General features: G+C 34.6%; 59 protein-coding genes and 6 pseudogenes (2 of these 65 running past the window's edge). 25 read left to right on the top strand and 40 right to left on the bottom strand.

The window, feature by feature from the left end:
* Positions 1–108: the final stretch of a hypothetical protein gene (locus SB717_RS18955; RefSeq protein WP_016766325.1), read on the top strand. 372 nt of this gene lie to the left of the window's left edge; the window shows 108 of its 480 coding nt (coding positions 373–480); its start codon lies beyond the left edge, outside the window; the stop codon is at positions 106–108.
* 264 nt (positions 109–372) lie between these two features.
* Here SB717_RS18955 and SB717_RS18950 read toward each other — a convergent pair whose 3' ends face one another.
* Positions 373–606: a cyclase gene (locus SB717_RS18950; RefSeq protein WP_074676632.1), complete on the bottom strand. Its 234-nt coding sequence runs from the start codon at positions 604–606 to the stop codon at positions 373–375.
* A 289-nt stretch (positions 607–895) separates the two neighbouring features.
* Here SB717_RS18950 and SB717_RS18945 point away from each other — a divergent pair, with 289 nt between their 5' ends.
* From SB717_RS18945 to bioC, 4 genes are all read left to right on the top strand, one after another.
* Entirely contained in the window at positions 896–1033 is a 138-nt protein-coding gene (locus SB717_RS18945; RefSeq protein WP_410904454.1) for a hypothetical protein, read from the top strand.
* A 310-nt stretch (positions 1034–1343) separates the two neighbouring features.
* On the top strand, positions 1344–2522 hold the full coding sequence (gene bioF / locus SB717_RS18940; protein WP_410904453.1) for an 8-amino-7-oxononanoate synthase: 1179 nt from the start codon (positions 1344–1346) through the stop codon (positions 2520–2522).
* On the top strand, positions 2519–3265 hold the full coding sequence (locus SB717_RS18935) for an alpha/beta fold hydrolase (RefSeq protein ID WP_410904492.1): 747 nt from the start codon (positions 2519–2521) through the stop codon (positions 3263–3265). The genes bioF and SB717_RS18935 overlap by 4 nt, the downstream gene beginning before the upstream one ends.
* Positions 3258–4082 (top strand): malonyl-ACP O-methyltransferase BioC, encoded by an 825-nt coding sequence (gene bioC / locus SB717_RS18930; protein ID WP_410904452.1) that lies wholly within the window; start codon positions 3258–3260, stop codon positions 4080–4082. Before SB717_RS18935 ends, bioC begins: the two co-directional genes overlap by 8 nt.
* A 108-nt stretch (positions 4083–4190) precedes the next feature.
* On the opposite strand, the pseudogene SB717_RS18925 reads toward bioC, so the two are convergent.
* From SB717_RS18925 to SB717_RS18910, 4 genes and pseudogenes are all read right to left on the bottom strand, one after another.
* Positions 4191–4631, bottom strand: a pseudogene (locus SB717_RS18925) (PTS sugar transporter subunit IIA); the annotation flags it as partial.
* A gap of 120 nt (positions 4632–4751) precedes the next feature.
* A pseudogene (locus SB717_RS18920) lies at positions 4752–6143 on the bottom strand (PTS transporter subunit EIIC); the annotation flags it as partial.
* A gap of 32 nt (positions 6144–6175) precedes the next feature.
* Positions 6176–7066, bottom strand: a complete 891-nt coding sequence (gene murQ / locus SB717_RS18915; protein WP_410904451.1) for an N-acetylmuramic acid 6-phosphate etherase — start codon at positions 7064–7066, stop codon at positions 6176–6178.
* A 442-nt stretch (positions 7067–7508) separates the two neighbouring features.
* Positions 7509–8351: a TrmB family transcriptional regulator gene (locus tag SB717_RS18910; RefSeq protein ID WP_410904450.1), complete on the bottom strand. Its 843-nt coding sequence runs from the start codon at positions 8349–8351 to the stop codon at positions 7509–7511.
* Positions 8352–8508: 157 nt separating this feature from the next.
* Here SB717_RS18910 and SB717_RS18905 point away from each other — a divergent pair, with 157 nt between their 5' ends.
* On the top strand, positions 8509–9468 hold the full coding sequence (locus SB717_RS18905) for a DMT family transporter (protein WP_410904449.1): 960 nt from the start codon (positions 8509–8511) through the stop codon (positions 9466–9468).
* Positions 9469–9569: 101 nt separating this feature from the next.
* Here the strand turns inward: SB717_RS18905 and SB717_RS18900 are convergent, their stop codons facing one another.
* Positions 9570–10190, bottom strand: coding sequence for a sugar phosphate isomerase/epimerase family protein (locus SB717_RS18900; RefSeq protein ID WP_410904491.1), 621 nt, complete (start codon positions 10188–10190; stop codon positions 9570–9572).
* A 278-nt stretch (positions 10191–10468) separates the two neighbouring features.
* Here SB717_RS18900 and SB717_RS18895 point away from each other — a divergent pair, with 278 nt between their 5' ends.
* Complete coding sequence (locus tag SB717_RS18895) at positions 10469–11242, top strand: alpha/beta fold hydrolase (RefSeq protein WP_410904448.1); 774 nt, start codon at positions 10469–10471, stop codon at positions 11240–11242.
* A 449-nt stretch (positions 11243–11691) separates the two neighbouring features.
* Complete coding sequence (locus SB717_RS18890; RefSeq protein ID WP_410904447.1) at positions 11692–12492, top strand: DUF2935 domain-containing protein; 801 nt, start codon at positions 11692–11694, stop codon at positions 12490–12492.
* Here SB717_RS18890 and SB717_RS18885 read toward each other — a convergent pair.
* The gene (locus SB717_RS18885; protein ID WP_410904446.1) at positions 12483–12980 is read right to left on the bottom strand and encodes a spore coat protein; all 498 of its coding nucleotides are present in this window, start codon (positions 12978–12980) and stop codon (positions 12483–12485) included. The genes SB717_RS18890 and SB717_RS18885 overlap by 10 nt on opposite strands.
* 194 nt (positions 12981–13174) lie before the next feature.
* Complete coding sequence (locus SB717_RS18880) at positions 13175–13354, bottom strand: hypothetical protein (protein WP_182005949.1); 180 nt, start codon at positions 13352–13354, stop codon at positions 13175–13177.
* Positions 13355–13954: 600 nt separating this feature from the next.
* On the opposite strand from SB717_RS18880, the gene SB717_RS18875 reads away from it, so the two are divergent.
* On the top strand, positions 13955–14086 hold the full coding sequence (locus SB717_RS18875) for a hypothetical protein (protein WP_410904445.1): 132 nt from the start codon (positions 13955–13957) through the stop codon (positions 14084–14086).
* A gap of 458 nt (positions 14087–14544) precedes the next feature.
* Here SB717_RS18875 and SB717_RS18870 read toward each other — a convergent pair whose 3' ends face one another.
* Entirely contained in the window at positions 14545–15747 is a 1203-nt protein-coding gene (locus SB717_RS18870; RefSeq protein WP_410904444.1) for an iron-containing alcohol dehydrogenase, read from the bottom strand.
* Positions 15748–15852: 105 nt separating this feature from the next.
* Positions 15853–16362, bottom strand: a complete 510-nt coding sequence (locus SB717_RS18865) for a GNAT family N-acetyltransferase (protein ID WP_013084389.1) — start codon at positions 16360–16362, stop codon at positions 15853–15855.
* Between the two features lie 668 nt (positions 16363–17030).
* On the opposite strand from SB717_RS18865, the gene SB717_RS18860 reads away from it, so the two are divergent.
* Positions 17031–17222 carry a hypothetical protein gene (locus SB717_RS18860; RefSeq protein ID WP_013084390.1) on the top strand — a complete coding sequence of 64 codons (192 nt, stop codon included), beginning with the start codon at positions 17031–17033 and terminating at the stop codon, positions 17220–17222.
* A 574-nt stretch (positions 17223–17796) separates the two neighbouring features.
* On the opposite strand, the gene SB717_RS18855 is transcribed toward SB717_RS18860, so the two are convergent.
* The gene (locus SB717_RS18855) at positions 17797–18237 is read right to left on the bottom strand and encodes a DMT family transporter (protein ID WP_410904443.1); all 441 of its coding nucleotides are present in this window, start codon (positions 18235–18237) and stop codon (positions 17797–17799) included.
* Positions 18238–18408: 171 nt separating this feature from the next.
* Entirely contained in the window at positions 18409–19326 is a 918-nt protein-coding gene (locus SB717_RS18850) for a LysR family transcriptional regulator (protein WP_410904442.1), read from the bottom strand.
* Positions 19327–19480: 154 nt separating this feature from the next.
* Between SB717_RS18850 and SB717_RS18845 the strand changes: the two genes are divergently transcribed.
* Positions 19481–20773, top strand: coding sequence for an MFS transporter (locus SB717_RS18845; RefSeq protein ID WP_410904441.1), 1293 nt, complete (start codon positions 19481–19483; stop codon positions 20771–20773).
* A gap of 392 nt (positions 20774–21165) precedes the next feature.
* On the opposite strand, the gene SB717_RS18840 is transcribed toward SB717_RS18845, so the two are convergent.
* Positions 21166–22095, bottom strand: coding sequence for a DMT family transporter (locus SB717_RS18840; protein ID WP_200508534.1), 930 nt, complete (start codon positions 22093–22095; stop codon positions 21166–21168).
* Between the two features lie 112 nt (positions 22096–22207).
* On the opposite strand from SB717_RS18840, the gene SB717_RS18835 reads away from it, so the two are divergent.
* Both SB717_RS18835 and SB717_RS40255 read left to right on the top strand, forming a co-directional pair.
* Positions 22208–23638, top strand: a complete 1431-nt coding sequence (locus SB717_RS18835; RefSeq protein ID WP_410904440.1) for an aminotransferase-like domain-containing protein — start codon at positions 22208–22210, stop codon at positions 23636–23638.
* A 111-nt stretch (positions 23639–23749) separates the two neighbouring features.
* Positions 23750–23857: pseudogene (locus tag SB717_RS40255) on the top strand (DUF8096 family protein); the annotation flags it as partial.
* A 141-nt stretch (positions 23858–23998) separates the two neighbouring features.
* On the opposite strand, the pseudogene aspA reads toward SB717_RS40255, so the two are convergent.
* Positions 23999–24214 (bottom strand): annotated as a pseudogene (gene aspA / locus SB717_RS18830) (aspartate ammonia-lyase); the annotation flags it as partial.
* Between the two features lie 387 nt (positions 24215–24601).
* Here aspA and SB717_RS18825 point away from each other — a divergent pair.
* Complete coding sequence (locus SB717_RS18825; RefSeq protein WP_013084397.1) at positions 24602–25042, top strand: cell wall hydrolase; 441 nt, start codon at positions 24602–24604, stop codon at positions 25040–25042.
* 563 nt (positions 25043–25605) lie between these two features.
* Here SB717_RS18825 and SB717_RS18820 read toward each other — a convergent pair.
* The 3 genes from SB717_RS18820 to SB717_RS18810 form a co-directional block, all read right to left on the bottom strand.
* A complete protein-coding gene (locus SB717_RS18820) occupies positions 25606–26085 on the bottom strand; it encodes a site-2 protease family protein (RefSeq protein ID WP_074676658.1) in 480 nt (159 codons plus the stop codon).
* A gap of 376 nt (positions 26086–26461) precedes the next feature.
* Positions 26462–26587 carry a hypothetical protein gene (locus SB717_RS18815; RefSeq protein WP_255285394.1) on the bottom strand — a complete coding sequence of 42 codons (126 nt, stop codon included), beginning with the start codon at positions 26585–26587 and terminating at the stop codon, positions 26462–26464.
* Positions 26588–26617: 30 nt separating this feature from the next.
* A complete protein-coding gene (locus SB717_RS18810; protein WP_410904439.1) occupies positions 26618–26893 on the bottom strand; it encodes a GlsB/YeaQ/YmgE family stress response membrane protein in 276 nt (91 codons plus the stop codon).
* Positions 26894–27184: 291 nt separating this feature from the next.
* On the opposite strand from SB717_RS18810, the gene SB717_RS18805 reads away from it, so the two are divergent.
* The gene (locus tag SB717_RS18805) at positions 27185–27433 is read left to right on the top strand and encodes a PD-(D/E)XK nuclease family transposase (RefSeq protein ID WP_410904438.1); all 249 of its coding nucleotides are present in this window, start codon (positions 27185–27187) and stop codon (positions 27431–27433) included.
* A 234-nt stretch (positions 27434–27667) separates the two neighbouring features.
* Here SB717_RS18805 and SB717_RS18800 read toward each other — a convergent pair whose 3' ends face one another.
* Both SB717_RS18800 and SB717_RS18795 read right to left on the bottom strand, forming a co-directional pair.
* The gene (locus SB717_RS18800; RefSeq protein ID WP_335402941.1) at positions 27668–28462 is read right to left on the bottom strand and encodes an SDR family NAD(P)-dependent oxidoreductase; all 795 of its coding nucleotides are present in this window, start codon (positions 28460–28462) and stop codon (positions 27668–27670) included.
* A gap of 153 nt (positions 28463–28615) precedes the next feature.
* Positions 28616–29458, bottom strand: a complete 843-nt coding sequence (locus tag SB717_RS18795) for an aldo/keto reductase (RefSeq protein ID WP_074676666.1) — start codon at positions 29456–29458, stop codon at positions 28616–28618.
* 419 nt (positions 29459–29877) lie between these two features.
* Here SB717_RS18795 and SB717_RS18790 point away from each other — a divergent pair, with 419 nt between their 5' ends.
* Positions 29878–30087 (top strand): alpha/beta-type small acid-soluble spore protein, encoded by a 210-nt coding sequence (locus SB717_RS18790; protein WP_013084404.1) that lies wholly within the window; start codon positions 29878–29880, stop codon positions 30085–30087.
* A 128-nt stretch (positions 30088–30215) separates the two neighbouring features.
* On the opposite strand, the gene SB717_RS18785 is transcribed toward SB717_RS18790, so the two are convergent.
* On the bottom strand, positions 30216–31043 hold the full coding sequence (locus tag SB717_RS18785) for a MerR family transcriptional regulator (protein ID WP_074676668.1): 828 nt from the start codon (positions 31041–31043) through the stop codon (positions 30216–30218).
* Positions 31044–31174: 131 nt separating this feature from the next.
* Here SB717_RS18785 and norA point away from each other — a divergent pair, with 131 nt between their 5' ends.
* A complete protein-coding gene (gene norA, locus SB717_RS18780) occupies positions 31175–32374 on the top strand; it encodes a multidrug efflux MFS transporter NorA (protein WP_410904437.1) in 1200 nt (399 codons plus the stop codon).
* 756 nt (positions 32375–33130) lie between these two features.
* On the opposite strand, the gene SB717_RS18775 is transcribed toward norA, so the two are convergent.
* The 3 genes and pseudogenes from SB717_RS18775 to SB717_RS18765 form a co-directional block, all read right to left on the bottom strand.
* Entirely contained in the window at positions 33131–34543 is a 1413-nt protein-coding gene (locus SB717_RS18775; protein ID WP_410904436.1) for an ABC transporter permease, read from the bottom strand.
* Positions 34544–34760: 217 nt separating this feature from the next.
* Positions 34761–34967, bottom strand: a pseudogene (locus SB717_RS18770) (transposase); the annotation flags it as partial.
* Between the two features lie 362 nt (positions 34968–35329).
* Complete coding sequence (locus SB717_RS18765; RefSeq protein WP_013084408.1) at positions 35330–35662, bottom strand: hypothetical protein; 333 nt, start codon at positions 35660–35662, stop codon at positions 35330–35332.
* Between the two features lie 595 nt (positions 35663–36257).
* Between SB717_RS18765 and SB717_RS18760 the strand changes: the two genes are divergently transcribed.
* The gene (locus tag SB717_RS18760; RefSeq protein WP_098621013.1) at positions 36258–37658 is read left to right on the top strand and encodes a sucrose-specific PTS transporter subunit IIBC; all 1401 of its coding nucleotides are present in this window, start codon (positions 36258–36260) and stop codon (positions 37656–37658) included.
* A gap of 376 nt (positions 37659–38034) precedes the next feature.
* On the opposite strand, the gene SB717_RS18755 is transcribed toward SB717_RS18760, so the two are convergent.
* The gene (locus SB717_RS18755; protein ID WP_074676676.1) at positions 38035–38217 is read right to left on the bottom strand and encodes a YolD-like family protein; all 183 of its coding nucleotides are present in this window, start codon (positions 38215–38217) and stop codon (positions 38035–38037) included.
* A gap of 505 nt (positions 38218–38722) precedes the next feature.
* Between SB717_RS18755 and SB717_RS18750 the strand changes: the two genes are divergently transcribed.
* Complete coding sequence (locus tag SB717_RS18750) at positions 38723–39952, top strand: NAD(P)/FAD-dependent oxidoreductase (protein WP_410904435.1); 1230 nt, start codon at positions 38723–38725, stop codon at positions 39950–39952.
* A 276-nt stretch (positions 39953–40228) separates the two neighbouring features.
* On the opposite strand, the gene SB717_RS18745 is transcribed toward SB717_RS18750, so the two are convergent.
* The 3 genes from SB717_RS18745 to SB717_RS18735 form a co-directional block, all read right to left on the bottom strand.
* Positions 40229–40612, bottom strand: a complete 384-nt coding sequence (locus SB717_RS18745) for a hypothetical protein (protein ID WP_410904434.1) — start codon at positions 40610–40612, stop codon at positions 40229–40231.
* 331 nt (positions 40613–40943) lie between these two features.
* The gene (locus tag SB717_RS18740; protein WP_170836740.1) at positions 40944–41090 is read right to left on the bottom strand and encodes a hypothetical protein; all 147 of its coding nucleotides are present in this window, start codon (positions 41088–41090) and stop codon (positions 40944–40946) included.
* A gap of 43 nt (positions 41091–41133) precedes the next feature.
* Positions 41134–42054 carry a CPBP family intramembrane glutamic endopeptidase gene (locus SB717_RS18735; RefSeq protein WP_410904433.1) on the bottom strand — a complete coding sequence of 307 codons (921 nt, stop codon included), beginning with the start codon at positions 42052–42054 and terminating at the stop codon, positions 41134–41136.
* 881 nt (positions 42055–42935) lie between these two features.
* Between SB717_RS18735 and SB717_RS18730 the strand changes: the two genes are divergently transcribed.
* Positions 42936–43649 carry a hypothetical protein gene (locus SB717_RS18730; RefSeq protein ID WP_060747272.1) on the top strand — a complete coding sequence of 238 codons (714 nt, stop codon included), beginning with the start codon at positions 42936–42938 and terminating at the stop codon, positions 43647–43649.
* Positions 43650–44184: 535 nt separating this feature from the next.
* Positions 44185–44769: a YitT family protein gene (locus SB717_RS18725; protein ID WP_200508529.1), complete on the top strand. Its 585-nt coding sequence runs from the start codon at positions 44185–44187 to the stop codon at positions 44767–44769.
* 200 nt (positions 44770–44969) lie between these two features.
* Here SB717_RS18725 and SB717_RS18720 read toward each other — a convergent pair whose 3' ends face one another.
* The 7 genes and pseudogenes from SB717_RS18720 to SB717_RS18690 all read right to left on the bottom strand — a co-directional run.
* Complete coding sequence (locus SB717_RS18720) at positions 44970–45515, bottom strand: CBO0543 family protein (protein ID WP_074676688.1); 546 nt, start codon at positions 45513–45515, stop codon at positions 44970–44972.
* A 404-nt stretch (positions 45516–45919) separates the two neighbouring features.
* Positions 45920–46414 (bottom strand): hypothetical protein, encoded by a 495-nt coding sequence (locus SB717_RS18715; RefSeq protein ID WP_043978710.1) that lies wholly within the window; start codon positions 46412–46414, stop codon positions 45920–45922.
* 402 nt (positions 46415–46816) lie between these two features.
* Positions 46817–47224, bottom strand: a complete 408-nt coding sequence (locus SB717_RS18710; RefSeq protein ID WP_074676692.1) for a hypothetical protein — start codon at positions 47222–47224, stop codon at positions 46817–46819.
* A 394-nt stretch (positions 47225–47618) separates the two neighbouring features.
* Positions 47619–49094, bottom strand: a complete 1476-nt coding sequence (locus tag SB717_RS18705; protein ID WP_410904490.1) for an FAD-dependent oxidoreductase — start codon at positions 49092–49094, stop codon at positions 47619–47621.
* 324 nt (positions 49095–49418) lie between these two features.
* Positions 49419–49709: a spore coat protein gene (locus tag SB717_RS18700; protein WP_410904432.1), complete on the bottom strand. Its 291-nt coding sequence runs from the start codon at positions 49707–49709 to the stop codon at positions 49419–49421.
* Between the two features lie 17 nt (positions 49710–49726).
* Positions 49727–49924 (bottom strand): hypothetical protein, encoded by a 198-nt coding sequence (locus SB717_RS18695; RefSeq protein ID WP_045293443.1) that lies wholly within the window; start codon positions 49922–49924, stop codon positions 49727–49729.
* 99 nt (positions 49925–50023) lie between these two features.
* Positions 50024–50221: pseudogene (locus tag SB717_RS18690) on the bottom strand (KGG domain-containing protein); the annotation flags it as partial.
* A gap of 176 nt (positions 50222–50397) precedes the next feature.
* Here SB717_RS18690 and SB717_RS18685 point away from each other — a divergent pair.
* A complete protein-coding gene (locus tag SB717_RS18685; RefSeq protein WP_410904431.1) occupies positions 50398–50889 on the top strand; it encodes a general stress protein in 492 nt (163 codons plus the stop codon).
* A gap of 412 nt (positions 50890–51301) precedes the next feature.
* Positions 51302–52135, top strand: coding sequence for an STAS domain-containing protein (locus tag SB717_RS18680; RefSeq protein ID WP_410904430.1), 834 nt, complete (start codon positions 51302–51304; stop codon positions 52133–52135).
* Between the two features lie 353 nt (positions 52136–52488).
* On the opposite strand, the gene SB717_RS18675 is transcribed toward SB717_RS18680, so the two are convergent.
* The 6 genes from SB717_RS18675 to SB717_RS18650 all read right to left on the bottom strand — a co-directional run bounded on the left by SB717_RS18675 (position 52489) and on the right by SB717_RS18650 (position 56848).
* Positions 52489–52872 (bottom strand): hypothetical protein, encoded by a 384-nt coding sequence (locus tag SB717_RS18675; RefSeq protein ID WP_410904429.1) that lies wholly within the window; start codon positions 52870–52872, stop codon positions 52489–52491.
* 345 nt (positions 52873–53217) lie between these two features.
* Positions 53218–54081: a DUF4097 family beta strand repeat-containing protein gene (locus SB717_RS18670; RefSeq protein ID WP_410904428.1), complete on the bottom strand. Its 864-nt coding sequence runs from the start codon at positions 54079–54081 to the stop codon at positions 53218–53220.
* Positions 54071–54634, bottom strand: coding sequence for an HAAS signaling domain-containing protein (locus SB717_RS18665; protein WP_074676703.1), 564 nt, complete (start codon positions 54632–54634; stop codon positions 54071–54073). The genes SB717_RS18670 and SB717_RS18665 overlap by 11 nt, the downstream gene beginning before the upstream one ends.
* On the bottom strand, positions 54621–54950 hold the full coding sequence (locus SB717_RS18660; protein ID WP_074676705.1) for a PadR family transcriptional regulator: 330 nt from the start codon (positions 54948–54950) through the stop codon (positions 54621–54623). Before SB717_RS18660 ends, SB717_RS18665 begins: the two co-directional genes overlap by 14 nt.
* A gap of 315 nt (positions 54951–55265) precedes the next feature.
* Complete coding sequence (locus tag SB717_RS18655; RefSeq protein ID WP_098621025.1) at positions 55266–55421, bottom strand: hypothetical protein; 156 nt, start codon at positions 55419–55421, stop codon at positions 55266–55268.
* Between the two features lie 524 nt (positions 55422–55945).
* Positions 55946–56848 (bottom strand): LysR family transcriptional regulator, encoded by a 903-nt coding sequence (locus SB717_RS18650; protein ID WP_410904427.1) that lies wholly within the window; start codon positions 56846–56848, stop codon positions 55946–55948.
* A gap of 177 nt (positions 56849–57025) precedes the next feature.
* Here SB717_RS18650 and SB717_RS18645 point away from each other — a divergent pair, with 177 nt between their 5' ends.
* Positions 57026–57508, top strand: coding sequence for a cyclophilin-like fold protein (locus tag SB717_RS18645; RefSeq protein ID WP_410904426.1), 483 nt, complete (start codon positions 57026–57028; stop codon positions 57506–57508).
* Positions 57509–57589: 81 nt separating this feature from the next.
* Positions 57590–57671, top strand: partial view of an MFS transporter gene (locus SB717_RS18640; protein WP_410904425.1) — the beginning only. Its footprint extends 1088 nt past the window's final position; the window shows 82 of its 1170 coding nt (coding positions 1–82); its start codon is at positions 57590–57592; its stop codon lies off the right edge, out of view.

Genomic DNA, 57671 nt, shown 5'->3' with positions numbered 1-57671 from the left:
ACTAGATTTCAATTATCCATTGTTTTTCTAATAAAAACGTTTGTGCTGTATGGGTTTCAGATTGTTTATGAAAAGTGTTGCCACCTATCAAAGAATTCGTCTTTATAAATTTTGCAGTCTAAGATAAAAAAACAAGACAAAATGTCTATAAATGGGAGTATATTAAAGAAAAACATTAATGAAATAGATACTGATTACTAAGTGGAATTATGATTTTTTAGATACTATGCAGCTACCTTGGTAAGTTAACGAATCCTATGCCTTAAGGCTTAAAAAGAGTGAAAATAAGGTTAAATAAAAAAAGAAGTCACCTTTTGGTAACTTCTTTTTTTACTATGCATATGTGATTAAAACAAATAACATATAAGTGTTTTATTTTTCACTATCTTCCTCAGCAGGTTTTCGTTTATGTTTCTCACTAATAATTTTTTTGTTCAGTATCCTTACCTCACCCACCATCAGCAGCCTCATATCTTTTACAATATATTTAGCCAATTCTTCATCAGAGATATCATCACCATCAATATCAAGACGAAATTCCTGCCCTTGTATTCCACCGCCATTAGTAAAATCGACTTCAAAGTCAAAAATGACTCTTTTATCCATGTCTAATCCACCTTACTTTGTTTTAATTATCTAATATATATTCAGTTTAAGAAAACAAATGTCTTATCCACCTATAGCTTATTTTCTAATAAGTCCCGATAAAAGGACTTTTAAGCTCTAGATTCGTATTAAAAAAGGAATAATACTGTGGTAAAGGAAATTCTTTAGAACCCTAGACACCTGTCTACACCGATAAAATAAATATAATTTAAAAAGACAATGGGTTGAATAAGCTCCGCTCAATTAACTCATCTTAACAATGTAACTAAATTTGAAGGGAGATTTAAAAATGAGTCAGAAACGCGATAAAGGCAATAGTCAAAAAGGCAAACCAAATAGCAATACGGTAGATCCAGTAATCGCAGCAGAAGACGTGGAAAAAGCAATTTTTTCAACTAATAAGCCTCCGGGCAACGCAAAACCTTGAAAGAAAATTAGAGCTGTCTTATTAGCTGCCTTTTTGGCAGCTTTTTCATTAAGAAAAGAAGTTAATTAATAAATACGAGTAGTGAACAAAGTATTGATTTTTCAGGTTTTCTGTAAGTACCGAAATAAAGTTGCATGTCTACTCATGAGATTCAAAAAATGAACGGCAGGAGCCTATGTGGAGACAATTATCTAGTATCTCTTCTTTAAATTATTTTATCTTGACACTATTCTAAAGGCGTGATTATATATAATTGTTAACTTAAAAATTATTAAAGTTAACATATTTTATTTTCGGTGGTGAAAGTGTATTGGATTGGGAAGAAGATATTAAGAGAGAACTTGCCTATTTAGATAACATTTTTCAAAAACGACACCTTGTTGCTACAGAATCTGCTGAAGAACCATGGCTTACAGTCAATGGACATAGGATGTTAAACCTTGCCTCTAATAACTATTTAGGCTACGCAGGAGATAAGGGGCTGAAGAAAACAATGAGTGATGCTGTGATGACATATGGAGTAGGAGCAACAGCTTCACGCTTAATAGTAGGAAATCACTCTCTTTATGAGAAAGCAGAAAAAGCACTTGTTAATTGGAAAAAAGCTGAGGCAGGACTTATTATCAATAGTGGTTATAATGCAAACCTAGGAATCATCTCAGCCTTGGTTCCGCGTAATGGCTTCATCTTCAGCGATAAGTTAAATCATGCAAGTATCATTGATGGAGCCCTGCTAAGCCGTGCAAAGCTTCAACGCTATCGCCATAACGATATGAACCACCTAGAAAATCTATTAAAAAAAGTTCCCTTGGAGTCACGGAAGTTAATTGTAACAGATACTATTTTCAGTATGGATGGTGACTTTGCCAAGCTCAAGGAGCTTGTTAAATTAAAAGAGCAGTATAACGCACTACTAATGGTTGATGAGGCTCATGCAAGCGGTGTATACGGGGAAAATGGTGAAGGATATGCGCATTTTCTTGATCTGCAAGATAAAATTGATATTCAAATGGGAACGTTTAGTAAAGCGCTAGGGTCATTTGGAGCTTATGTTATCGGAAAACAGTGGCTCATAGATTATTTAAAAAACAGAATGCGAGGACTCATTTATTCAACCGCTCTTCCCCCTGCTATACTCGGTGCAATAACGGGTGCGATTGAAAAGGTGCAACAGGACACAGAGCGCCGCGCAATTCTTCAAGAACATGCACTATTTTTTAGGAAGGCACTTACATACGAAGGATTTAACACATGCAATAGTCAATCTCAAATCATTCCAATTTTAACGGGAGAAAACAAAAGAACAATGCAGTTTGCAGAGCGTTTACAGAAAGAAGGAATTGCTGCTATTGCAGTTAGGCCCCCTACTGTTCCTGAAAATAAAGCAAGAATTCGTTTTACTGTAACAGCAGATCATACTCGAGAAGATTTAGAGTGGGCCATAAAAAAAGTTTCTCTAATTGGAAAAGAAATGAGTGTGATTCAATGAAACAATCCACTATTATAATATTTCCCGGATGGGGAATGGAAAAAGCAGCGTTTAACCCAATAATAAAATCATTGTCTACTATATGTAACGTTTTGTGTACAGACTGGAGAGACGTAAAAGAACTAAGTGACTTTAGAGAGCGAGCAACCCAATTGCTTACTTCCACTCAAGGTACTGTTTATTTAATTGGTTGGTCATTAGGTTCCCTTGTAACGCTTGAACTTGCAAGTTTATACCCTAACAAGATAGAAGGACTCATATTGATTGGCGGAACTAGTCGCTTTACAAACGACGTGCATAATACATTTGGATGGGAGCAACGCATCGTTGAACGTATGAAAAAACAGCTACAGCATAATAAAGAAAAAACCCTTACTGCATTTTATAACGCTATGTTCACTAAATCTGAAAAAGAAGAGAAATTTCATCAACAATTTATGGAAGTTTCTCAGCGTAATTATCAAGGAGACAGTATGCACTCCCTCCTTACAGGGCTGGATTATTTACTCCAAAAAGATGTTAGAATGCAACTCAATCAAATTCAAACTCCTTGTTTGTTAATCCATGGAAGAGATGATCAAATATGTTTACCTGAGTCTTCTTTCTTCATAGCTGAAAGGATTGGTGGAAAAGCGCAGCTGTGTATCCTAGAAAAAGCTGGTCATATTCCTTTTTTTACAAAGCCTCAGCAATGTACGCAACTTATAGAGAAATTTCTCGAAAAGGAGCTCATTTATGATTAATAAGCAACTCTTAAAGAAACGGTTCAATAATCATGCTAAAACTTATGATGCTTATGCCGATGTACAAAAAAATATGGCAAACCAGTTAATAGATCAACTTTCCACCAATTCCTTTAACCAAGAAATAGCTATTCTTGAAATTGGCTGCGGTACGGGTTATTTAACACAATTGTTGTGCGAAAAATTTCCTAAGGCTGCTATTACAGCAGTTGATTTGTCATCAGGAATGATTGATTTAGCAAAGAAAAAAGTAACGGAAGATCGAGTTTCTTTCATATGCGAAGATATCGAGGAACTAAGGATAGAAAAACATTATGACCTTATTATTTCAAATGCAACATTTCAGTGGTTTAATAGTCTTCATACGACAATAAAAAAATTGTATAAACAACTTAAGCCTGCAGGCAGACTGCTATTTTCAACCTTTGGCAATCGTACATTTCAAGAGCTTCATTCATGCTACAGTCATGCGAAACAAAAGCTTGGTCTTTTCAGTAACAGTTCACCTGGCCAATCGTTTTTTTCTCTTGATGAGTTGTCTCAAATTTGCGAACAAGCATTAGTTCCATTGAGAGAGCATCCATTCAAACTATCAAAAATGGAGAAACTAGAGATTCAATACTTTCCGACGGTTCAGGGATTTTTCAAATCAATAAAAAAAATTGGAGCAAGTAACAGTAACGAGGAAAGCTACTGTCAGCGTCCTTCCTTTTTTCGTGAATTAATCAATCTATATGAAACCGATTATCGTAATGAGAACGGAATAAAAGTAACCTATCATTGTTTAATATTTAATGTTACAAAAACGAACCGATAGCCAATCCTGCCCTGGTTACTCTCTAAAAGTAATGAATTGCCGCCAGTAAAAAAGGGTACTTTTCTATTTAGAAAAGTACCCTTAAATAATCAATTAGATTTAATTAACTTACTGTTTTTTAGAAACTAACTCAATAATATTTGTTATACCTTGCTCATTGTACCCTGTTTTTAATAACTGTATTTGATTATGTTCAGATAAATTTGTAAAAATGATTGGTGTAACAAGTGATTTAGCACTTTCTTTAATGTAGTTTAGGTCTATTTTTAAAAGCGGGGTTCCTTGTGTAACCTTTTCTCCCTCTTTAATTAGACATGTAAACCCTTTCCCATTTAAGTTCACTGTTTCTAACCCTACGTGAATTAATAACTCTAGACCTTGATCTGTTTTTAGACCTATGGCATGTTTTGTAGGAAAGATGCTAACAACCTCCCCATTGATAGGAGAAACAAGAGTATTATTAGTTGGTTCGATGGCAAAACCGTCTCCCATCATCTTTGAAGAAAAAACGGCATCAGGGACTTCTTCTAGAGGCACAATATATCCGTCAAACGGAAGTTTGAATGCGCTTCCTAAAGTTGTATCGTTCATTTCTTTTTTCTCACCTGTTGCAGCAACTTCAGTTTTTGTCTTCGCTTCAGGTACTTCTTTGTTATTAGATCCTTCTGTAATAGCCTCTTTTGGTATGCCAAATAAATATGTGCAGATGAACCCTCCAGCATATCCTGCAAGTAAGCCGATGATATATTTCAGCCATAAACCATGAGCAATTAATGGAATTAAAGCTAGGCCAGATGGACCGATAGCAATGGAACCAACATTTCCGAACATTCCAATTACAGCTCCTCCAATTCCTCCACCGATACAAGCAGTAATGAACGGGCGTCCTAATGGAAGAATAACTCCATAAATAAGTGGTTCTCCAATACCTAATATTCCGACAGGAAGAGCCCCTTTAATAATGGTAACAAGTGATTTATTTTTACGACAACGAACCCAAAGTGCTAAAGTTGCACCTACTTGTCCAGCACCAGACATTGCAAGAATCGGAAGCAAGATGGTCATACCGGCTGTGTTAATCATTTCAATATGAATAGGGATTAATACTTGATGCAGACCTAGCATCACCAATGGTAAAAATGCCACTCCTAGTACAAAACCTGCAAAAACCCCTCCACGTTCAAGTGTCCAATCTATTCCACCAATTAAATTACTAGAAATGAGACCTGCAAAAGGCATAATAAAGAAAATCGTTAGCAATCCGACAATCAGAAGAGCAATTGTAGGTGTAACAATAATATCGATTGCATCAGGAATAAATCGACGTAAGAATTTTTCTAAAAATGAAAGTAACCATACAGCAATCAAAACTCCGATAACCCCGCCTTGTCCAGCAGTTAAAGGCTGATCAGTAAAGATATTCATAATAGGAAATTCTTCTGTAACTCCCGTTAAAAGGGTGATACCCCCGATAACTCCACCTAGGGCTGGAGTAGCTCCAAACTCTTTTGCTGCGTTAATACCTACATAAATAACTAAATAGCTGAAGATTGCATTTTTGATCACATTAAGAATCGTAACGTATTGTTGCCAAGTATCTTTATCAAGATCTCCTGCGGTTATGCTATTGGCTAAAATAGAGGCAATACCAGCTATTAAACCTGCACCTACGAATGCTGGGATTAAAGGTATGAAAATGCTTCCAATTTTTCGTAAAAAATTTTTGAATGGCGTATTGTTTTTCTTTTTTAGCTCAGACTTCATATCTGCACCTTTTGAAGTCAAATCTTCAGATGAAGGAGCTGCAGAATCTTCTTGAAGTACAATACCAAATTGTTCAGCAACTTTCGTAACTACTCCTGGTCCTAGAATAATTTGATACGTATCATCATCGACAACTCCTACCACTCCTTTCACTTGTTTTATACTCGCTTCATCAATTCTATTATGATTCACTGGGGTGACTCGGAGTCTTGTCATACAGTGTGTATAATTCGCTATATTAGAACTGCCTCCAAGAGCTTGAAGCAGTTCTTTAGCTGTTTGATGATGTTTACTCATAGTTGTTCCCATCTCCCTTATATTTTCGCTACTTAATTCACGATTGCTTGACGGATAAATCCTTGTGTTTGTTCTAAACGATGTAAAGATTCCTCATATGAAAGTCCTGTTAAAATCATGACTATAGCAAGCTTAGAATTACAATTTGCTTTTGCTAAGTACTCTTCTGCCGTATCATACGTACATGAAGTTGCTTCCATCACAATTCGTTTTGCGCGTTCTACGAGCTTTTCATTCGTCAGCTGAACGTCTACCATTAGATTTCCATACACTTTTCCGATACCTACCATGGAAGCTGTCGAAAGCATGTTACAAACCAATTTTTGTGCTGTTCCAGCTTTTAAACGAGTCGAACCTGTTAATACTTCAGGACCATTTACTACTTCAATTGCAATGTTTGCTACCTTTCCAATATCAGAACCTTTATTGCAACTAACAGCTACTGTCTGAGCTTCAATTGAGTTCGCATATTCTAATGCTCCAATGACATAAGGTGTACGACCACTTGCTGCAATCCCCACAACGATGTCCACCTTAGTAAGTCGAATGTTTTGTAAATCTTCCATGCCTAACTCTTTACTATCTTCTGCTCCTTCTACTGCTTTAATAAAGGCTTTTTCTCCGCCGGCAATTAAACCTACTACTTCATCTGGACTTGTACCAAATGTAGGCGGACACTCAACAGCATCAAGCAAGCCAATGCGTCCACTGGTTCCTGCACCTATATAAATAAGGCGCCCCCCTTGTTTCTTAGCTTCTATAATAGCTTCTACAGCTTTTGCAATAGAAGGAAGTTCTTTTTTTATCGCACTCGCAACTTTTTCATCTTCTTCATTCATGGTTGCAAGAAAATCAAAAATGGACATTTCATCCAGATTCATTGTTTTTTCATTACGAGTCTCAGTAGTTAAATGTTCAAGCATTTCTTATCATCCTATCTTTGTTTTTGTTTGAAATCGTTCTCAAGTACAGAATAACGTGTTTGAAATTAAATTTCAAGAATTATTTTAAAATGTTAAAATTTAATTTCAAAAACTATAGTAATATGTGACCTTTAACAAACATCATATGACTAAATCTTAGTAAATAAGACAACTTTCGCTGTATAAAGATCAAGCATTTCTTATACCAATACTGACTCCTTGCCTACGTAAGGAGTCTTTTTTACATACGTTCCTAAATAGGCCATTATGGTAACTAAAGATGTATACGATACACCGCTTAAAAACAGAAAAACCACTGACCTCAATCAGTAGTTTTTCTGTTTATTAAAAAGTAGTCAAATAATGCTTCATCCATCTTAAGTAGTTATCCAAAAATCATATGATAAGTGATTTTTTATTAGTATATATGCATTAATACTGGCTATTTAATCAATCCTAATTTTGCTGCTACGCTATAACCTGATGAGTTAAATTTAAATCGATTACGAAGTTCAATAAGGTTCGGTCCAAAGCTTGCTTCTAGGATTCCTCGATGTTTTTTCATCATTTCATAGATATACAAGTCGTGAATGATAACTTCCGTAATTGGCATAACTAATCCCGGATGCATCGTCCAGGCAGCACGGCTATCCTTACCAAGTGATAGTATACCTGCAACTACCTCTCGATCATCAGCGCTCAGAACAATCCATCGTCCCCCATATTCATTGGTTATTTCTTCGCTTGCATCATGCTGATGAACCTGCGCAAAATCAAATACTAAATCTCCATAGGACACAATTAAAATTTCTACGCCTCTTTTGGCTGCTGCTTGTAAATCTTCTTTTAGTTCCTGGGCATCTTCTGCCCATATTTCCAATAGAATACGACCTGTAGCTTCTTTTATAGCTTCTTTTGTACGATTTAGTATAGGCTCGTAACCTGTAATGTTCCAGATGTTTTCTCTATTTAAAGATACATAAGAATAATTTTCAAGAGCTTCTTCAGCTACTTCAAACGAGGATTCAGCTTTACGTTTTTTCAAGTTGATTAATTCATTAGGAGGTAACGGTGTATATAGAGCGGGATTTTCATGACTGATCATGACTTCTCCTCGGTCCACTAGTCCCCCTAATACTTCATAAATTTTAGATCTGGGCACTCCAGAATTTAATGAAATAGCATACCCTGAAAGAGGAGATTTTTCTAGTAAAGCTAAATATGCTTTTGCCTCATATTCAGTAAAATTTACATCTTTCAAAATTTTTATTATATCTAGTGTCATGATTGGTCCTCCTTGATAATACCCGGATAGAGTCAATAATTTTAAACTAAGTATACCATTAGTACCCTTGACAGTTTGGGTTAAAAATTATAATTTAATTTTAGACGCTACAAAAGTAGCTACTATATAATTTTTAATACTGCTTGGAGGTGTAATAATGGATACAATGATAGCGAAACAGCAAGAAAGCTTAACAACAAGAAAGGTTAGAAAAGGAAATGGTTTATACATAAGTGCTTCCGTAATAGCCGTCCTTTTATGGAGTACATCGTTTGTTGGAACAAAAATAGCCTATACATCTTTTCCACCCCTTACACTAGGAGCGGCTCGTTTTGTTATAGCTGCTGTTATTTTAGGATTTATTCTCTTAATCAGGAAAGATAAAATAAAGCCTTCATTCAAAGACATAGGGTTAATGTCTATAAGTGGTGTACTAGGTACTACCCTTTATTTTTCTCTGGAGAACATAGGAGTTGAACTAACAACAGCATCGAATGCCGCTATTATTGTAGCGGCGTATCCCGCTATAACGGTTTTAATGGAATTTCTTTTTTTTAGAAAAAAGACATCATGGGTAAAGGCCATAGGAATTGGAGTAGCGATGATAGGTGTATATCAAATATCCTACAGTCCTGAAACTCAGACAAATGATAAACAATTGATTGGCAATATTATATTAATTGTGGCAGGTTTTATTTTTGCTCTCTATAACTTCACAACTCGCAAAGTTGTCAAAAAATATTCCATGATTACTATCTCTTTTTATCAAACTTTGGCAGGAGCCATTACGTTTATTCCATTAGCCTTTATAGAGAAGTCAAGTTGGCAAACACCAGATATAAGATCATTTCTAACTTTATTGTACCTAGGCGTTTTCTGTTCGGTTATCGCTTTTTTATTATATAATTTTGGATTGCGCAAATTATCTTCTAGTTCTGCCATGACTTTAATGAATCTTGTTCCTATTTTTGGTGTATTATTTTCTGTTCTGCTACTTAATGAAGTAGTTGGCATGAATCAATTTATTGGCGGAGTCATTGTCCTTTTGGGTGTGGTTTTAAGCATGAAGGAAACGAGTAAAAAGTATACACCTACAAAAAGTCCTCAGTCAAAGTAAAGCTTTTTTATTTCCAATAATATAATAAGAGATATGGTAACTAAAAAAGCCGAAAACTCATTGACCTAGTCATTGAGTTTTCGGTGATAAATGCTTCTGTTTTATTTATCAAAGTTGATATCTTCCAATACCTTCATAGAAGCCTTCATATCAACTACACCCAGTTCAGATTCACACATAACATCCTCGCTTACCGCTTTAGCAAACGACCAGCCTTCCCTTTGCATTTTTTCTCTTACTTTTAAATCACAGCTTTTCAGGTGAAGGTAAGGGATGGGCTGATAATGTTTGTGCATAAAAGCAGCTGGATCTCCATCTGCATATACTAGATGGCCTGTGTCTAAACAAAGGTTAATATCGGTATCGTTTAACAGCTTTTCAATTTGTTCTTCTGTTTCTACATGACTTTGGGCATGTGGATGGAAAACTACCTCTAGACCGTAGTTTGTTCTGACATGGTCACGTATCTTTATAATATTTTTTATAAGTTTGCTCCATTCTACCTCATTTAAGAACTGAGGTCTAATCAATTCGCCATAAAAAAACTCAGCATAACAATCATCAATTAAAACGACATATTTAGCGTTTTCAAACCGAAGCTGAAGTTCAGACATATCATCTAGTAAAGCAATAAGTTTCTCTGTTTTACTAGATGAAGTAAGATCTCCTACTAGAGTGGTCGCGGTCAATTCAAGGCTTCTTTTCTCTAGTTCTTCTTTTATTGACTGGAAGGAGATGGTCTTTTTCTATTTTTAAACTGTATATAATATATAAATTTAGTCAGGATACTCATAATTATTAGAAATAAGACAACAAATACACTTAACAATGAATAAAGCACGGAAACTTGATCAAACTATTGAATAAATGGAGAGGTGTTCACTCTCAATTTCTCATTGTGTACTATAAGCAACCTATGAAAAGAGCTTCCCTTAGGCAGACTGGGGAAGTTTTTCTCTTTATATGATATATTTCATACATTTTTTTGGAGTGAAAAATAATGACTTTTATTGAAACAAACACTAATCACTATCTGTATTATGAAGAGTATGGACAAGGCGCCCCTGTCATCTTTATTCATCCCCCTGGACTTGGATATAAAGTATTTCAATATCAACACGAGTTATCCAAACATATGAGAGTCATCTTTCCAGATTTAAGCGGTCATGGAAGAAGCTCAAAACCTAAACAACCTGTATCAATTTCTTTTTATGCAAACGAGTTAGTACGTTTTATGGATTCGCTGCATCTAGACAAGGTGATTATATGTAGTTACTCTGCTGGTTGTCTAATTGCTCAAGAGCTAGCTATTCATTATCGCCATCGAATTGAATTATTAATACTTTCAGGAGCTTATCCTATAGTAAGAGATGTACCTGGACGGCTATTACATAAAACAGGAATGTATATGGTAAAAGAACATCCGAATATACTAATAACAGGCCTTGCTATAAGTCATACTCGAGACAAAACATTAAGAAAGAATCTAGTTAGTTACATGAGGAAATCAGACCAGGAATCCTGGTATCAGTATTATAATCATTCATTACACTATAACTGTGTAGACAAGCTTCATCGCTTAACGATGCCTTTATTGTTTATATATGGTGGAAAAAAGGATTGGACTGCTCACTATATGAAAGAGTATAAAAATAAGTGTAAGCATGCTGAATTCTTTGTTTTACCCAATCAAGGTCACCAACTGCCTACCAAACAGTGGACTCAGTTTAATGAGTTAATTACAGGATTTGTCTTAAATAGATCTCATTTATAAACCAAAGCGAAAAACCCTTTCTTTAAGTGTTTTTTTAACTATTATAAAATACATAACAAACAGAAAAAACTACTGAGCTTAATCAGTGGTTCTTCTGTTTATTGAAAGGTAGTTATAGTGGTGATTGGTTGATCTAGATTAGTTTGCTTAAATGATTATAAATTAGAAAGCCTACTGATACGGAATGAATCAGTAGGCTTTTCCTTTAGCGTATTGTCCACTTGAAGCAATGAGGATGAGAGAATCTTTTTCTACTTTACTCTTATAATCGAAAATAAAAAATGAAATATAACTGTTTTTTATAAAATGTATTTTGGTTTTGATAAAATATATTTTGGTTTTGATAAAACATTCACCTTAAATGTGCTAGATTTTCTCCTATATATTAATATAAATAGGTTTTCTTTAATATGTATGGAAAGTGACTATCTTATTAAAGGAGGAAAACAATGAATAGTAGCTTTACTCAAAATGCAATTTTTGAACATACATTTTGGATTCAAATTTTGAAAGACCATTCTCAATTTATCTTAGATGCCTTGGCTGAAAAAGAGCAAGAGGAAATACAGACAGCTAAAACTTTCATCCAAACTTTTAATAGTTTGTTAGAAGAAGTTAAAGCAGAGCATAACAACCTGGAAAGCATTACAATGAAAGCCAAAGCTCAAACAATAGCACTCAAAGAATTTAAACTTTCCTTATTAAGAAAGCACTTAACAACCGACTTTACGATTCATCTTACACCTACTTTTCTAAACCATATGGTCAATGAGCTGGATGAGTATTTATTAATTCTTAGCTACTTAGGACAACAACAAATTCCACCCATCTTTCACGAGCTTCACCATCATTTGTTATGGATATTAGATGCTGCAGGACATGCTGGAGCTATTTCCAATAGTCTTGATGCAGTAGAAAAGCAATTAAAACAAAAGAGTATGCAATTTTCCACCCATTTTGAACATTTTTATCTGAAGGCTGTAGAATTAACTGGTTATTTAAGAACAAACCTTGAATCCTTTCCAGCATTAAAGAAAATGAACAAAGACGTTAAGTTAGAAATAGAGTTATTTCAAGTATTTCTTCATGAGATCGAAGAATTAGAACTATCAAACGAAATGCTTAGTACATTTTCTGCTTTAATGGCCGATCATATGATGAGGGAAGAATGCTACTATTTAACTAAGTTAGCGCAATCAACGAATACTGTAAAACCATCGTGTGACCCTACGTCATCTCATTACAAATAGATGCTAATTTTATCCTTTATATTTGTGAACGATTTAAACGGAGAAATGTATCTGATTTTATAAGAAAAGCTATCTTGTTGAGCAAGCCGTGGTACTTGGTAATAATGGTGCTTGTTTTGATAGAGAGAAATTTCATGCGCCATCTCAATGAGATTTGGAACAGAATCAGCTAACACACGGCGTACAACAGCGTTGGTTGTTTCAAGAGCCGCCATCGTTTTCATAGGTGCCGATGCTTTTACAGCACCGAGCATAAGGCTAGAAATACACTCATCTGTCATTTCTGACGCAGATTGGAATGATTTCTTAGACTGAGAAGGCTTAAGTCCATATACAAAGTCATTGCCTTGATTCTTTTTATAACTCTGTGTAGGTGTTGAAGGATTTTGTCCTGTTTTGAAACATTCTACAGCTGTATTATATTCCTGTTGCATAAATTGAAATTGGCGATTCAGGATATCCTTTAATAAAAGAAGAAATTTATTCATATTTCTAACCTACAATGATGAAGATGCAGCAAAAAAGCCCTTGAAATAAATTTCAAGGGCTTAATATATGGAGTGAGAAATACCTTATAAGATATTATCCTCTATTGAGTAAGATATTTCTATAAGAAAAAAATGTATATAATCTTTGTTATCATAACTAAGATGGTTATATCGGGATATCAAAAGAAACTTTTCTATTCCTTCTCGTTTTTTGGCACAGTATTAGAAGCCATAGAAATGTCTCCGGTATAATACTTGTGCGGATAAGGATCAGAAGGCTTTATTACAAATTCTTTCTCAGATTTATCTAATTCGGCTTCAGCTGGATTGTTCTCTAATACCTGTTCTAAATCATTTGATTGATTATTACCCATATAAAATCCCTCCTTTTAACTAAACAATGCTCATTAAGGATAAGTTTTTTTAACAACCTAGATATAAATGTTATTTTTGTTTATACTTTCTTATGCCTTTTCTTCATTTAATATATATTTCAAATCAATATTTATCACTTTTTTAAAATTGTGAACGATTCATTTGTACCTGTAAATCACATTATGATAAGTAAAGGTGGATAAGATATACACCTTTAAAACAGAAAAACCACTGGGCTTAATCAGTGATTTTTCTGTTCTTTGAAGGGTATTCATAAAGTGATGATTCATCCATCTTGGATAGTTTGCCCAGGAAATAAAACTAATATGTATTAACCCCTCTTCTACCTAGCGTTGGAACTATTCCTTGTAAATCTGAGGAAATTAAATTTAGCTTTGTTGATAAATGATCATTCCGTGCAGATGTAAGTATTTAGGAAAGAAGGATTATATTTACTAGGTTGACAGATCATATACATTTAGAAAAACAGTATACAAATAAGAACCTTTTACCAGAAATAAATAAGAAACATTACTTGATGTTCTAAAGAATAAAATTAGTATATCTCAATGATTAACCAATAAGGGGAAATCATAGATATGTTAGAAGAATTAATTCTTATTTTGTCTATTTTATTCATAGGGAGCTTTATTCAAGGAGCAAGTGGGTCCGGTTTTGGATTATTCTCAATGGTTTTTTTGCCTCTTTTTCCTCATCCCCTAAACACCTAAGCTGTAACTCTTTTTTTACAGCTTCTCCTTGATAATAATAATAAAATAATATTATTTCATCAGAGATTAGATGAGCTTCTTAAAGACGAACAGCTTAGTTGGGAATGGATTTAAGAGCAATGATAAAAGAGAACCAAAAACATAATATATGGGCATTTTTATTTTATGGCGTGCCCGGATCCATTCTGTTTATTTTAGATAAACATTATTTTCATTTCTTTGGTTAAACAAAAAGACCTTCTTTTGTTAGAAGGTCTTTTCTGTGCCGATAAATAACGTTATATGAACTATAAATACATGGCTTACACATAGAAAAGCAGGCTAAGGTCTGCTTTCTTAACTGTGATGTTGGTTCTTTTCAGAGAGTAGAAACAATGCCATGAAGATACTGTTTATAAACTGGCCCCAATCGTTAGACACAGCCTGACAATTGGAGACCAGTTTTTAATTTTTATCCTTTACTTCAAGCTCTCTACTCCAGAATCCCAATTTCTATCTACACGGTCAAAGTAAGCTTGTTCAAGGATTTGCATATAATCAGCCTCCGTAATTAAACGGACGTTACTTGATGTTGAGTTGTTTTGCATGGCCAACCTTACAATACTCGGAAAGTCTTCTTTCTTTACACCTTCTAAGTCTTTCAATTTAGGAATGTTTAATGATTCCGTTAATTCTATAATCCCTTGAATTAATTTTTCAACAGCTATTTCATCAGAATCTGAATCCTTGGCAAAGTCCATATACCTTGCTAATGTCGCATGTAATTGCTTATTCTCCATAGAATTGAACCTTAATACATATGGTAAAAACACTGCATTAGCAACTCCATGCGGAGTATCATAAAGTCCTCCAAGTGCTTCTGCTAAGCAGTGTACAGAGGCAACATCTGCAGATCCGAAACAAAGGCCAGCTAAGAGACTGCCTTCCAGCATATCTTGACGAGCCGCTTCATTTTTACCATCGCGGAAAACGATAGGCAATGCTGAAACAATGGTTCTCATTGCTTGAACCCCAAGTGCTTGTGAAATAGGATTTGTTACTTTGCATGTATAACCTTCAATCGCATGAACTAATGCATCAATACCAGTAGCAGCAGTAACAGAAGGAGGAAGACTTAATGTTAGTTCAGGATCAAGAATTGCCAAGACAGGTCTTAATGAAGCATGTTTGAGTGTCATTTTTCGATGTGTAGACGCCTCGGTAATAACGGCGGAACGAGTAACCTCTGATCCTGTACCTGAAGTAGTTGGAATACAAATAACTGGTGCAATGTTTGTATATAGGAGTCGGCCGTCTGCATAGTCAGAGGGTTCCCCACCGTTTGGGCCGCACAGTGCAATGGCTTTTCCTGTATCCATTGCACTTCCGCCACCAATGGCAACAACTGCATCTGCACCAAAGTCACGAAATAACTTAGCACCTTCCAAGCAATTCTTATCTCGAGGATTTTGTTCAATGGAGTCGAATAACAATACTCGATATCCAGAAGCCTCCAGGACCGTTATAATTGGCGAAACTAGTCCTGTACGAACCACTCCAGGGTCACTTACGATTAAAATTGATGAATCAATTTTTAAAGATGTTAGCATTTCTGGTAATTCTCTAGCTTTCCCCATCCCTACCTCAATTTGAGTAGAACAATAATAGTTATAGGATTTCATTTATACCCCTCCCATTGTCTAAAATTACATACTTATCTTAGGAAGTACTAGTTTTTTATTTCAGGATAGCCGACAAATTTAGCTTTTTATGCTAAAAAAGTAAGTTTACTTGTTCCATTCTGAAGCCAGTATACCCATAAAATATGTATCTACGTACTTCCCCTCCACATAGGCATGATTTCTTAATTTCCCTTCGGTAACAAAACCAATTTTTTTATATAATTCAATCGCCTGTTCGTTTATTCCTCTTGTTGTTAAATAGATTTTATTTAGACGAAGCTGTTTAAACCCTAGATCAATCATTTGCTCCATAGCCATTCGACCGTACCCGTGACCCCTAGATTCTGAAGATAAAAGAATCCCTATACTAGCTCTTCCATGTGCATAGTCTATATCTTTCAGAAATACCCATCCAACTAATTCTTTTTCATCGCTTTCGATTCCTAAAATTAAATCGTTATTCATTCTTTTCTTTTCTACTTCTTGTACTACCTCTTCATAAGTTAAAGGTGTCCTGCCTATCATTTGTATTGCACGTTCATCATTTAACCATTTATGTAAGTATTGAATGTGAGTTGTTTCAAAAGGCGTAAGGCGTATTCTTTTTGTACTCATTTATTTATCTGCTCCTTCCAAAAAAGTTAACCACAAGCTATAATCCACTCCATACTTGATTCCATAAATATCGCTGACAAAGGTACATGTGCATTTCTACTTACGATATACAACAGTCAAATTAAAATAAGTAGATGCATAATTGAATTAAACCATTAATCTATTTAAATATAACCTTTTTGTATATAATTCTGGAATCAATAAAAACCCCTCTCTTTCATCTATATATGTTTAATCCTTAATTAAGGTTAATTCATTGGTTTGAGCTATTAAATCAATTTTCTTATTTCTCTTCTTTCAATGATATTTTATAATGCGATAGATTTTATAACTTGTAAAATCATTAAACTTTCTGTTCGAAATAATTATTAGTTTGGCACCTGTTATCTTAGATTTAACCTCCTTTTTTATTGATTATTTTACCATTAATTATAATTAAAGGAATTTGTTTTTCAAGGATTTGCACCTTAAGAAATATTTAAATAGAAAAAGAATCCTTTTGTAGTATTATTGACACATTGTTTCTCAAAAAACAGAATCAATTTTTTCTCTAATCTAAGGTTGTTCCTTCTGATAAACCCTATTACGTTAATCCGATGTAATAGAAGAAGGATTTTTACTTTTTAAGATAGAATAGTTTCTTAAAGGTTGATAAAGGAGTTGATTTCATGTCCAAACAAACAAAAGATATAAAAGAAATAAAGCTTTTGGATTCTCAAATTTACTTATGTGATGAAATTAGAAAGTTATTAAGAAAAAAAGAAAAAAGAAGTCTAGCCTTCGAACAAGAGTATACAGAACATGATATATTACACATTGCTTTAAACAGATTAATGAGTGAGTTAATCTCTAGACATTAAAAATTTCATCTATCATATTTGATATTATTCGATATAGATAAGTTTAATATAAAAAATAGACAGAATATTTCATCAATATTTTTACTTTGTAAACGCTTTCGTTTATACTAAGTATAGGTTGGATGGCATGAGTGGCTGTCATAGTATTTAGCGTAGGCGGGGCTGATACGAGGGAACAGGGCATAGAAGAAATGTCCTTTTTTGTTTGGGCAACATTTCTTAGAAACTAGGAAATGTTATAAAATGCTTTCAAACGCTTTTTTTTTCACTTAGCTTACTTATTATAGGCAAGGCCAAATCATAACAGAGACAGGATTCATTCAGTTTGTTGATTCCCTTGGTGAACTATTTGTTTTCATTGATGACGTGTTTGAGTTAAAGAACAAAATGAGGCCAAGTAAACTAATTGATGTTCATTTTATGTAAGGAAAAAATAAAAACGTATTTAAAATAAGCACTAACTAAAATAGGAAATAGTCAGTGCTTATTTAGAAAAACTATTAGTTATTTTTCTACTGTATGACGTTATGTTTATTGTCGATTTCCCAACTATTTTGTTCTATATTACTACTTTTTAGAATTTTTGAATGATAATAACTCCACCAATGATTAAAGCTATTCCTATTGCTCTAGGAATGCTTAAAGAGTGCACATGCACTCCTATTAATCCAAAATGGTCGATTAAAGTAGAAGCAACCATTTGGCCTGCAAGAATATAAGCAACTGTAGCAGTAGCTCCTAGACGAGGTATAAGTACAATAGATGCAACTACATAAAAAGCTCCTAAAAGACCTCCAGTCCATACCCACCACGGTGCTGCGAACCATTCTTTGTTTACACTCATACCTTTTCCGAACAAAGATATAATAAGCAAAATGATTGCACCAACGATAAAGGAAATAGTCGAAGCAATGATAGGGGAATGTACGACAGATCTCAATTGAGCATTAACACTAAACTGAGTAGGTAAAGCCATACCAGCTAATAATGCAAATATAATTAAAAAAATTATCATTATAGTCCTCCCACAACTCTTTTATATTTAACATAGCTAATTGTAACTGAGAATTGTTAATATTTTTTCTATATGTGGATGACTAAAGAAATTTCAATACTAAAAAGCTCAATTTCTCTGTATTAAATTAGAGAGGTTGAGTTTTTGTTTATTAAAAAGCTCCATGTTTGCTCAACAAGTAGCTTCTTCACATGACCAGCCTCTTGCATGTTTCAAAGTAATCTCAATAAACATCGATAAAGCTGGAGAAATCCACTTATTTTTGCGATAAGCGACTTGAGAGAAAATTTGTTTAAAGCCACCGACACAGGGAATTATTTTTAACCTCCCTTCCTTAATTTCATCATTTACTGTCATTAAAGGTAAACAAGCAATACCAAGTCCACTCATTATACAACGTTTCATCGCTTCTATACTCCAAAGCTCCATTGTGTGAGAAGGGACGATTCCCCGTTCTCTAAGGTACTCTTCAAATATCGTTCGATAACTGCATTCTTGCTCGTTCACAATCAGGCACTCACTTATCCTTTGGTTTTCGTAGCTTTTATCTAAAGTATTCAGCACGCAACAATCAGCACTTCCAACAAGGACAAGTGGTTCGTCTAATAATGAATGGACGATTAAATCTGAATCCTGCAACTGCGGCAACATGACAAATGCAATATCTGCACTACCATTAAGTATTGCTCTTTTGTTATCTCGGCAGGTTGCATTGCTTAAACTTATATTTACATGAGGAAACTTCTTTCTATATTCTCTTAATATTGGTTCTAGGCGGTATACCGTTAAAGATTCTGGGGCTGCAATCTTTAATTCTCCTCTTATTTCTTCTCCATCATTGCTGATGCTTTCGATCTTTCCATAGGTATCTAAAATCTCTTGAGTATAGGGCAACAACTTCTTTCCAATATCAGTCAATCTAACCTTCCGACCCATTCGATCAAAAAGAGGTGCACCTATATGTTCTTCAAGTGCCTGAATATGAGAAGTCACCGTGGATTGAGTGTAACCTAAATGTTCTGCTGCTTGTGTAAAGCTACCCGTTTCAATGATCTTTTTAAATGTAACAAAATGACGTATTTCCATCATATCACCCACTTTTATTTTACTTTTTGTTTTATAGTATCAAAAAACACGATGGGTAACATCGTGTTTTTCAATTTTACTGATAATAAGTTATGACTTAATATTAAGAACAATAGAAAACAGGACATTATTTAAAAATAACAGGGGTGATTAAGTTTTGAAACATATACACTATAGCTGGTTTATTCTGGTTATAACATTTTTTTCTATTATCGTAGCCGGAATCGTCATGTCATCATCAGGGGTTTTCATAGAACCTTTCGAAAATGAATTTGGCTGGGATCGTTCTGTTATTGCACTAGCTTTTGCTATTAGTATGTTTTTATATGGTGTATCAGGCCCGTTTATGGCAGCATTACTTAACATAATTGGCTTAAAAAAAATGATGATCATTTCTATGACAACTTTGCTGACTGGCATTATACTAACGTTCATTATGAATCAATCATGGCAGATGATCATCATTTGGGGCTTTATTATTGGACTAGGATCAAGTCTTTTTTTAACAGTGTTAAGTCCATATGTGGCTAATCATTGGTTTGAGAAAAGAAGAGGGCTTGCAATAGGAATATTAACGGCAAGTACAGCGACAGGACAGTTAATTCTACTTCCTGTTTTGGCGGCTATTATAGAAAATTATTCGTGGCGCCCAGCCCTTGGTTTAATTATGATCCTTAGCTTCATTATGCTTATAATAACCCTCTTATTTATGAAAAACACACCAAAGGATGTTGGTATTCTTCCCTATGGACTTGAACAAGAAATACAAGGAAGCAATGAAAGCCAAAAGGAAAATCCTATTACTATAGCCTTCAAGGGGTTATTCCAAGCTGTGAAAGTGAAGGAATTTTGGTTATTATCTGGAAGTTACTTTATTTGTGGGCTTTCAACGAACGGTTTAATTGGTACACATTTTGTTTCTTACTGTATGAGTTTTGGCCTCCCTTTAGTTACAGCAGCTTCGTTTCTTTCATTTATGGGAATTTTTGACCTATTAGGAACAACTCTATCCGGTTGGCTATCAGATCGTTTCGATAATCGGTGGCTATTGTTTTGGTACTACAGCTTAAGAGGAGCTTCTCTTGTATTACTTCCTTATGCATTAATTGAAGGTTCTATGACTATGCTAATTATCTTTACTGTGTTTTATGGATTAGATTGGATTGCAACTGTTCCACCAACTATTAGTATCTCAAGACGAATCTTCGGCATCAATAAAAGTGGAATAGTTTATGGCTGGATTAATGCATCTCATCAGGCAGGTTCTGCAGTAGCAGCATATGGAGGCGGTCTAATCTATAGATTTTTCAACTCTTACACCTGGGCCTTCTTCTTAGCAGGAACCTTCTGTATATTAGCAAGTTTATTTGTCATTATTATTAAAAAACAATATTCAAGTCAATTAACTAAAGAAGGAATAATGAATAAACAGCAATGCATAGAAAACTAAAATTGATGTATTTAATTTACCCTCACCGTACAGGATAAATTATTTATCCGACAAAGTTTTTATGGATTCGGAAAAGCATTTTGTATTCGATAGAATCTACTTAATTACTAAAAGCTGCTTTTCCGAAGTAGCTAAAATTTAATTTCTATTTGCTTAAAGCGAAAATTAGGCTTGTTATTTGGATTTCCTTGACATTGTATATCTGTGTTTTCCTAAAGCTATTTATAATTCTTTTTTATTAGTATCTTCTTACATAGACTTTGCCCAATTCAGGGTTCTTATGGGTTATTCTTACATATAAAAGAACAAAAATTATAGCAATTGAAACGTTAAAATAGATAAAGTGTTCTTACTTTTTAAAATTGATTGTTTTATTGTCATGTATCAGGATATTATCGTTGATTGCATACTTTTTCCACTTTTTTTGGCTTTTTGTCCACTAACTGTTTTAAGTTATCTACATTGACCAGAACGATTCCAACGATAATCGTGATTCCCCCTGCCAACGACAGTAATGTAAGAGGCTCATGATATAAAAGAGCTCCCAAACTAAGGGCAATCAGGGGAGAGATATAGAGCCAAGTGGATGGAAAAACAGGATTCGTTTTGGCTACCAGCCAATAGAAAAGAGTATGTCCCATCATGGAACCAACGATGATTAAGTATAGAAGCGAAGTGATAGCCTTTGGGTTTAGCATAGATTCAATGTGCACTTTTTCCGTGAACAACGATAAAACAAGCAGCATCCCTCCACCATACATCATCTGAACTGCATTCAAAGTGATGGGAGAGGTATCTTGAAATTGTTGTATTACACGCCGGGAATAGACGGTACCGGCAGAATAAAAGACTTGACCTAATAAGATAGCAACGCAGCTAATCATCCAAAACTTATTAAATGTGATAGTAAAACTAGGCAAAAGAAGTAAGATCACACCAGCAAATCCTACGAGGCAACCTGCCCAGGATGTGACAGAGAGCTTATGTTGAGAAATGCCAGCTTGAAGCAGCAGAATCATGATTGGGGCTGTTGCTGATAATACTGCTGCAATTCCGGAACTCACATACTGTTCTGCCCAATACAATGGTGCAAAAACTCCGAGGGTTAATCCAATTCCTGTAAGAAACATCTCCTTACAGAGTAGAAGTGATAAACTCGCCTTTCTTTTCCAAGCCATCAATAAAAATAGAACCATACCTGCAAGCATAAAACGAATTCCGGCTGAGAAAAAGGGAGACGCCCCCGTATCAATCCCTACTTTGATAGCTAAAAAAGTCGTCCCGAAAATCAAACACATCAAGATATAATTGAATAATACCATTTCTAATTCCTCCTTTTCCTTATCATAAGCAGGAAGTAATAGAACAGATTAGATAAAATAGAACAGATTTCCAATAAGTCATATATACTATAAGAAAAGAGGTGAAAACGATATGAAAAGAGAGATTCTCTCAAACGTTCATTCAGATAAGCTTTTCGAACAAATTTATGACTATATTCTGGAAAGGATCAGGCGCGGAGAGTGGAAGGCACATGAAAAGCTTCCTTCTGTTCGCACGCTGGCTATGGAATTCGGTGTACATCGGCTAACTGTCTTTAAAGCGTATCAATTGCTGAAGAATAACCAAAAGGTTTATGTCAAGGATAAATCAGGATACTATGTTCAACCAGGAAGCATTCTGCCAATGGATTCACAGCACGACCCAATTATTTCAGCCTACGTACATGAAAGCCATCTCTCTGAAATTCATCAGGTCCAAGCTACTTATCAATTTTCCAAAGCGCTGCTCGATCCTAATCTTTTGCCCAATCTTTATTTTTCAGAATACGTTAAGAAAGTGTTTGATCTGTATCCAAAAGTGCTGGGGACATATTCTACCACTCAGGGGGATCAAGAACTGAGGGAAGCCCTGTGCCGTTATTTCACAAATCAGTATAATTTCTACCTAACTATGGATGAATTGTTGATTACGTCCGGTTCGCAAGAAGCCATTGATTTAATCGCCAGGGTCTTGATAAAGCCCAGAGATACAGTATTGCTGGAGAGACCCACTTACAGCCCTGCCATTGATGTTTTCAGAAGACAAGGTGCTAAAATCATTCCAATTGAGATTCACCCTTCTGGCTATGATTTGGATGAGGTAGAAATAATAATGCAAAAATATAAACCACGCCTCTTTTATCTCAACCCTACCTTTCACAATCCAACAGGATACACCGTACCGGCTGAACAAAGGAAGAGGTTAGTAGATATTGCCCATAAATACCAGTGTCTATTGATAGAGGATGATCCCTGCTGTGACATTTACTTTGGGAAGGAACCCCCTCTGCCGATTTTTTCTTATGACACAGAAGGATATGTCATCTATATTCGCAGCTTTAGTAAATACGTAGCTCCTGGTCTGAGTATTGCCAGTTTGGCTTGCCATCCATCCTTAATGAAATTTTTCGTAAGCGCAAAATCATTATCAGACAGTGGAGCGCCATTGTTGAACCAAAAGATTTTTTTGCATTATTTCTTTTCCGAACGGATGCAGAAACATTTGGAAAAACTGCGGATTGCCCTGGCGGTTCGCAAGGACATAATGGAAGAAGAATTGTCTGTCACTGGCTGGAAATGGTCCAGTCCGACAGGAGGTTTTAATTTATGGATTATGCTCCCTGAGTCAATCCCGATGGAAAGTCTTCTTAGTAAGTGCATGGAGCAATCCATTACTTTTGTCCCCGGTTCCATCTGTGATCCGCTCAGGGAATTAAAGTCATGGATACGCTTGAGCTATTCCTATCTGAATGAACAACAATTGAGGGATGGTTTAAAACGACTTGTCAGCCTATCTCGTTTGTTATGTCCAGATGGAAATTAGAGGAATGCCTTTTTAACAGTAGCATAACATGAAAATACCTTACATATTTTCCGAACGAGAAAGCTCATTCCTTCAGGTCCAGATGAGAATTATGCTTAATATCCAGATAAGGTAAGTGGTCTATGTGACAATTGTAATTCAGCTTACTTCAAAAATCTTGTAAAAGGTGGCTTTTCTCTACGTGAATGTCGAGAGGGCCGCATGAAGAAAAGCATTTAGGTGGTACTTGGACTATAAAAAACAGCATGGTTTGAATGGTAGTTGGTATTTTTTGACGTGTATACAGAAAATAAGCCACCTAGGGAGATCCAAAGTAGGTGGCTTATACGATAAACTTAATATGGAGCACGCTTTTAAAAATTAATTTCTGTCAAAAAGAGAGCTGCCAGATATACCTGGATTCGTCATTTCATAGGGATTTAAAATTAATTCAAGCTCCTCCTCAGTCAATACGTCATATTGTAAACATAGTTCTCGTATCGACTTTCCATTTAAAATAGCCTCTCTAGCAATTTGTGCTGCTACTTCATATCCGATATGTGGATTTACGGCTGTAATAATCCCTACACTTTTTTCGGAACTGAAATTCAATTATCAGTTCCTTTTTTATTATTACGTTCAACATTAGTCCTTGGACATCGTTAGATCTCTCGTTCATTGCATAAAAAATATAAGCGACTAGGCCACTCCCTCAATATATATAAAAGAGTACATATTCTATGACCATCTAAAGATCACCTACTGCGGTATCACTTCTTTTTATTTCTAGGAGTGAATATGCAACCTTACTACGGTAGCTACTTAGTATCGAAAGAATAACTACTTTGTTTGGTAATCAGTATCTATTTATTTAACGGGAATGATTAAATATGCGCAATGATATGTAAAAACTAAGCATTGCTAACTTATAAACAATGACATCAATATAGGCTTTTTTCCATATTATATTTTGGGGGTGAGTAAATGGCAAGAGTAAGTTACCGAAGTGCAGACATTAACTTAATGGCAAGGATGATGCGAGCAGAAGCTGAAGGTGAAGGAAGACTAGGGATGTTATATGTTGGAAATGTAATTGTTAATCGTCTTGCGGCAAATTGTATAGACTTTAAAAATTTAAGAACCGTTTCACAAGTCATTTATCAAGTACAGGGGGGGAACTTTTCGTTTGAAGCTGTTCAAAAAGGCAATGTTTTTTATCAAAGAGCGAGAGGTGTTGAAAAAAGATTAGCAAAGCAGAATTTGGATTATTGGAGACAACACCCAGCGAAATTTGCTCTTTGGTATTTTAACCCACATGCTCCGTGCCCTCCAACATGGTACGGTCAACCTGCATCTGGTCAATTTAAAAATCATTGTTATTATGAACCAAAACCTGATACATGTGCCAGTGTTTATAGAGGTTAGGTTATCGAGGAGTTATGATTAATTCTGGAGTAGCATGGTGGAGCTGCGAATATAATATTTTAGTCGTAGGTGCTGGTAGCTGGCCCTATTTATTCAATGCAATTCCTATAGATCATGTAGCAGTGGTCGGTTGAAAAAAGATTTGCCCTCCTACCGTAGCCTATTTCTTTAATCTTTGTTTTGAAGTACTTTTATCCGATGAAATAAAAAGGGAACTTCCTGTTTAGCAGGTGTTCCCTTTTTTATATGAAACATAATAATCATTTATCCAAGAAAATAAGATTATGAAATATGTACTTCAATTAAAACTATGCTGTTTAGTTTCACTCTTAGATAGAGGAAATCTTGCAATTCCCTGTCTTTTCCATAAAAAATAAACTATTAGGACGCCCCCCATCATAAAAACACACACACATATTCCCTTACCAGATAATTTTAAGAACAGTATTTCACATCCTTTAAATTAAAAATTACTACTTTTTAGGTTGCATTAAGGCTTTAAATTAGAGTTACAATATGCAGCTTCGCAAGACCTATAGTTTCAAGTTACTATTTCAGTTTTTTTAATCAGGGTTACATGTTATTTTTCCATACCTCAATGCATCGTAAATAGCACGTCCATCGCTTGAAGTTGTTTCTGTAAATTTAATAGGCAATAGCGAGAAGACAATATAATAAACAGAAAAATAGACAAACTGGTAAGAAAAGAGACTTGCTGAAAGGATGTCAGCCATAACCAAACCATTTATAAGGAAAATAGAAGCTAAATTAGCAATGGCACCTCCAGCATAGACACAAGCATGGGTAAATCGATTGTCGTATTTTAGTTTTTCATATACACAAAAAGAATCCAAAAAGTAAACGGATTTTATTTTAATTTTCTTCCATTTAAAAACCGTTTTTCCTTTTCCAATGGTAAAATCCACTCTCCCTCCGAAAAAGATCGCCATGATAGAATGACCTAATTGATGAACGAGAGACACAAGTGGTAGTACAAGTAAGAAAGAAAACAAGAACTTAGGCATATCACTAAATCCAAACACACTTCCATCTCCTTTATCATGAAATGATTTAATAAATCGTTCGCTTCTTAAAATAGATAAAATCTATTTAATACTGGACAGAATTTTCTTAACAGAGGTTATCCCTTTTTAATCATATGTATAACCCTCCGTTTCACACCCTGAAAGGCCTTTAGTCGGAGGCCAGGACTAACTAATTTTTAATAGAGTAGTAGTTAAAGTTATTAATAATCTTTGAGCATTGCTTATAAAGAAGAATATTTTCACTTTATTTTTAAACATTCTTCATAACAATAAACGACCCTATATATCGTAACCAAAGTTACCAAGGTCGCTTATGTTATATTCTGATTTATTATTTTTTTGTCTTCTTTATAATGAAATATTTGGTTTGTCATTAAGTTTCTGACAGAATTTCGTTATCATGATTAATTTGATCGAACAAATAAGTAAGGTAAGATTCTAATTCGAATTGATCATCTTCAACAAAATCATCTAACGCAGGCTTAATTTCTTCTCCCATTTTTAATCACTCCAACTTATTTTTTTCGGTTTATTTTGCATGATGACCATGATTGTTTTTTTGTCCCATTTTTCTTAGAACAAAGCTTACAATTAACACCAGAATGATTGCTCCAACAATGGCTGGAATGATGGCAAAACCACCAATAACTGGTCCCCAACTTCCCAGGATCAGACCACCTAACCAAGAACCAATAAAACCAGCAATAATATTACCAATAATGCCTCCAGGAACGTTACGTCCTGTAATTAAACCGGCAAGCCAACCGATAATTCCACCTACAATTAGCATCCATAGAATACTCATACATCATTCTCTCCTTTTGAAATAGTTAGTTGACTTTACCCCCAACTAGGGCCTATTAATCCTGTTACTTTTTTCCTTACTAAAGTTTTTCTTCAAATGGAATAGGATTATATAGCTATGTTACTGCTTTATTTCATTATTTTGCACACAGCCAAAAATATTGTCCATCCCATAAAAAGAATGAACGTCTTGGACAATTTCTAGCATATAAAATCTAGATTTTCTTGCACCACCATCTACTGATCCCCTACTGCAGTAAGACTTTTTAATGAAAATATGACGGAGGGCATTATGACGAAACGATTAGATTTGCGTGTCGACTTTGCGTTTAAATCGTTATTTGGCACCCATGGAAATGAATCTATTTTAGCTGCCTTTTTAAATGCGTCACTTCGCTTTCCAGATGAGAAGAAGATTCAAATGGCTCAGTTATTAAATCCGCATTTTAATAAAGAAAACCAAGAAGGTATAGACAGTAAAATGATAAGTAAACTGACAGGTCTTACAATAAAAGAAGTGGAGAAACTTCGTTATCAATAAATACCAATAAAAAGAGCCGTCTCGTACGAGACGGCTCTTTTTATTATAGATTAGGTACTTGTTTTTCGTTACTCAGATAAAATAACAAACCTCTTGTTCTAGAAGGAAGCTTGTTATTTTTAAAATTTGATTCATCTAAGTGAATTTCTGTTACTTATTGCTTTGTTCTCTGGTCTTATATGTTGAGGCAAACATCTAATGAATATGAATAATTTATCTTTAGATATAAAATGCTTAAAATACGCTACGTACTAGTCCTCCATCTATCCGCAGTGCTGAACCATTAATAGCTGATGAAAGTGGACTACTTAAGAAAGTAACAAGGTTTGCAATTTCTTCTGGACGGATAAACCTTTGGATAATAGAAGTAGGGCGATTCTCTTTCATAAATCGCGTTTCAGCTTCTCTTAGGGTTAATTGTTCGTGTTGATAAAGACTATTTAGCATTGTTTCTACTCCTTCAGTTAGAGTTGAACCAGGCATAACAGTATTAACTGTCACATTTGTGCCTGTGCATAATTCAGCTAAACTACGAGAAAGAGACAATTGCATGGTTTTAGTTGCACTGTAATGAGCCATTTCTTGAGAAGGCATAATAGCTGCCTCACTTGCAATGAAGATTACTCTTCCTTCTTCTTTTTGAATCATTTTCTTGAGGTAAGAGCGTGTTAATCGAACGCCACTCATAATGTTGACTTCAAATAACCGAAACCAATCTTCATCTGGTATATCAAAGTATTCAACAGGTTCAAAAATGCCAAGATTATTAACGAGAATATCTACTTCTGGATACTGTTCCATCAGCTGTTGACAACCCTGCTCTGTTCCTAGGTCATGTACAGCAGGATGAAGAATAGCTTGAGGATACTGAGTTTGAATATCTGTAATGGTTTCATGGACCTTTTCCTCTCGCCTTCCATTAATAAGAACTGTAGCTCCCTCTGCTACTAAGGACAACGCAATGGCCTTGCCTATACCAGCAGTTGACCCCGTAACTAAGGCTGTTTTTCCTTTTAAATTCAACTTCATATGAATTCCCTCCAATTTTTATATAAAATTATATTTGTTGGCTAAATAGAGTAATGAAGTAAATACATGCTGTCATTAGTTTGGATAATTCTCCTGCTTTTAAACAGAGAAGAAGATAGACAAATTAAGCATGTCTATCTCCTTCCTCCTTCATTAAAAATCAAAGTTGTCAGGATCTGGACCTACACGATGATTTTGATTTAATTCATCAATGCGTTCCATTTCTTCTTTTGTTAATTCAAAATCAAAAATTGACGCATTCTCTACAATACGATGTTCTTTTGTTGATTTTGGAATGGTAATAATACCATTCTGTACATCCCAACGTAGAATGACCTGGGCTACAGATTTATTATGCTTATTCGCAATCTCTGTTAAAACTTCATTATCTAATAATTCTCCTTGCATTAGTGGAGACCATGCTTCAAGTTGAATATGATGTTTCTCACAGAATGCTTGAAGTTCTTTTTGCGTTAGACGTGGATGATATTCTACCTGATTAATTACAGGCTTGATTTCTGCATCTTCCATTAAATCTTTAAGGTGATGAACTTGGAAATTACTTACCCCAATCGCTTTAACCTTGCCCTCTTTATAAAGAGTTTCTAAAGCTCTCCATGCTTCTTTGTATTTCCCTTCAACTGGCCAGTGGATCAGATAAAGGTCTAAATAGTCTAATCCAAGTTTTTTTAGGCTTGTTTCGTAAGCTGCAATTGTTGCGTCATATCCTAAGTCTGCGTTCCATACTTTTGATGTGACAAATACGTTCTCTCGTGAGATACCAGCTTCTTTTAGACCCTCACGAATCCCTTGACCTACACCTTCTTCATTACCATAAATAGCTGCTGTATCGATACTACGGTACCCATGTTTAATGGCTACTTTAATTGCATTTACTAATTCAGGCCCTTCTTCTACTTTAAATACACCAAGGCCAAAGCCAGGCATCTTTACTCCATTGTGTAAAGTAACTGTATCCTGTAAATTTTTCATCATAACAATACTACCTCCTGTTTACTATCCATTAATTTTATTTGTATTTATATCATTTCTTTTTTGAATTAAGCTTAGAACCATCGCAAAGACATAATATAAATGAGCTATCATCAATTAGTTTCTCTGACAAAAGCTATTATCCAATATAAAAACCGGAAAAAAAAGTACGCACTTTAAAGTAATATAGGTACCAAAAAGTAATAAAAGCCGTATCTTTTAGATACGGCTCTTTTTTCGAACATGGCAAATGTTTAATTTTCATGACAAGGAAATGATCCAACTAATCCCACTTTTTAAAGTGTCATTTGTTTCTAAGAGTTAGTATAGGAAGTAGCTAAGGGAATGATACATCCTTTATTTACCACGAATGCAATCCTCCTACAATAGGAAACTTAAAAGAAACAAGGAGGTGACACAACATGGCAAACAACAAAAGTAGCAACAATAATGAATTATTAGTATACGGTGCTGAACAAGCAATCGATCAAATGAAATATGAAATCGCTAGCGAATTTGGTGTAAACCTTGGTGCTGATACAACTGCACGTGCAAACGGATCAGTAGGTGGCGAAATCACAAAACGTCTTGTACAAATGGCTGAACAACAACTTGGCGGCGGACGTTTCTAATACAATTTTATAATACTGGCTGAAGGAAGAATGGGTTCCATTCTTCCTTTTTCTATGAGGGATTTTTGTACTATTTCATAGAAAGTGCCCCTTGGTGCAACTATAAGTACAAGATTAAAAAATAAATCTTACTGTTCCTTTAAATTTTTCTTCACCTGTATGCTAATTTTAGTAAGGTATTCTTCTTCGTTATTAGTTTTCATGGAATCGTACAAGTACTCTTCATACGCGTCACCTACAATAGAATAGCCTTCTGTCTTAATAAAATTAGTTACATGGAGGTAGGAAGACTCAATATTTTTATAAGTTCCTTCGTGATAATAAATGGCATAAAGACCTTCTGGCCTTGATTGTCCTGTGTCCAACTCACTATAAGAAAATAAATAATCAACCCTCTCAAATCTCTCTTGAATTAGGGTATCTTTTGTTAGTAAAGATCCAATAGGTACCGGAACTTGCAAACCTATCTGTTTTCCAAAATGATTATATTGCTCTGACCATTCTTCTACAGTATTCATGCCCTCATTTGAAGTTTTATTGCTTAGAAGGATGTACTTTTTCTCCGTTTTTTGGACATAAACTTTTCCAAATTCGACACCTTTTAGTTCCTCTTCCGTTGAAATAATCTGCTTAAAGAAACGTTGAATTTGAAGCAATTTTTCAATTTCTTTTTCTACTATAACGGTTTGTTGTTTTGCCATTTGAACAAATTTATGAGTGTTTTGGGAACTAAGATATTCTTTTAGCTCCTCGATTGACACACCCAATTTCCGAAGAGACTGGAGTGTAGAGAATGATTTGATTTGATTATAGGTATAATAGCGATAACCATTTAAAAGTTTCCCCGCAGGTTTGAAAAGATTAATTTTATCGTAATAAAATAATGTATCTTTCTTCACTCCCACGTAGCTAGCAAATTCTCCTGTAGTTAAAGTTTTAGTATTTTTTCTTTCCAAGTTGAAAACTCCTCTTGACTATAGACTAACTCCATACTTCATACTCTATCATAAGCAAACGCTGTATCATATGGCATGGAAAGTACATCAAGCTATATATAACAGCAATCTATACAGACGGAGGTTTACATATGAGTAAGACAAAAAGAAGTACACTATACCTCTTACTTATAAACATATTTATTGTTTTTTTAGGAATTGGTTTAGTCATACCTGTATTACCGAGTATTATGAATGAATTGAACATTAGTGGTACAACTGTTGGTTATTTAACAGCAATATTTGCTCTAACACAATTAATTATTTCTCCATTTGCGGGGAAAGCAGCTGATAAATTTGGCCGTAAAATCATGATAGTAATAGGGTTATTTATCTTCAGTGTATCAGAATTATTATTTGGAATAGGGGAAACAATCGAGTTATTGTTCATATCACGTATTTTAGGCGGTGTTAGTGGCGCATGTATTATGCCTGCTGTGACAGCTTTTATTGCAGATATAACAACAATGGAAACACGCCCAAAAATGCTAGGGTATATGTCGGCAGCCATTACTACTGGACTAATCATCGGGCCAGGCGTCGGTGGATTCTTAGCTGAGATTGGCACGCGAGTACCCTTTTACTCAGCTTCAGTTCTTGGATTTGTTGCTGCACTCTTATCTGTTATGCTGTTAAAGGAACCAGCGTCTCCTCAAGAGGAAATAGAAGCTGAGGGACTAATAGAGAAGAAGAGTGGCTTGAAAAAAATATTCATGCCTATGTTCTTTATTGCTTTTGTAGTCATTTTTGTATCAACATTTGGGTTAACAGCATTTGAGTCATTCTTCAGTTTATACGTGGATCATAAATTCGCGTTTAGTCCATTGGATATTGCTATTTCAATCACAGGCGGTGCCATTATAGGTGCAATATTTCAGATTGTACTATTCGAACCGTTAGTAAAGCATCTGGGTGAAATTAATATGATTCGTTGGTCGTTGGTATTATCTGCGATTTTAGTTTTTACAATGACATTAGTGAGCTCGTACTGGACGGTTATGACAGTCACATTTACCGTATTTATAGGTGCGGATCTCATTCGCCCAGCTGTAACAATGTACTTATCACGCATTGCTGGCAACGAACAAGGTTTTGTTGGAGGAATGAACTCTTTTTTCACTTCCCTGGCCAACGTATTTAGCCCCATCTTAGGTGGCATTTTATTTGATATTAATATTGATTACCCCTACTATTTCAGTACAGTTGTCATTATCATTGGTTTAGCCATCACTATACTATGGAAAAAACCTAAAACTGAAGAGTTAAACCTATCTAAAAAGAGTACCTTGTAAACCCTTATATTTAAATCTGGTTTCTCATCTATTTCATAAAAAATGGGCTATTAAGACAACCACCAGCATATAAAAACACATTACTTCTTACATAATTAGCTACCCCTTACTTACTGCGGTAAGGGTTCTTTTTTATTTTTCGATTAGACAGGCAAGCTTACTACAGTAGCTACATAGTAGCTAAAGGCTATCTACTTCGTTAGTGTTACTGCGTTAATACAGGCTTTATGTATGTATTGGAGCTGATTTCGGAAGGAAGTTATTGTTAATTTGTTTTTGATAATAGTTTTGATAACAAATCATCAAAGATTTTACGATCAAAAAATGAGAAAATAAAAATTATCAAATACATTCGTTTGTGAGATTGATAACACAGAAAAAATGTCATTCTTCTACTTACTTAAGGTGGCTTTTTATTTCGAGAACCGAATATTTAAGAAACTCTCTTGATTGTTGAAGATCATTGCAAAGCCTTATTGAACAAAGGCTTCCTCCACCTTCTAATAATTAAGCGATTAAAAATTTTCAGCTTTTCTATACTAGGGATCACGTCACCAAAAGTAAAAAGTTACACGTTTAGATACATTTTATCCGGTTACCTGTATGTTAAGGAACTAGATGTTGTTATTTCATTACCATTTTACCTTTATTTAGAAATTTAAAAAATACTGCTATTATAGCAGTATTTTTGTTAATGTACAAAATCTAGAAATACGCAAAAAATAATATTATTACTCTCATCTTCAAGCAATAATATTATTTTTTATTTTTGTCTAATGACTTCAATGCGTTTCGATATTCATTATCATTCATTCCCTGTTTCTCTTTATTACTGCCTTTAGCTAAATTAGACACTGCTTGACGAAACATTCCATCTTTTTCTTCCGTATGGCGACTTTCCCTTTGCTCGTGAGTAGGTGGTTCATGAGGAATTTCATTTCCCACTTCTACTTCAATTTTCTTTCCGCTTTCATCAACAACTGCTTCTTTATATTTTTTAGTAAGATTAATGAATACAATAAGAATCGCTAATGTCAAAACAAAATAGATGGAGAGTGCCAATAAGGCTGGTCCAAGTCCTGCCTCCAATCTTCCGTCATAATAAAGTAATGCTCTTATTCCGTCCACAATATATCTTGTAGGTAGAATATAACTGAACAATCGATGGACGGTAGGCAATGTTGATAGAGGAAATGCTCCACCACTAGAAAATATCCCCATAAAATTCACCGGGAACATTACTAACATTCCCCATCCACCTAAAAATACTGCTATCGTTTTGAATAGCAAAAACATGGTTGTACAACTAAAGAAAGTAAACAGGAATATCGTCCAAATGTTTGAAGCATGTGCACTCCCAAAGATTCCAAATACCCCTAGTTGAATAAAAATTGAAACACAGAAAGTTAAAATGGTGCCAAAAATTATTTCTGATGTAAGGACTTCAGATTCGCTTAATGCAGATCCCCTTTTCTTCAAAATACCATTACTTCGCAAAAGATATCCATGTATCATATTTGCCCCCAACATTCCAGTAATAGATGATATAAGGGCCATGACAAACGGTGTCATTCCTTTATTAAGATTAACCGGCAGCCTCAGTACATTTTTGGAAACAACCTGTACGGGATTTTCTAATAATGAAGCATTCTCCGGCGCTACTTTCATTCCTTTTTGCAGTAATTCATTTTTTAGTTGACTACTGATTCCTTTAGAAGCAGTTAAAGCGACTGTCTGAAGGGTATTACTCGCAATCATGGAAGCAGTTTGCCCAATCCCTTCGTTCAATAAAATTTCTAAATCAGCAGGTTTATCATTTGTAAGACCGGAAATAAGCGTATCATGGACTCGACCAAGATTTTTTGAATAGTCTGAAGGTATAATTAATGCGCCATATGCCTTGTTATTTCTTATATCAGTGAATGCTTGTTTCCTACTTTTATCAACTTCCCATTTAAAGGAGTTCCCATTTTGCTTTTCGATAAGATTTAATAATATGGCATCGCCAACTTTTCCCTTATCTTCATTTACAACAATTAGAGGAACATCAGACATGTTTTGTTTTGCACCTTTAAATATAGGCAGATATACAAATACCATGACTAACATTAATAATGATATTAACCAAATTGGAAACCATGAGGAGCTTAATTTAAACAATTGCTTCACGATTCAATTCCCCTAACAATGGATATTTTTGTCCATTTTATTATGTCCAGTCTGGTATCGATTATTAGGTTATCAAAAAGAAATCTTTCATAGTTATAGGAACGTTTCTTTTGTTGGAGAAAATTAATATTTCTTCAGTCTTTTATTTTCAAAAAGACTTTCTGAGTTGTCGCATTTGAAACATCGTAGAAGAACAGAGGAGAATACCAACGAGTTATCCATATAAATGGCACTCTAGGTGTTCCCTTTTACTATTTTTATATTCATCAATTTCAAAGAATGACTTCCACGTTTTGAACAAAATCTCAATCTGCCAGCGAAGTGAATACAACGCATACACGAAATTCGTTGGTACTTCTTCTAGCGAAGTGTTTGTAATATATACATTCATGTCTATTCAAAGTTTACTTTCATCCTTAATGACATTTATCTACTTTATTAAATATAGGAATAAGAGAATGTATGAGCGATTAGGCTCCCCCCCAGTATATAAAGAATTATTACTCTGTTACCTAATTGCTATCTATTTCGGTAGCCTAGTTTTTACATTTATATAACTTGTAGAAAAAGCCCATATTTGTCGTAATCAATTTTAATTTCTCTCTTTGAACCATCTCTCAGAGTGAATACTCTAAACCAATCTTTCATGTAATCATATCTCCTTAAAAACGAAAAGAGCAACCATCATATACTGGCTGCTCTCTCCTAGCAAAAATGTACTCACACAAATGTGTATGTGAACGTATTAGTGTTATACTATATCAGTAATAAAAAAAGGAATAATTTCTATTTACCTTGATACATTATTAATCGCTCTTTTGCTAAATTAATTAATTCCTTTAACTCTCTAACGGACTGTTTGTTATTACAATCACTTAATAAATCTATTGTGTCTTGCAAAAATTGTTCTCTTCTTTTTACTCTTTTATATTCAGCTCTATATTCTTCTGCCATCCTTGCTATTCGAGTAGAACCCTCACGAGGAGTCGCAACTCTTTCAAAATTTGAGGTGCGAGGCTTTGTCCCTTTTTCATCAAACGTAGCGTTGTCCGGATTCCTATTCCTCAATCCTGATTGACCCAAAATACTCCTTGCTGCCCGTTCTCTTCCAGTGGCCATTATCATTTCCCCTTTCTGTAATTGAGATTTGAAATAAACCGTCCTGTATAGATTCAATAACAGTAAAATAAATCCTTCTTTAAATATGTAGTTGCAGTTAAATAAAATCTTTGTTTTTTTGAGTAGATAGGCAAGCTTACTGCAGTAGCTACATAGTATCTAAAGAATTGCGACTTAGTTACCTAATCAGTAGCTAATTCAGTAACATTACCGCGTTAATACAAGCTTTATATGCGTAATGACGCCCTTCAAGTACCTTCTTTTTTATATAGCTATGTTTGTTTTTAAAGATCTGGAATTTAGAATCCCTGATTAATAAAAGAAAGCGTTGACATTTTCTTATTTCATAAACTATAATAAGCGAAAGAAACCGGTTCCAAGTTAACTTCTTATTTAACGAAATTGGCTCCTATGAAAGGAAACATTTAATTATATATATGCTGTTTTTTTAGTTTTTTTGGAACCGGTTCCTATTTGTTCGGGCTATATTTTTTATAGATAGCAAGAAATATAGTCACGATCGAATGAGGAATATTAGTTTTTTTCTTATTACAGTTTCATTATATTATCATCACCAAAGGGGTGTTATCATCAAATGGAAAATGGTTACAAAGACATAGCTAGCAAAGTAGTTGAGGCAATAGGTGGAAGAGAAAATATTTCATCATTTGCTCACTGTGCAACAAGATTGCGTATTATGGTACATGATCAAACAAAAGTAAATCAAGAAGCAGTCGAAAATATAGAGAAAGTAAAAGGTGCATTTTATAATTCAGGACAATACCAAATTATTTTTGGTACAGGAACTGTTAATAAAGTATATGAAGCAGTGAATGAGTTGGGTATTAAAGGCACGTCTACATCTGAAGTAAAAGCAGAAGCTAAGAAACAAGGAAACGCTTTTCAACGAGCTATTCGAACCTTTGGTGACGTTTTCGTTCCAATTATTCCAGTTCTTGTTGCAACCGGATTATTTATGGGTTTACGTGGGGTACTAACTCAAGAAGCAGTGTTAAATTGGTTGGGTTATACACCCAATGATATCCCTGAAAACTTTATAATGTTTACACAAGTTGTCACAGATACAGCTTTTGCATTCTTACCAGCATTAATTGCATGGTCAGCCTTTAAAGTATTTGGTGGAAGCCCTGTTCTAGGAATTGTCTTGGGATTAATGCTAGTAAATCCAGCACTTCCAAACGCATATGCAGTAGGTTCAGGAGACGCACATCCTATTCACTTCTTTGGATTTATTCCAGTTGTAGGGTATCAGGGTTCTGTTTTACCAGCTTTCTTTATAGGTCTTTTAGGGGCAAAATTAGAGCGTTGGATTCGTAAAAAAGTGCCCGATTCAATTGATTTAATACTCACGCCATTTCTAACATTATTGATCATGATTACATTAGGTCTCTTCGCTATCGGACCAGTCTTTCATTCATTAGAAAACATAATTCTAACAGGCACAAAAGCAATTTTAGATTTACCATTTGGTTTAGCTGGTATTATTATTGGTGGCCTACAACAAGTTGTTGTAATTACTGGCGTTCATCATATATTTAATTTACTTGAAATTCAATTATTAGCTGATACAAAATTTAATCCATTCAATCCATTAATTACTAGCGCAATCGTAGCTCAAGGGGCTGCAACGCTAGCAGTTGGATTGAAATCTAAAAATAAAAAAGTGAAAGCATTAGCATTCCCATCAGCATTTTCAGCCTTTTTAGGAATTACAGAACCGGCTATATTTGGAGTAAACCTAAGGTTCTTTAAACCCTTTATAATGGGCCTTATAGGAGGAGCAGTAGGAGGATTCTTAGCCTCGATTTTTCATCTAAAAGCAACAGGAATGTCTGTTACAGCTATTCCAGGATTATTATTGTACTTGAATAATCAGATTTTTATCTATATTTTCGTTAATTTGATTGCCTTTGCTGTATCATTTATTCTGACATGGCTGTTTGGTTATAACGATAAGATGCTTAAGAATCGATAATTATATATAAATTGTAATGAATAAACTATAATGAATGACATTAGAAAAAGCCTAATCATTGATGCTGTAGGAAAAGAGAAGGTTAAAAACCTTCTCTTTTTTAGTTTAACTGTGCTTTAACCTTTTTTCTAATTTATCATATTATAACTTTTCTCTTAACGATGTATTTTTATCTAGCGAAATAAGGGAACTTCCTGGTTAGTAGGTGTTCCCTTGTTTCGCATAAGCAGTTAATCAAATGAAACAAGAAATAGTACTAATAAGGTAAATAAATTATAAAAAAGAGGAAGAGAGTTCTCTTCCTCTTTTTTATAGCGTTATCATTAATATTTCCTGTAATAAGCATATTAAATAATGTAACTACACGATGATAGACTTAATGAATGTCAGTAATGCCCGATAAACGAATAGAGAATATATTTTGTTGTTCATCCTCTAGAGAAAGAGTTTGATCATGAAGATTAAGACCATTTACACGTCCCTTACATGTTTGTAATAAACCGTTTTGATAATAGTTAATGGTAATGACACCTTTCTTTCTTAATGCTTTCAATATCATGCTCCGTTCTCCTTTCTTCCTAATAACTAATGTAAGAATTTGTTATTCTAATAAGTAATTATCATGCATAATTTGTAATAAAATCATACAAGTTAAAAGATATATTGTTTTATATTATTTAGTATACAACAACCTCATAGGAAACGCTTACATTTTTTGTGTAAACTTTGTGAACTTTCAACAGGAAGAAAGCTCAAAGAATAAAAGAGGAAAAGGAATATATGTCTAGAATCTATATCTATGTTTCAATCCATCTATTGTACCTTCTTGTAAATGAGCTTTCATTTAATGCTTAAAATATCATTCGGATTTTTAGCACAAATTCTCTTTAATTGTTTAACAGGTGGAAATTCCCTGTACTTAACTCGTTTTAACTTCCATACTTTATGTATGTAGCATACCCTTATCAATTTACCTCATTGCTTTAACTCGTAAGAGCATTAGTTTTAGAACCCTTCTAATGGATACGCAAATTAATAATTGTACTTGGAAACGGAGCGATACGATGAATAAGACGTATGATGTAATCATTACCGGTGCTAGAGTTGCCGGCTCTACCCTTGCTATTTATCTTGGGAAGGCAGGTTTCCATGTGTTGTTAGTAGACCAAGCGACCTTTCCAAAGGATACATTATCAACCCATACTTTTTTCAATAATACTGTCGCTCTTCTTCGAGAAATCGGTGTCATGGACAAATTATTGGAAACAAACGCCCCACCGGTAAAGGATATTAAATTTCAATTTGAGGATACCGTGATAGAAGGACTCATCCCTAAGGTTGAAGGAGAAGAAAGTTGTTACTGCATTAGAAGAACTTATCTCGATCAGATCCTACTTGAACAAGCTAAATCACAAATGAATGTAACCGTTTTAGAAAGATTTCGTGTGACGGATGTTATTCATGCTGACGATACAGTAGTAGGAGTGGAAGGTCTAGATGGCAATAACGAGAAACAAGAATTTTTAGCTCGCCTGGTAGTCGGGGCAGACGGCCGATCCTCAATTATTCGCGAGCTGGTAAAAAGTGAACTCAAAATAAGCATTTCGGCAAAAGTCGGCATCTATTTCGGGTATTTCTCTGAATTTCGCCATGACAATGTCCCTAAATTTGAAGTATACAAGATAAAAGATAACACAGCCATTCTCTTTCCAACGAATGATAATTTATATGTTATTGCCGGCATTTTCCCATTAGAAAATAAGGAATTGATAGGACAATTGAAATTAAATCCGGAAAGCTGTCTACGCAACTTCTTAACAGATAACTTTCCGAATACAACAATAGGGACGCGTTTAAAAAATGCAGAATTAGTAGAACCGGTTAAAGGCATTCTCAGATATGATAATTACTGGTATAAAGGAATGGGAAAAGGGTGGGCGTTGGTTGGAGATGCAGTTTGTTTTAAAGATCCTGGCATGGCACAGGGTATCCATGATGCTATATGTGGAGCACGTATATTATCCAATATTCTCTCAAAATATAAGGGACAATCAAATCAATTAAATCAAATATCTGAAGAATATCAAAAGGCAATAGAAGACGAGTTTATGGTTCGGTTTCACATGGGATGTCAAATTTCGCAGAATGAACGTATCTCTGAACAACAGAATGCTGTCAATAAGCTAATCAGTTCCCATCCAGAGGCTATAGAGAAGTTTTTAGGGATTTATAATTACTCAAACGAGCCCGATGCTTTAGAAAAAGAACTTACACGAATTATGCAGTCAATCTAGCATTAATTTTGAAATTGACCTAAGAGTTTTCATGAATTAGCAATGAGGGGGAGGTAAACCGAGGGCAGGAAGGGATATATTGAAAACAAAGATTTTATTCTGTTACGATTAGTACATTTTATCTAAAACATGCTCAATATAAAAAGCCACTTGTTTCATACAAGTGGCTCTTTGTTACGTTGAATACATTAAATCATTCCCATTATTAGAATAGGGAAAACACGTTATTAATGTAGCCAGATTTGTAGTTTCATATACATACAACGTTTTATCGTTCTACTTTGGTGTTAAATCAAATTTATCTCCTTTCCCATTCCATTTTATTGTCACATGAAAAGGAGCGTTGCTGCTTTGAGTCGCACATCCACTGCAGCCTCCATTTAAATTAATTTTCCCTTCTGTCTCGTCATCCGTACCTGATAATTTGCTTATTTCCCCTTCAACAACGTAAGAAACTTTTCCTACTTTCTCCTTATCTTTTCCTTTATAGATGATACTGCCTTGCCCATTTTCAGTATTCTCGCCTTTATTTAAAAGATATAAAGCTTTCCAATGATCTCCTTCACCTTCGAAACGCACACTTTCTTCTTTGCTATCACAGCTACCTAATACTAATAAAAAAATAGATATAAGTCCTAAAAACAAAAACTTCTTTTTCAATTTAAATCCCCCTACACGGTAAAAAAGCATCCAAATATACTATCAGATGATTTTCTGTTAGTATCTGTTCTTTTTTTCAAGTAATTTAATTAATCTATTATTTTGTTTCACTATCGTTCTTAGCTTAGCTTCTAACGAACATAAAGTGATAAAGACGGCTATAAATCCTATTATGACAAAAAACATATTAGCTGATATCCCCCTTACATCATTTTATTTTCAAAACAATATCTATATAATAACATTTTTTCTATATTTTATATCTTAATTTGTGTACATTCTTAGTTAAGGCACTGTAGGAATAAAAAGAGCAACCATAACGGTTGCTCTTTTAAAGTATTGTTTTTATAGCTAGATACACTGCAGCAATTGATGCAAGAACGATAAGTACATTTAAAATACGATGTTGAGTAGCTAAGTGGCCTCGCTTCATTTCTGCACGAGTCAATGGTCTCTTTTCATCGTGATTTCCACTCACTATGTTACATCTCCTATCTTATTTAGTTATTGGTTCCGCTAATTTAAGCAATAAGCTGATCTTGGTTAGCTGCTTCTTCTTTTTTTATCTTCCCTCTACATAAGATATAGAAAACACTAAAGGTAATAATTGACCAAATGAGATTAGGGCCTGGTTCAGTGTTAGCTACCTTAAACAAGCTTGGTATAGATCCGAAAACAGAATCGTCTGTTGTAAGGAACAGAGCTATAAACATATTATTGGCTGCATGTGCTCCAATCGTAATTTCTAAGCTTTTTGTTTTAATCGCGATATATGTAAGAGCAAAACCAACTACAATATAATCTAGTCCCACCAATATAATGGATTTATTCATTTCAGGATTAGCAAAATGTCCTATAGAAAACATTAATCCAACGATAATCGCGAGTAAAATAGGGCGTTTCACTTTCTTACTCACCCATTGGAGAAGAAGTCCCCTAAAGAACAGTTCCTCCGTTGTTGTTTGAATAGGCACTAGTAAAAGCGTGATCAGTACTAACAGGGCATACTCTTTTAAACTTACATGATTCCATGAATAATCGGAGTGGTTAAACACGACATCAATTAATTGTGAAACGATTAGTAACAGGCTAAAAGCTCCAAAAGACCATATTACTTTCTTCCAATTCACACGTTTGTTAGCAGTGATTAATGATTTCATTTTTCGTTTGTGAATAAAACGAATCCCAATCCATAAACCAAAAATCCAGCATATGTACACAATATGAGACAACAAAAAATCAAGATTAGCATGGATTCCTACAGCAACTCCACTATCGAAATCAAAGTATGACTTTCCACTTTCATCTGCTTCAACCATAACCATGTCAGCTATAATATAAATAATTGACCCTAGTATCATGAACGCAGAAGCCAGTATCGTGGTGCTTAAATAACGCTTCCAGCCATTTTTTCCTTCTTCCACATCTAGATAGTTCTTCATTTTATTCTTACTCCCTCAGCGTTCTCTTCTCAATCAACTATTTTTTCTCTATTTCGTTTTCGTCCAAACAATGTATAAACTTATTAGAACGAGAAGCATCACCTTATTTATCCCTTGATTCTTCACAAAGAATTCTTTCTTCTTCTCTTACTTAGCGTCATAAAAACCGTTAAAAAACAGCTTTTTCTGAAAGAAGACTAGACAGCAAATCCTCTTGAACCGTTATATGTTGCTCATATGTGCCCGCATACACATAATTTTGAAGAAAGTACTTGCTACTCAAGAATATATATCCTAAAACAACTAAAATAAATATTTTTTTCAACATTTCCCTCACCTTTTTATTCAAACTTTTACCCTCATGGCTGTTACCACAACACCTAAGAGTTTATTCATAAACAACTTTTTTAGTTTTTAAATTAGCAATCAACTTATACGACACTATAAAAATGTATATAGGTTACAATAATATTACATTATTATTACAAATGTAACAACAATATTATAACTAAGAAAAATAGGATAATCAATATGAAGTGTCTAGTAAAACAGATAAAATTGCTAGATTCGTATCATGAGTGTAAATAAATCGAAACCTTTTGGAAAAAGGGTGTTAGTTAGCCCGCAGGAATATTTAAAGAAACTGAAAATCAAACTCCCTATCATTAGGAGCTTGCTTCGTTTATTTAAATATTAGATAGAGTTTTTATAACCTTTTTCATCTCATTTAGTATGGAGATAATACATTTTCAGAAAATAATTAAGGTACGATATCCCCTTAATGAATGTGCCTCTTTAAGAAGTATCCACCCAAAGTATGGTTTCTCTTTTTCTTTTAAAGGGAACTAAACTCTAAAATTCAACCTTAAAAGGAGACAATCATGGTTACAATTGAATCAATTATAATAGGCATTGTATTTATCCTCATTCAACTATACGCATTAACGATTGTCGAGCGTTCTCCAATCGGGGAGCAAAAGCTGCTCTCATTATCAGGTGGTGTTGCTATTGCCTATGTGTTTATTTATATCTTACCGACGCTTCATAAGAAACAAGAAGAGTTTGGAGGGTCGCTGGCCCTTGATACTGAACTATATTTCCTTGGCCTTCTCGGCTTACTCGTCTATTTTTCCGTTTATTCATTCGCTCAGACAAAGGCAGCCTCACACCTAACGGAACTGACCGTTTATATGGTACAGGTGAGTTTTTTTATGGTTTACTCTTTTATCATTTCTTATGTTGTGTTCTCAACCGATGTCAAGCGAGTTGAATCACTATTCTATGGATTGGCGATCAGCCTTCACTTTATTGGGTGGTCCTACCATCTAGGAAAAAAACATCATCGCTTGCACAAAAACAGAGGTCGCTATATGCTTGCCGGGGCAACTTTTCTTGGATCAATCATGGGCGTCTTCGGGCCCTCATCCGGCCTGCTTATTGAGTCGATGATTGCATTTAGTTCAGGTGCAATGTTATTTAACGTTATCAGTAAAGAACTACCTTTTGAAAAACACGCGCACTTGCCAACCTTCTTAATCTCATCTCTTGTCTACGCCGCTACAATGATTTCGTTGAAAGCTTTTTTTGATTGGTAATTAAGTGGCAATAGAGCAATAGATTTTTCGTCTAATACATTAAGTTTTCCAATTCCTCAACAGTTGTGATATAAAAATAGCCAATTTACTGAAATCAAGAAAAAAAGTCTTTGAACATCTTGGTTGTATCTATGGGGATGTACTAGACTGGGTCTCTGACTCCCTAGAAATTTTTCTTCGTTGAAAGAAATAAAACAAGTTGATAACACTGACTTATGAAACTTACTTTTCTTTCTCCGAACTCCTCACTTAAACTTTACAGCCAAAAAGTTGTATGAACTTTATCACTTCGTAAATTATCTACGTTTAAAACAATCAGTAAAGGTCTAAACAGTTTGAAAAGAAAAAGCCACTAATTTGGGATTTCTCCTCTAATTAGTGGCTTTTTCTTTCATCCTAAGGAGTGGAGAGCTATTTTATGATGCTCTCACGGTGCCTTTCATAGTTTGCTCAAGAGATAAATCTTTATTCATTTACATAAAAAGAAAAAAATCATAAGAGGTAGTAAAAACATATAAATATAGTAAGGGATAAATTGACTAAAAAGGTGATTATTATTTTCCAAAAAATACTGATTGTTTTTGTAGGAAGCTTATTATTAAGTATAGGAATTAATGGATTTTTAGTTCCTCATTATTTATTAGATGGAGGAACAATTGGGATTGCTCTCATCCTTCATTATTATTTTGAATTCCCTACAGGTGTAACGATAATTATTTTAGGTCTCCCACTATGCTGGTTTGCTTGGATTTATGAGCGTCATTATTTTTATAATAGTTTTTATGGGCTAATTATTTCTTCTTTATTGATTGATTGGCTAGAACCTATTAAAAACCAGTTCCAATTTTCTGTTTTTCCTAGTGTAATCTTTGGAGGGATATTTATTGGGACGGGGGTTGGTCTTATGCTTCGGTATGAGACAAGCACTGGAGGAACAGATTTACTAGCTCAACTACTATCAAAAGCTTTTTCTTTGAACATAGGGATGGTTATTTTAATTATAGACGGTTTGATTATAACAGCAGCTCTTCCTTTATTAGGACCTAAAACGTTTCTTTTTTCATGTTCCACAATTTTTATAGGGGGAATGACTACTTCGTTAATTACTAAAAAAAAATAATTTGAATTATAAAATTAGTACATGCTATCCCCTATTTTTTAAGATTTCTTTATTTTCACAAATAAAAAAAGACCATCTCTTCCCACTCCAAAGAGATAGTCTTTCTTTATAAGTAGAATTAACAATAGTCGTTAGCTGATGCTCTATGGCATGTTGAGTAGCTTGCCCTAATTATTCAACATTAGTCTTACTATTTCTACCTATAGTTTTTCAAACTTTCTTCTAGAAGCTATGTAAGATGCAGCTAAGTAAATAACAATTAGAATAGGAAAGGAATAAATGTACCTCCAGTGCAGCGGTTTATAAATACCAATCCAATTAAGCAGTGGGAGACCAATAAAAGCAGCTAACGCTGAATAAATCAGTGCTTTGATTACAGGGTTAATTTCAGGCTTTACTTGTATAAAAAACATCATGGAAATAGGTAATAAAAATAAGTCCCACGGCAAGTAGTTAGAAGTTAATGGAAATACTTCATATCGGTAATCCCACAGCCCTAAAAAGTCTCCAATCATATCAAGAAATGAAGAAAAGATAGCTACAAAAAGACCGGTATATAATAAACGATCAGTGCTTTCTCTTTTTCTGAATTTTATCCAAAGCCCAATCAATAGCAGTATAAGTGCTACTCCTAGCCACCATCTCCAACTAAATAATGTGTAGTCTAACCAAATATGAAGTTTTTCATCATTCAGCTCTTTCTGCTTTTCAAAATAGGTATCATAAATGGATTCTTTATCTTTCATTAATTTTTCCTTTCAACATTATGTAGTACCTTAGATATTTGCAATATGCCCAGATAATATGTATTTTAACGTGTTGATTCTGATAAAATTCATTACAGAAGATCGCTTTCAATATGCCAGTATACATAAAAAAACCAGAACAGCTACTGAATAAAGTCAGCAGCTGTTCTTGATAAATGCTATTACCCAATGAACGCTTTATGGCGTCTTATATAGTTTAAAAGGAGTAAGAAATAGTCATCTGCATAAAAAATGAAGTGTATGAAATACTAAGATATCAAGAATACGGTGAATTCCGAAAACCCCCATGACCTTTGGCTTCATGGAGGTTGACTACATTAAAAGAGCAAAAATGTATATGAAATTGCTTTAATTAAAAATTTCCAAATGCGTGCTCTCTAAGATTACAATTGAATTTGATTTTGTTGGTCATGTGAATGTTGGTTTTGTTGGTTTTGTTGGTTTTGGCTTCCGGATGCTTGAAACCCTTGTGATCCAAATGGTTGTTGAGCTTGTTGGACAGCTTGATTCATCTTCTGCATAGTTTGATTTGCTTGGATACCTTGAAGAGCCTGATTCATAGATTGAATTGCTTGTTGAATATTTTGTTGAATTTGTTGATCTGTTTGTTGCATCTGCTGCTGAGCCTGAGAACTAAATGATTGCATTTGATGCATTAAAGAGTTAGAGCCTTGGCTGCTTTGAGAATTCTGTTGTGATCCTTGCTGAGACATTTGCTGAATGTTTTGCAGTTGAGACAAGTTTTGGCTTAATTGGGAAATTTCTTGGCGAATGCTCCCCAATTCTTGGCCTAGCTCAACATCTGTAATTTTAGTTCCAAGTAACTGAGCCTCTTTTTGTTTTTGTTGCTGATCTTGTTGTTGATTATTTTGAGTCATATAAAATCCTCCTTAAAATAGATAACACGTACTTCTTTATACTTTTCCAATTCTTCTCGAAACATACATAGTAATTAACAAAGAAATTTAATTCATTTTTTTCTACTATTAGATTAGCTATGAAAGCAAGAGCGTATAAAAACAGGAACTATGGCCAACTTAAAATTACGGAATTGTTTTAATTCTAACTCTTTAATAGATACTAGTGTTCATCTTTAAAGAGAAGAAAGACTTCAATTATAATGAGGTCTTTTTTTATTACTTTCCAGCATGATTACAATCAAAACCTACAGGCCAAGTACTCAATTCCTGTAAAGATAGGGGTTCTAATCAAAACGTAAATTAAAACCCCTATCTTATAAAAATTGCTATATCTCTACCTGCAAATTTGCAGGTGATTCATTATTGAATTTGTTGATTTTGGTTCGACGATTGGCGTTGATTTTGTTGCTGTTGACCTTGCTGAATAGCCTGATACATTTGCTGCATAACTTGATTAGCTTGAATGCCTTGAAGAGCTTGGTTCATAGATTGAATCGCTTGTTGAATATTTTGTTGAACTTGTTGGTCCGTTTGCTGCATTTGCTGTTGAGCCTGAGAGCTAAACATTTGCATCTGCTGCATTAATGGATTTGATGCTTGGCTTGTTTGAGCACCTTGTTGAGAATTTTGTAACTGAGAAAAGTTTTGACTTAGCTGGGAAATTGCTTGATGAATGCTTCCCAGTTCTTGTCCTAATTCAGTATCAGTAATATTCCCTCCAAGCAGCTGAGCATCTTTTTGCTTATAGCGTTGATTGTTTTTAGTCATTCTTAAAAACCTCCTTAAAGTAGATAGAACGTACTTGTTTATAATTGTCTGTTCCTTTAAGAAAAATGTTTGGCAAAAATGAACAATTTTTTGTTAGCAAGCTATATATTATAACTGGCAGAAAAATGTTGATTTTGTATGGTTTTCTGCTGATTGTGAGGAATAAAAACATATAATAGATGTAAGTTAAAAATGGAAAAAAACATGTCATATTTCTTATGTAAGGAGTTAGATTATAGGGGAGTTACATACGAGAAATTATAGTTCATGGTTATCATGCATATAGGAAAGCAGTAAAAAGAACCCTGCAGTATGGAATTTCAACTCCAACTGAGGGTTCATCTCATGGTACTAGCTTGCCATTTTAAATAATTTTTATAAAGGAAGAAAGTCTTTAATACCCAGAATCCTCTGATGTAAGGTTATCGAGCATGGTGTAGTCATATTTCTGCAGGGGCTTTTCTGCTGGACCTTCTATAACTTCTCCTGTATAAGAAAATCTAGATCCGTGGCAAGGGCAATCCCAGGAACGGTCTCCGCTGTTCCATTCGACTTCGCAGCCAATGTGAGTACAGGTTGTATCTACAATGTGGAGTTTTCCTTCTTGATCTTTGTAGGCTCCCTTTCGATGACCTCGAACCGTAATTACCGCCCCTTCATCATTAGCTAGATCTTCGGCTCTTACATCAGAGATTTCAAGCTTCCCTTTGATGAGATGGCTTACAACATCAGCATTTTCTACTAAGAAATTTTTCAAGCTGGGGTTTGCGTAAAAACGCGACGGCGAATACAAATGTTGATAGGCGTTCTCTTTGCCTAGAATTATATCTCTGAATAAAAGTGCTGCTGCTGTTCCATTTGTCATTCCCCATTTCCTATAACCAGTGGCGATGAGTATATTAGGTTGACTAGAGGTAAGTTCTCCAATGTAAGGAAGTTTATCAAGCGTGACTAAGTCTTGTGCTGACCAGCGATACACAGTATTTTCTATGTCGAAAACTTGTTCACCAAAATTCTTTAGCGCTTTATAATGTTCCATCGTATCTTTTCCTTGACCGGTTTGATGGCTTTCTCCCGCCACAAGAATCATTTCTTCACCGTTAATGACTGCAGAACGCAGGGAACGTGTCGGTTGATCAGCGCTAATATACATTCCACCTGGATAAGGTTCTTTGGCTTTAACAGCAAGGATATAGGATCGGTCAGCGTGCATTCTGGCAGAATAAAGTCCCAGCCCTTCATAAAAAGGAAAATGCGAGCAAGAAAGAACGTAGCTGCCTGTAACACGTATACCTTCTTGTGTAAGAACTGTTTGCTTATCTCCAGATTCAATATTCACTGCCGTTGTATGTTCAAAAATAAGTCCGCCTTTTTGTTTAATAGCTTGAACGAGGTGAACTAGATATTTAATGGGATGGAACTGTGCCTGGTCTTTCATCACAAGGGCTTTTTTAATTTCTATGTTAAAAGGAATATGATCAACCAATTTACCATTAATATTAAGTTCTTTATAAGCTTCTGCCTCTTTTTCAAGTTTTACAGCATACTCATCAGTAGTAGCATATATGTAGGCATCTTGCATGAGAAAATCACAATCAATTTGATGATCTTCAACTGTTTGTTTAATAAAGTTCAAGGCATTTGTATTAGCCTCATAGTATAACCTTGCCTTACTTCTGCCAAAATTCCGAATAAACTCATCGTAGATCAAATCGTGCTGGGCAGTAACTTTTGCTGTCGTATGTCCCGTTGTGCCATTCAATAGTCTTCCTGCCTCTAAAACGGCTACCTTTAGACCTTCATTGACTAAAAGATAAGCAGAAGTAAGACCTGTAATCCCGCCTCCTACAATCACAACATCTACGTCCATGTCATTATCTAGACCGGGAAACTCCGGCAAATCAATAAAATCTCTCCAGTATGGTTCAGGCTCCTGCGGAAGCTGTTCTCCCTTGCGTTCATTATGAGTCACATTAAGACCTCCACTCAATATTTTAATAGTAGCGTTATTAGGATTTCCATTTATTGAGAGTTCATACTTAATGAGGAACACAGCTTTCGCTATGTGAACTTATGTTATTTTATAACCTCCATTCAAAAAGTCTCTAGTCCCAAATCTTATACAAATAAAAAAGAGAGGATCTATTTGAATTAGACTCTCTCTTCTTTATTTATATATCTACCAATATTAATTTTAACCTTTTGCTAATTCTAACGCTTTATCTGCCTTTTTTAAATCGTGATTTACTTGCTCTTCAACATCATAAGCATGATACATTTCATTATCAATCATATATTGAGAGATCTTTTCATGAAGCTCAATAGCTTCGTCTAATTGTTTTTTTAATACTTTGCGTACTTCTGGTGTTGCTGTTTCCGTAAGAGCTACGGCATATGTTCGCACACCGTTTTTCGCTGATAATAACAAATCAGTTGCAATAGCAAGATCATCTAACGTTTTGTTAAGCGTACTTTTAGCAGCCATTCCTAAATCCCTCCTGTTTATTGAGCTTTCTTTAAGATTTTTTTCAATTCATTAATTGCTTCAGTAGACGTTTGGACATCTTCTTCCAGAATCTTTTTTAATTTTTCGTCCTCTACCAATTCCAGCATTGCTGTGCCTTTTGTTACACACGACGTTTTAAGCGTTAAGATTTCATGAACTTCTAGCGTCTCGTGCATAGCTAATTTTTTTGTCATGTCTCAATTCCTCCTTATGATCGTATATATTTGAAGACTTCAATTGTGTAATTTAGCGCCTGCGCAGGCTGGCTGTTTTTTTGTTTTTTAACTGTTCGAATTTTTATTGCTAACTTTTCCGCCTTTTTCGCCTATTTCTCTGAAAAACTCTTTGTTTTGATTTTTAGATGTGGCTTTTCCACCCTTTTCTCCAATCTCTTGGAAAAACTCTTTATCATGATTTTTAGACGTAGTTTCTCCACCTTTTCGTCCAGCTTCTTCTCTGCTCATTTTTTCATTTTCTTTATTCTTTGCCATGTTGAATTCCTCCTTAAAATTTTTTGACTTGTGAACTATATTCCCAGCTCATTTCCATTTAAACAGTAATTATCTAATTTTTTTAATGTTTCAGAAAAATACTCCAGGGTATTACAAGTAGCATAAATGAATTCATTTATATAAACCATTTTCTATACTAGAAGGAGGAACTACTCATGACAAAAAATGTGATAGGCACATATGATAATGAAGAAGCGATTGTAACGGCTATTCAACATTTAAAAACACAAGGATTTCAAGAGAGGGACCTCTCTCTGGTCACCAGCAAAGATATCGATGAAGAGGACTATTTAGAAGTAGAAAACAAAGAAGGAATTGACATAAAGAAGATTGAAACCACGGATCAAATTCATCAAGATGAGTCGATTATGGATAAAATTAAACATATGTTTTCGTCCAATCACCCTAAAGACACTCTTAGGGATAAAGCAAGAGTAGAAAAGCGTTTAATTAACTTAGGCATTCCTCTTACAGAAGCAGGACCTTATGCAGATGATTTGCAAAAAGGAAAAGTATTGTTGTTAGTAAGAGCCAATAGAGAGACAAAAACAAACCCGTTCTTAGAAAATAGAGAAGATTCTCCTTTTGCAAAAGGTGACTCTGTTTATGATAAATCATTATACGGCGAACATCGTGATCATAAGTAGAATGTTCGCAAAAGGGAAGAAGTAAATAGGAAAACTTAAGTTTGTGAGCACACTAAGAACACAGGAACCGTAATTCCTTATATTCCTTTAAGTATATGTTTTAAAAAAAGCTACTCAAACGAGTAGCTTTTTTAAATAAAACGAACATCCAGCAGTCCACTTAACATCAGCCTATATTTTAATTTAAATACTCTAGCATATTGACGAATCTCGTCTCAGCTATACATAGGCCTTGTTTGTCTATAATGTTTTAATTGGGATGAAATTAACTTGTTTTATTTGATCGTTCCTTAAAGGAAATCTCTTCAGCATGAAGCCAGCTGTTAAAACCTACATACGTAAAAAAGTGGAAGTTTTTCATATAAATAAACCGGGAAACGGAACGTTAGATAACAGTAAAGGAGAACATGTTATGCATGAAATGACAGAAAAACTACATGACTTTTTACTAGAACATATTGATGAAATGTCTCAAGAATGGCTAGACTCGCGGGAAGTAGAAAAGGATTCGATCTACACTGCTGATGCTTCCTCCGAAACAACCGAATATCTTCGAGTACAAAATCGATACTTTACTTGTAAAATTGTAAAAGTTCTTATAGGAGAGTCATTGGATACTCTTAGTGATTGGGCACAGGAAGTTGCCACAAAAAGGGCTCAGAGAGGCGATTCTCTGTATCATAGTATTCATCATTTTAAAAAGTTTCGTTTATTCTTTTTTAAACAGATTGAATCATTTTTTCACCTTCATTCATCTAGCATTACATACGAGGAGCTTTTTTCATGGAATAAAATAGTGAATGAAGCATTTGATCGGATGATAGAACTTTTCACCCTTTATTATGGACAAGTTTCAGAAGCACAATCTCAAGCTCAAAAAATGCTGATTTCTGAGCTTAGCACGCCTGTCATTAGTATTTCCGATACAGTGGGCGTACTGCCTCTCATTGGTCAGGTTGATGATTATAAGAATAGTGATTTTGCGAAGAAAGTTATGCTGCAAGCAAAAGAACTCAATCTGTCTTGCTTAATTATTGACTTATCGGGTGCACCTTCGATTGATACTATGATGACCAATGAATTATTTCAAGTTATAAAGATGTTGGACCTACTTGGAATTGACACAACCATTACAGGTATCCGTCCGGAAATAGCCTTAACTGCCGTTCAATTAGGAATAGATATGAGCAAATTGAAAACTTATGGAAAGTTAAAAGATGCAGTAAATAAGCTTTTGCGTGAGTGATATTGAGTTAAAGTACTAAGCATTTTTCATGTAGGTTATATCATAAATAGACGTATCCTTCCTATTAGGAGGAAACTTCAGGTACAAAGAGAACAAATCATTTATTTGTTCTTCCCCCTGCTAACATATTAATATGATGAAAAAGAACTGTATATTAAAACCATTATTTTCATTCCTGTATAGAGACTACATTGTATTAATTAAATGGGTACAAAAGTAAAAGAATTTTCGCTTTTTAAATAATAACAATTGGTAACGACAGCTTATAAGAAGGTCATAAAGAGGTTGAGACATCATTAACATACTTTTGTCTCACCCTCTTTTAATTAGGAAAGAAACCATCAGCAGGTCCCTTATTCATTTCCCCAGTTCTTGCTTTCTATAAAATGATTTGATGTGGCGTCTAGCACACGCCATACCAAGGTCTTACCTTCTATATCTTTTAACTCGATAATGCCCTCTAGCTTATTGGTATTCACATGGACACGTTTCTCATCTATTCTTTGCGCACTTTTTAATCTCGTCCCAAATATTGCAGGACTTTCTTCCGTTAGCTTTACAATTACATTTATCATACGTTCGTCAGAAACATAGTTTTCGCTGTTCTCATAGTTCTTATCAGCAGGCTTAATAGCGTGTTCTAACCCAGTTTCATATTGGCGCCAATCAACAATTAAAAAAATGGCAAATACTACAGACACTGTTAGTAATAAGCCATACACAACATTTCGTTTCATTTACTTTTGCTCCTTTCAATAGCGATTTATAGGTAAAACGAAAAAACTCCTGTTGTAGGAATAGGTTGTATCAGAAAATAGTATCGTATCACTTTAAAAAATATTCCTTTTTGAAGAAAAAAATAAAAGAAGGTATATTCTTATAGACCTTCCTTCTAAAAATGCGTTAATCAAGAGAGGTTTGCATACGGCTCATTTTTAGTTACCGTTAGTACGACGTCATAAGCTAAAAGAAAAAAGGTTCCACTCATCAACGTTCAATGAGTGAAATCCTTTTTTGATTATCTGCGGCTAGCTGTGCCTCTGCTTTTTTGCAGATGAGCTTTGTGCCGTATAGCTAACAGGTTACTTTGTTACTGAAATACTGCCGTTATGAGTGGCTAGTTTAATCGTATTCTTTCCTTTTCCAATAACAGCGTCCCTATCATATTTATTCAGAATATCGACTTTTCCATTGTCCACTGAAACATTAAATTGAACGTCACTTGGTTCTTTTTCCGTCGTAATTTTAATCTTTCCATTGTGCGTTTTAAAGTCTATATTTCGATCAAGTTCTGCTGTTTCAAGAGCAATACTTCCGTTATGCGTTTCACCTTTTAAACTGCCTTCCACGTTACTAAGCGTTATTTTTCCATTATTGCCTTTTGCTTGAACCGTTTTTGCTTCAGCATTTTTTACGCTTGTAAGTCCATTGTGTACGCTGGTGTTCAATTTTTGTGAATCAATGTTCTCTAATTCTACACGCCCATTGTTTGCGCGAATGGAAATATCCGCTGCACGTAATTTTTTAACTGACACATACCCATTGTTGCTGGAAATCCCCAATGAATTATACTGTTTTTCAGGCAGATAAACGTTGACACTTAGCGGTTTTAATACACTAACAATATCAAAATTGACCCAGCTGCGCTGCTGTTCATTATAGGAGATGAAAAGTGTTGAATTTTTAACGGCAGTAGTGAAGTCTCTTTTTATATTAGGAGATGTTTCGCCTTTTAATGTTACTTTGATATTATCGCCTTTGATAGGGTACACATGAACACGAGTATTATCCGTATCGATGTTTACCTTTGATACTTGATTGCTGTTAATAACTTTTTCTTTTGAAATAGGTTCAGGATTAATAGCACGATAAGTAAGGAGACTTCCTATAATCCCAACAAGGATGAGAATGCCTGCAAGAACGGAGAGTTTCTTTTTATTCAGCACGTTTTAAACCGCCTTTCACGAGTGATACATTGTATTTTAGATAACGTACAAAGCCTTTTATAACTAGCTTCGTTACAACTAACATACCTAACATAATAAAATATCCAATTCCGCAAAATGCTAAAGACATAAATAAATTAAAGAGAAAAAAGCCGCTTGAATGTATAATAGCCTCACCAAGAACTAGAATGGGAGATAGCAAGAAACATAAACCTATTGCCCAAGCTGACAAAATGAAGCCAGCTAATGCGACGGCAGGCCCAAGCACAATCACTACATTGAAAAAAGCTAAACCAATTACGGCCCAAGTAGCTCTCAAAATATTTTGAGTTGTTGACTTAGCTGTTGCTTGCTCAACATGATAATCTGCCAGCAATTCTTTAGCTATTTGATTAGGAGAACCTAGTGACGTTACAATTTCTTCTTCTGTTTTTCCTTCTTCTAAGCCAATGGAAAAATGTTCTTCATAATCTTGTAAAATATCTGCTCGTTCTTTTGAGGATAATGGTTTTAAGGATTCATTTAATTGCTGTAAAAATTTACTCTTCGACATTGTTCACACCTTCTTTAATTAATTGATTAACACCTCTTGAAAACTCGTTCCATTCATCAATAAGTTCGTATAAATACTTTCTTCCTTTATCTGTAAGCTGATAATATTTCCTTGAAGGACCTTCTGTAGATTCTTTTAAATACGTTGTAAAATATTCTTCTTTTGTTAATCGGCGCAGAAGAGGATATACCGACCCCTCTGATATTTCAATTTGATCGGAGATTTTTTGAACTAATTCATATCCATAGCGGTCTTTTTTATCAAGTAACACAAGAACACAAAGCTCTAAAACTCCTTTTTTAAATTGCACGTTCACTGCTCTTCACCCTTTTCTTTTCACAGTCCACTACTGTTTATTGTATAGTACTGATGCATAATGATTTCCCAATAATTACAATATATCACCAGCTATTGTTTATTGCAAGGTACTGTTTAATATTTTTTTGAATTTTAACCATTTTTATAGTGGTAATGAAATTTTAAACCTAGATTGATAATAATTAAATAAGGTGTTTTTTATAAAGCAAAGTTCAACCTTCTTTTCTAATTAGCTTGTAGATAAAATTATTTTAACGTACCCAAAAGAAAAGTAGTCTACCACTATAGACTACTCAGGGACGATCATTCTAAGCTATTTTTCTTTTGCTTGTTTAATAAACAAAAAGAAAACCATAATTAAGATAAAGTAATTTAGAGGGTTTTTAAAAACATCCCCACCTAAAGCCAGTTGTAATAAAATCCATAAGGCAAAGATAACTAATATGGCTGGTATTATAAGCTTGTTCATACATCATTCATCCTTAGTTTCAGAGTAATACAGTAATCATGGCTCTCAATATTTTTCATATCGTAAAAATTAAATCCATAAATAGCTTTGAAAGCATATTGATTGAATGCTTGCAAGGATATTACTTTTCAAGATAAAATTTAACAGTTTTTACTACAATTAATAGAAATGTATCAATTACATTTGATTTTTTGTAATAAGTTCAAGAAAAAAACAACCGTTATTTTACATTTTTCAACAACAAAAAACTAAAACTTTACTTACTGTTAAAAAGCTTAATATATTCAACCATTTGTTTCACCATATAATCTGTACTGAATAAATACTCTTGTTTAACCCCGAAATTTAATCTTCCAACTAAAGATTAAGCTCGGGTATAGCAATAAAGATCTAAATCTAATTTAACTTTCAACTGCTTTACTGCCCTACGTTTTCAATGTTAACTTTCATTAAAATGTCCCAGTCGGCTATAAATCATCTGGGAGCTGTTTTACTCTATTTGTTTGAGCTAGACCGATGCCCTGTTAGTTTCGAATGTGTGAAAATTCTTCCTGCAGTTCTTTTAAAAACGCAGCCGCCGCAGCTGAAAGAACATGATGCTTTTTCCATACAATATTTAAACCTGATTCAAGCCTTGGCTGTAACGGCCTGAAACAAAGATTGCTAGTAGTAGACGTATTGACTATTTTATCAAGTGTTATGGCATATCCAACGCCTTCTTCAACCAGAATGGCCGCATTATAGGCAAGATTGTATGTAGTGACGATGTTTAATTTATGAAAATCTTCACCAAACCAATCCGCAAATTCATTTTTTGAAAACGTCTGTTTCATGGCTTGTCTTGAACAGATCAGTGGAACTTCTAATAAATCCGCAGCTTGAATGCTTTCTTTGACGGCAAGAGGGCTGTCTTTTGTCATAACAACACCCCAAACATCTTTGGCAGGCATATTAAGATAATTATATTTTGAAATATTGGCTGGCTGAATCAAAATACCGAAATCAAGCAGACCCTTGTCAAGCCGTTCCGTTATATCTTCTTCGTTTCCGCTATGGAGGTGATATCGTATATTCGGATAACGTAGCTGTACATCTTTTGCTACTCGTGCAATGTGTTTCATTGCTTCGGTTTCTCCGCCTCCTATATAGACGTCACCACCTATTGTTTCTTCCATCGAACTAAATTCCGCCTCTAATTTATCGACCATATTAACGATTTCCTCTGCCCTGTTTCGCAACAGCATTCCTTCATCTGTCAGAATGACACTGTGACTGCTGCGAATAAATAATTTTTTGCCCAACTCTTGTTCAAGATCTTTTAATTGTCTAGACAGAGTTGGCTGTGTCACATGCAAAACATCAGCGGCCTTCGTGATGTTTCCTTCTCTTGCAACCGTAAGAAAATACCGTAAAACTCGAATTTCCATATCCCCCTCCTCCTTTCGTAAGCTTTAGTATATACACTCCAGAAATGCTTATCAAACATATCATGATATGAGATATAAGTATTTTTTATATTCAAAAGAAGCCGTTAGAATGAATAACACGGAAGGTTTATCACAAAAGCAACACCTTTAATGATTCAAAGTGGAAAGGAGCTTAAAATGAAAAAGCTGTTGTGTCTGTCTTCTGTCTTAATAATAAGCGCTGCTCTCACTGCTTGCGGCAACCATAATTCCTCTGCAACCGACAGAGATCATAATGCAAGTAAGCATTTAAACCGGGAACCAGAACAGCCAAAAGAAGATCGTGTTTCAGATACAAGAATCAAATTAACGTTTAACGATAAAGAAGTCTTGGTTAGGATGTACGATAACCCCGCAAGTAAGGACTTTCTAACTCAATTGCCTTTAACCATAACTTTTGAAGATTATATAGGTAAAGAGAAAATTAGTATTTTACAAAAAAGATTATCTATGGATGATGTACAAGCCGAAGACCTGTCCAAAAAAGGAGACTTTGCTTATTACGCTCCTTGGGGAAATGTAGCTATTTTTCACAAAGATCTTGAGGATGCTACAAATGACCTTATCATACTAGGTCAAATTGAATCAGGAAAAGAAAATCTTGAAAAAGTGACTAAGTAAAAACATTACAATACACCTTTAAACAGCCCGCTTTGAAGCAACTAGAACATAACATTTTTTAGAAAGAGGGAAATTTATTTTATGTCTAAACAACATAAGTTACTTATATTTGTCTTAACCCTAGGGGCTTTCGGGATTATAAATACCGAAATGGGGGTTATAG

The organism is Priestia sp. SIMBA_032, assembly GCF_046535215.1.
GTDB classification, from domain to species: domain Bacteria; phylum Bacillota; class Bacilli; order Bacillales; family Bacillaceae_H; genus Priestia; species Priestia aryabhattai.
The sequence above is the reverse complement of the archived record's forward strand: the minus strand, read 5'-3'. Positions and strand labels throughout refer to the sequence as shown.

Excerpts from the sequence above, each read along its gene's own strand:
- SB717_RS18765 (WP_013084408.1), bottom strand. The coding sequence starts at position 35,662 with ATGGCCACTGGAAGAGAACGGGCAGCAAGGAGTATTTTGGGTCAATCA.
- SB717_RS18705 (WP_410904490.1), bottom strand. The coding sequence starts at position 49,094 with ATGGACGTAGATGTTGTGATTGTAGGAGGCGGGATTACAGGTCTTACT.
- SB717_RS18710 (WP_074676692.1), bottom strand. The coding sequence starts at position 47,224 with ATGACTAAAAACAATCAACGCTATAAGCAAAAAGATGCTCAGCTGCTT.
- murQ (WP_410904451.1), bottom strand. The coding sequence starts at position 7,066 with ATGCTTGAACATTTAACTACTGAGACTCGTAATGAAAAAACAATGAAT.
- SB717_RS18730 (WP_060747272.1), top strand. The coding sequence starts at position 42,936 with ATGGTTACAATTGAATCAATTATAATAGGCATTGTATTTATCCTCATT.
- SB717_RS18850 (WP_410904442.1), bottom strand. The coding sequence starts at position 19,326 with ATGATGGAAATACGTCATTTTGTTACATTTAAAAAGATCATTGAAACG.
- SB717_RS18795 (WP_074676666.1), bottom strand. The coding sequence starts at position 29,458 with ATGATGAAAAATTTACAGGATACAGTTACTTTACACAATGGAGTAAAG.
- SB717_RS18835 (WP_410904440.1), top strand. The coding sequence starts at position 22,208 with ATGAAAAGAGAGATTCTCTCAAACGTTCATTCAGATAAGCTTTTCGAA.
- SB717_RS18760 (WP_098621013.1), top strand. The coding sequence starts at position 36,258 with ATGGAAAATGGTTACAAAGACATAGCTAGCAAAGTAGTTGAGGCAATA.
- SB717_RS18885 (WP_410904446.1), bottom strand. The coding sequence starts at position 12,980 with ATGAATAAATTTCTTCTTTTATTAAAGGATATCCTGAATCGCCAATTT.
- SB717_RS18910 (WP_410904450.1), bottom strand. The coding sequence starts at position 8,351 with ATGACACTAGATATAATAAAAATTTTGAAAGATGTAAATTTTACTGAA.
- SB717_RS18645 (WP_410904426.1), top strand. The coding sequence starts at position 57,026 with ATGAAAAAGCTGTTGTGTCTGTCTTCTGTCTTAATAATAAGCGCTGCT.
- SB717_RS18945 (WP_410904454.1), top strand. The coding sequence starts at position 896 with ATGAGTCAGAAACGCGATAAAGGCAATAGTCAAAAAGGCAAACCAAAT.
- SB717_RS18870 (WP_410904444.1), bottom strand. The coding sequence starts at position 15,747 with ATGAAATCCTATAACTATTATTGTTCTACTCAAATTGAGGTAGGGATG.
- bioC (WP_410904452.1), top strand. The coding sequence starts at position 3,258 with ATGATTAATAAGCAACTCTTAAAGAAACGGTTCAATAATCATGCTAAA.
- SB717_RS18735 (WP_410904433.1), bottom strand. The coding sequence starts at position 42,054 with ATGAAGAACTATCTAGATGTGGAAGAAGGAAAAAATGGCTGGAAGCGT.
- SB717_RS18805 (WP_410904438.1), top strand. The coding sequence starts at position 27,185 with ATGACGAAACGATTAGATTTGCGTGTCGACTTTGCGTTTAAATCGTTA.
- SB717_RS18865 (WP_013084389.1), bottom strand. The coding sequence starts at position 16,362 with ATGAGTACAAAAAGAATACGCCTTACGCCTTTTGAAACAACTCACATT.
- SB717_RS18815 (WP_255285394.1), bottom strand. The coding sequence starts at position 26,587 with ATGGGAGAAGAAATTAAGCCTGCGTTAGATGATTTTGTTGAAGATGAT.
- SB717_RS18675 (WP_410904429.1), bottom strand. The coding sequence starts at position 52,872 with ATGAAACGAAATGTTGTGTATGGCTTATTACTAACAGTGTCTGTAGTA.
- SB717_RS18950 (WP_074676632.1), bottom strand. The coding sequence starts at position 606 with ATGGATAAAAGAGTCATTTTTGACTTTGAAGTCGATTTTACTAATGGC.
- SB717_RS18905 (WP_410904449.1), top strand. The coding sequence starts at position 8,509 with ATGGATACAATGATAGCGAAACAGCAAGAAAGCTTAACAACAAGAAAG.
- SB717_RS18715 (WP_043978710.1), bottom strand. The coding sequence starts at position 46,414 with ATGACTCAAAATAATCAACAACAAGATCAGCAACAAAAACAAAAAGAG.
- SB717_RS18860 (WP_013084390.1), top strand. The coding sequence starts at position 17,031 with ATGTCCAAACAAACAAAAGATATAAAAGAAATAAAGCTTTTGGATTCT.
- SB717_RS18665 (WP_074676703.1), bottom strand. The coding sequence starts at position 54,634 with ATGTCGAAGAGTAAATTTTTACAGCAATTAAATGAATCCTTAAAACCA.
- SB717_RS18650 (WP_410904427.1), bottom strand. The coding sequence starts at position 56,848 with ATGGAAATTCGAGTTTTACGGTATTTTCTTACGGTTGCAAGAGAAGGA.
- SB717_RS18750 (WP_410904435.1), top strand. The coding sequence starts at position 38,723 with ATGAATAAGACGTATGATGTAATCATTACCGGTGCTAGAGTTGCCGGC.
- SB717_RS18880 (WP_182005949.1), bottom strand. The coding sequence starts at position 13,354 with ATGGGTAATAATCAATCAAATGATTTAGAACAGGTATTAGAGAACAAT.
- SB717_RS18695 (WP_045293443.1), bottom strand. The coding sequence starts at position 49,924 with ATGACAAAAAAATTAGCTATGCACGAGACGCTAGAAGTTCATGAAATC.
- SB717_RS18685 (WP_410904431.1), top strand. The coding sequence starts at position 50,398 with ATGACAAAAAATGTGATAGGCACATATGATAATGAAGAAGCGATTGTA.
- SB717_RS18810 (WP_410904439.1), bottom strand. The coding sequence starts at position 26,893 with ATGAGTATTCTATGGATGCTAATTGTAGGTGGAATTATCGGTTGGCTT.
- SB717_RS18700 (WP_410904432.1), bottom strand. The coding sequence starts at position 49,709 with ATGGCTGCTAAAAGTACGCTTAACAAAACGTTAGATGATCTTGCTATT.
- SB717_RS18720 (WP_074676688.1), bottom strand. The coding sequence starts at position 45,515 with ATGAAAGATAAAGAATCCATTTATGATACCTATTTTGAAAAGCAGAAA.
- SB717_RS18855 (WP_410904443.1), bottom strand. The coding sequence starts at position 18,237 with ATGATAATTTTTTTAATTATATTTGCATTATTAGCTGGTATGGCTTTA.
- SB717_RS18755 (WP_074676676.1), bottom strand. The coding sequence starts at position 38,217 with ATGATATTGAAAGCATTAAGAAAGAAAGGTGTCATTACCATTAACTAT.
- SB717_RS18875 (WP_410904445.1), top strand. The coding sequence starts at position 13,955 with ATGTTAGAAGAATTAATTCTTATTTTGTCTATTTTATTCATAGGGAGC.
- SB717_RS18680 (WP_410904430.1), top strand. The coding sequence starts at position 51,302 with ATGCATGAAATGACAGAAAAACTACATGACTTTTTACTAGAACATATT.
- SB717_RS18890 (WP_410904447.1), top strand. The coding sequence starts at position 11,692 with ATGAATAGTAGCTTTACTCAAAATGCAATTTTTGAACATACATTTTGG.
- SB717_RS18790 (WP_013084404.1), top strand. The coding sequence starts at position 29,878 with ATGGCAAACAACAAAAGTAGCAACAATAATGAATTATTAGTATACGGT.
- SB717_RS18895 (WP_410904448.1), top strand. The coding sequence starts at position 10,469 with ATGACTTTTATTGAAACAAACACTAATCACTATCTGTATTATGAAGAG.
- SB717_RS18800 (WP_335402941.1), bottom strand. The coding sequence starts at position 28,462 with ATGAAGTTGAATTTAAAAGGAAAAACAGCCTTAGTTACGGGGTCAACT.
- SB717_RS18825 (WP_013084397.1), top strand. The coding sequence starts at position 24,602 with ATGGCAAGAGTAAGTTACCGAAGTGCAGACATTAACTTAATGGCAAGG.
- SB717_RS18935 (WP_410904492.1), top strand. The coding sequence starts at position 2,519 with ATGAAACAATCCACTATTATAATATTTCCCGGATGGGGAATGGAAAAA.
- norA (WP_410904437.1), top strand. The coding sequence starts at position 31,175 with ATGAGTAAGACAAAAAGAAGTACACTATACCTCTTACTTATAAACATA.
- SB717_RS18840 (WP_200508534.1), bottom strand. The coding sequence starts at position 22,095 with ATGGTATTATTCAATTATATCTTGATGTGTTTGATTTTCGGGACGACT.
- SB717_RS18655 (WP_098621025.1), bottom strand. The coding sequence starts at position 55,421 with ATGAACAAGCTTATAATACCAGCCATATTAGTTATCTTTGCCTTATGG.